Here is a 57,671-nt window from a genome sequence, read left to right as displayed (position 1 = left end):
TACAGAGTGAAAAACAAATTGCGATAAGCAGTAGTGGCTCTAGTCCTAATTCGGGGAAAATACTGATCGCACCTTGGCCCAAGATTAAGCCGAAGTAAGATACGATCATATAACTCGCAAACACTGTGCCCCTTTGATTACTTTCAGCTTGTTCGTTAAGCCAACTTTCTAACACCATGTATTGGCACATCATCCCCATGCCTACCACGAGTCTGAGGAGCAGCCAAACCGCTAGCTCATCCACGAGTGCATGGCCTAATGCCGATGCAGCGACTATGCCTGCACTGGCGACAAAGGCGCGGATATGGCCCACTTGAGCGATAAGTCGATGACCAATCTTAGAGCCTGCCACTAGGCCAACATAGTAGGCCGACATCATGCCGCCAATCCATATTTGTGGCACATTCATCACTGAGAGCCTGAGCCCAAGATAGGTGGTAAGCAAGCCGCCGGCTAATACCATTAATAATGTGGTGCTATATAAAGAGGCGAAAGTGCGCAGCGGATTAGTCATATACAACTCCGAAAACACAAACTAGATTGATAATGAGGAGTGAGTATATCAGGGGTTAGTGTTTATGTTGTGTTGCAAATTGTTGGTAAATCTTGATTAATTGCGCATTTCTGCTCAAAAAATCGCTGAATTATGTCGGAACAACTCAAGGGGATGCTTGTAAAGCATTCACATAGACGCCAGCCGAGTAGGCTATTAGCGTCATGTTAGTCTATGTATTTCGTCGTATTTTTTAAAAGGAGTTATCTAAAAGTGTAAAGCAAGTTGAAGGTGGTGATGGTATCCATGGGTTGGCTTCCTTCTGGTACCACTTCAGTGTATTTGATGTTCATACCGATCTTAAATGCCCAATCTTGGAACACCAGATTTTTATAGTTCATATCTAAGGTGAGGGTGTTGTTGTTCTCGCCCACTTCCGCGGTGAGATCGGCATTGAGACTGCTGTATTCCTGTAGTTTTTGAGAGAATTTGGCAGCGGTACGAAGAATGACATCTTTTTCGGCATCAGGGCTGGGGATAGTTATCGATTCTGCAGGTAAGTTATATCGATAACCTGGGCCGAACTCGAGACTGAGTTTTGTTTTATAACTACTGATAGCATTGAAACCGTAACCACTCGAAAGAGTCGATATTTGTGTGTAACTACCGAATTGATCCCAAGTAAAATCACCACGTCCGAAGACATAACCCTTAGTAAGTTTATAGTTCGATTGTAACTGTAGCTCATATTTTTCGGAGGTTGTTTGACTTTTTTCTGAGGCAAAATAGGCTTTTAGTGTGGCTTCTTGCTTGGTTTGCTTTGTATCGTAAATCAGTTGGGTTCGACCATTAAAACTGCTGGATTCGGTATTGCCTGTGTTCAGTTGCAAGCCGGCTTCGATTTCCGCGGTAAAATCGCTGGGCGGTTCCTGATAATCAGGTGGAACAAGCGCAAGTGCTGGAAATGAAAGGAAAAACAAACTGATTGGCGCAATAACTTTTAGCATTATGTTTTATTCTTGGTTAGCTGATTTCAGACGTCCGAATGTAGGCGAACCGTCATCATACCTGTATTGATTGGCGAGGCAAAGTTATTGCTTGAGTTTCTGGCTTGCTTTCTGTACTATCTCGCGCTCAAATCAGTCACTATTTTTCGTTCCTTGCCTCCATTTGGTTTGACTGAGCCAATACCGAGGCTACATAACCGTAAGGAGCAATAAATGCGTCATTACGAAATCGTATTTATGGTTCACCCAGATCAAAGTGAACAAGTACCAGGTATGATTGAGCGTTACACAGGTGTTATCACCGAAGCTAACGGCACAATCCACCGTTTAGAAGATTGGGGCCGTCGTCAACTGGCTTACCCAATCCTTGACCTGCATAAAGCTCACTACGTTCTGATGAACGTTGAAGCTAAAGCAGAGACGATCGAAGAGCTAGAAACAGCTTTCCGTTTCAACGACGCAGTTCTGCGTAACATGGTAATGCGTACTAAAGTTGCCGTTACTGAAGCATCTCCAATGGCTAGAGCTAGAGATGAGCGCGATTCACGTCGTGGCCCAGCTGGCGAACGCTCATATGATGAAGCTCACGCTGAAGAAATCGCTGAGTAAGGTAATCTGTGACCACCAATAACTTGGTGTTGTCAGGAACGATAACTCGTTCAAGACGCTTTAAAAGCCCAGCAGGTATTGCACACAGTGTGATTATGTTGGAACACAAATCGCAGCGTTATGAAGCCGAAATGCTCCGCAACGTCTACGTACAAATTCAAGTGATATTGAGTGGCCCACGCTTTGAAAGCGTCGCAGAAGATCTGAAAGCAGGTGTGGAAGTACAAGTGCAAGGCTTTATGACGCTTCAACAGGGGCGTAATGGTCAGAACCGCTTAGTCATCCATGCCGAAAATGTCGAATTGAAAACTTAGGAGACTGTCAACATGGCACGTTATTTCCGTCGTCGCAAGTTCTGCCGTTTCACCGCTGAAGGTGTTGCAGAAATTGATTACAAAGATATCGTTACTTTAAAGAACTACATCACTGAAAGCGGCAAGATTGTTCCTAGCCGTATCACTGGTACTAGTGCTAAATATCAGCGCCAACTAGCTCGCGCTATCAAGCGTGCTCGTTATCTTTCTCTACTGCCATACACTGATTTACATCAGTAATTGCAGTATTCCTAATCGAATATAGAGGATTTGATAATGAACGTTATTCTGCTTGATAAAATCGCTAACCTAGGCAACTTGGGTGACCAAGTTACTGTTAAAGCTGGTTACGCTCGTAACTACCTTTTGCCACAAGGTAAAGCTGTTGTTGCTAACGAAAGCAACGTTAAAGTATTTGAAGCTCGTCGCGCTGAATTAGAAGCTAAATTAGCTGCTGAATTAGCTGCTGCTAACCTACGTGCTGAGAAAATCACTGCACTGGAAGCTGTTGTTATTGCTTCTAAAGCGGGTGATGAAGGCAAACTGTTTGGTTCAGTTGGCAACCGTGACATCGCTGATGCAGTGACTGCTGCTGGTGTTGAGCTGGCTAAATCAGAAGTTCGTTTACCATTAGGCGCTCTGCGTACTACTGGCGACTTCGAAGTTGAAGTTCAGTTACACACTGAAGTTAAAGCTGTTGTTAAAGTTTCTATCGTTGCAGAAGCTTAATTACTCCTTGCTTTAATCTTAAGAGAAACACCGCTTCGGCGGTGTTTTTTTATGGCTGAAATTCAGTATTTAGCTGTGGTCAATATGGTTTGATATTGGTTTGCGATGGATTAATACCAATCACATTAAATATCTAATCAGTTCAGAGCCTCACAGGCATCTCAATTCAAGGCGCATTGACGCAGAAATGGTTATTCCCTTTTAAGTCAATGCAACACGGGAGTGGGATGCCTGTGAGGCTCCCGAAGGGCGGCTGATGTTAACGGCATGGCAACGCGCTTTATACTGCGTTTAAGGCTTTCGACAGAGCACCACTATGCCTTCAAGCCTTCGCCTTGTCTAAAGCGCTTTGAACTCCCGCTGAATGAACAGATATTTAATACGATTGGTATAATGCGGTAAGTGATATGTCTACTCATTCAGTCTCAAAGCGTATCTGCGTTTAAAATACTAGCCCAAATAAAAGCCGCTCACTGTCATGACAGTGAGCGGCTTTTGACTAGATGGGTTGAATCCGTGTTTGGCTCAGAGTATTAATTTCTCACTAAATCCAATTCTTGGATTAAGTTATCGGCATGATCCACTTCATCCATCATCCATAGGATATAGCGAATATCCACGTGCACTGCGCGGGTGATGGTTGGGTTGAAGAACCAATCTTTAGTGATAGCTTCATAGGTTGAGTCGAAGTTAAGGCCCACTAACTCACCTTTTCCGTTGAAGACTGGTGAGCCGGAGTTACCACCTGTGGTATCCACACTCGATAAGAAGTTAACCGGTACTGAGTTAAATTCTTCTGGTTTATCTAAACAAGAAAAGAGTCTGCAAATCCAGCCGCGGGGATCTTGATAAACCGACTTCACCAGATGATCGCCAAAACGTTGTTCGCTAATCGCATCGAGGAGTTTTTTCGGCGCATTATAGGGCTCAACGCCTGTGTGTTTTGCGACTATGCCATCAAGACGAGTAAACGGCTGTTTATAGAGCGCATCACGTGATTGATAACCATCAACCATGCCATAGCTGATCCGTAGCGTACCGTTGGCGTCAGGATAGACTGGCCAGTTGTTTGCTTTGTAGTATTCGATCACGGCCGCCATATAATCAGGGCGAGCACTAGACAGCTTGCCGTCTAAGATTTTTTCTGACTTTTCCTGTGCCATATTCGTGTCATAAAGTGCTACGGCTAAACGAATAAAGGGATCGGCACTGGTTTCGAAAGCGCTAGCATCGGCATTCATCCACGCGAGGCGCTTAGCTTGGTCTGTGAGCGTAGTGAGTGAGTACAAACCATCGAGTTTAACTGTGAGATCTACATCTTTAGTGTTCACACTTAGCATTTCATCGAGTGCAGCTACGCGATTTGATTGGCTAAGGTAAGCATTTAAATCCTGTAGCCACAAAGTCTTATCAACAGTGACATCAAAACTTGAATCGATACGTTTAAGACGTGAGCTTAGCATTGCAATATCACGTTCTTGGTAGCCTTGCTCACGCTCGGCATCGGGCTTTTGTTTTTCTTTAGCAAGACGGTAGAGGCTGTTTGCTGCGGTTAACAATGTGCTCGATTGGGCATTGGTAAAGTAGTAATTACTTTGGAATGCTTGTTGTTGCTCGGCGAGTAACACTTCTAACTCAGCAATGAGATTTTGATTTAGTTTAGGGTTTTGTTTAAGCCAAGCTAAAAAATTATCTTCACGGCTTTGCTTAATGCCAATGATATCCGTTGCTTTAAAACCCGCTAATAGACCGTTGAGTTTCTTCATCCGGTTGGCCATTGAGGCCATATTACCTGCGTACTTAATGGCGATATCGGCATCTTTTTGTCCCATAGCCTCGATAGTATCAATCTGTAATTGATAACGCTTAGCTTGGGTTGGGTACAACCAATCACTGGCAAATTTAAGTTCACTGGTCAGGTTGTAACGGCTAGTCGTGCCTGGGTAACCCGCCACAAACACGCCGTCACCGGCTTTTACGCCATCGGCATTGACCTTAAGGTAACTCTTTGGCTGGTAAGGAATATTATCGTCGCTATACACGGCGGGTTTGCCATCTTTACCCACATAAGCCCGTAGGAAGGCAAAATCACCCGAATGGCGTGGATATTCATAGTTATCAATATCGCCACCATAGCCCCCAACACTTTCAGGTGGTGCGTAGACTAAGCGCACATCGCGGATCATCAATTGCTTGATTAAGTAGTATTCTAAGCCGTTATGGAAACTGCGCACATTACAACGATAGTTAGCATCGGCTTCACAGCTTTTGATGAGCGCTTTACTGTGATTTTGGATGTCTTCGTAACGACTTAGCGGGTCTTGGCTGAGGTCTTTATTGATTTGCGCGGTGACATTGGTCACTGCTTCTGTGATGTATAAACGTTCGTTAGGACCGGCAGAGGGCTCCTTGTCCATCGATGTTGCTAAAAAGCCTTGTTCTAGGTAGTTATGCTCTTGCTTAGTGTTATATTGTATCGCCTTGTAGGCACAATGGTGGTTTGTCACAACTAGCCCTTGGGGGGAGACAAAACTGGCGGTACAATAGCCCAGCCCAACCACGGCGTTCATTGGATAACTTGTCAGATCGGCCAGTTTTTCTGCCGGAATATCGATTCCGCGTTCACTGAGTTTGTCTGCAATTGAAGGCATTTGATAAGGTTGCCATTGTCCTTCGTCGGCAGTTGCTATGCCGGATGTCAGTACTAAGGCTGCAACCAATGCAATACGCATGTTCTTTCCTTATTGATTGTTAGAGTGTCCGTTGGAATGAAATAACAGGCGAGTGTAAACATCCTGTTTGCTTGACGCGGGTTTTATATCATATTTTGTTAAGTTGTTGGAAATCGGGAGCGTTAATGTCACAACAAGGTGCTTTTAAGCCTAAAAGTAAGCCAAGAGATTTGCAGCTTGATGGACTCAAGCTGCCACCGCATTCAATTGAGGCTGAACAATCGGTATTAGGCGGCTTGATGTTAGATGCCGAAGCGTGGGACAGGGTCGCAGAGGCTGTCGTAAAAGAGGATTTTTATTCTCGCTCACATAAGATGATCTTTTCTGCCATGCACAGATTGGTTGATTTAGGGCAACCGATCGATTTGATCACGGTTTCTGAACAGCTAGAAGTTGAAAATCAATTAGAAGATGCTGGTGGTTTTGCCTATTTAGGTGAGATTGCGAAAAATACCCCAAGTGCGGGTAATATTTTATCTTACGCTGAAATTGTCCGTGAGCGGGCTGTGGTCCGTGACATGATCCGTGTCGCACATGAGATTGCCGATGCGGGCTATAACCCAGAAGGTCGTGACTCGGGTGAATTACTCGACCTTGCTGAGAGTAAAGTATTTAAGATCGCAGAGATGCGAACCAATGCTAATGAAGGTCCCGAAGGTATCAAAACTATTCTGGAAAAAACCGTCGATAAGATTGAGCAGCTTTATAACAACCCCCACAACGGTGTGACTGGAGTATCGAGCGGTTTTAACGATCTCGATAAAATGACGGCAGGGTTTCAGTCTGGCGACTTGATTATCGTTGCTGCGCGTCCTTCTATGGGTAAAACCACCTTCGCGATGAACTTGTGCGAACAAGCCGCAATGAATGAAGATAAACCTGTACTTATTTTCAGTCTCGAGATGCCGTCAGAACAGATTATGATGCGTATGTTGGCCTCCTTGGGCCGCGTTGATCAAACCAAAATCCGTACTGGTCAGCTCGATGATGAAGATTGGGCGCGGGTTTCATCGACCATGGGTATCATGCTCGAGCAAGGCAAAATGTATATTGATGATGGTTCGGGATTAACCCCGACAGAAGTTCGCAGCCGCGCGCGTCGTATCGCCCGTGAGTACGGTGGTTTATCTATGATCATGATAGATTACCTGCAGTTAATGCAGGTGCCCGCCTTAAAAGATAACCGTACCTTAGAAATTTCTGAAATTTCACGCTCGCTGAAAGCATTAGCAAAAGAGTTGGAAATCCCGATTATTGCCCTGTCGCAGCTTAACCGCTCGCTCGAACAAAGGGCCGATAAACGTCCTGTTAACTCGGATTTACGTGAATCGGGTGCTATCGAGCAAGATGCGGATCTCATCATGTTTATTTATCGCGATGAAGTGTATAACAACGATTCTCAAGATAAAGGCACGGCAGAAATCATCATTGGTAAGCAACGTAACGGCCCCATTGGTCGGGTGCGGCTCACTTTCCAAGGCCAATTTTCGCGTTTCGATAATTATGCTGGGCCGCAGTTTGAAGAAGATTAATTGACGTTTAAAAACAGTCAGTTTGCGTTTGCAGAAGATGAGCTGTATTGATGTATTTTTTATATCCGTGACTTTTTATTTCCTGAGTAAACAAGGTAAATTTTGAACCCTTTTCCCCGTGCAGAAATTAGCAGTAGTGCACTGCAAACCAATCTCGCTGCGTTGCGTCAACAGGCACCAGCGAGTCGTGTGATGGCCGTCGTTAAAGCGAACGGTTATGGTCATGGATTATTGAATGTCGCTAATTGTTTAGTCAATGCCGATGGCTTTGGCCTAGCACGATTGGATGAAGCCTTAGAATTACGAGCGGGCGGCGTGACAGCGCGTTTGTTATTACTAGAAGGTTTTTTCCGTGCCACCGATCTTCCGTTACTCGTCGGGCATGATATCGACACTGTAGTGCACCACAGTTCTCAGCTTGAAATGTTAGAGCAAACTGTGTTGTCAAAACCTGTCACTGTCTGGCTTAAAGTGGATTCAGGCATGCATCGTTTAGGTTTTACGCCCGAACAATTTTCAACGGTTTACGCAAGGTTAATGGCCTGTCCAAATGTGGCAAAACCGATCCATTTGATGACACATTTTGCCTGTGCGGACGAGCCTGAAAACACCTATACCTCAGTACAGATGGCGGCTTTTAATACGTTAACGGCAGGCTTGCCCGGATTTAGAACCTTAGCAAACTCTGCTGGTGCCTTGTATTGGCCTCAGAGCCAAGGCGATTGGATCCGTCCTGGTATTGCACTCTATGGCGTATCTCCTGTTACTGGTGATTGCGGTGCGAATCACGGGCTAGTTCCTGCGATGGAATTGGTATCACAGTTGATTGCGGTACGGGATCATAAAGCCAATCAGCCAGTGGGCTATGGTTGTTTCTGGACCGCGAAGCAAGATACTCGTTTAGGTGTAGTGGCGATTGGTTATGGTGATGGTTATCCTCGCAATGCACCGGAAGGCACACCCGTGTGGGTCAATGGTCGCCGCGTACCCATAGTCGGCCGTGTTTCTATGGACATGTTGACTGTTGACTTAGGCCAAGGGGCGCAAGATAAAGTTGGGGATAGTGCATTGCTGTGGGGTAAGGCATTACCCGTGGAGGAAGTCGCTGAACATATCGGCACTATCGCTTACGAATTAGTCACTAAGCTTACGCCAAGGGTTGCTGTTTGCTTAGCTTAACCCTGACAGATAGAATTATTCTGGGACACTTTTTAGCAAGAAAACGGTGATTAAACACCGTTTTCTTTTATGTAAAGTGTCAGGATGAATAATTGCCACTACACGAATGGTTACTGCAAATAACACTATGAATTATAGTTATTTGTTAGCGGGAGAAGTGTCGAACCTGTAGGGCTGAGATAAGCAAAATAGTGGTTTGCAGTTCACCGTTGGCGACGCAATATGTTTTGGACCTGAGGATGAAGCTGTGCTGAACTGGTGTTAGGCGGCAAAATAGACGATAAAAATACCTCAATTCAGGTTACGGTAAACCAGCCGTTCTGATCTTTGTTGTCTGGCTTTAAAAAAGCGAATGAAACATAAGATCCAGAGCGACAGGATAGTTAATGTATTTTGAGCTGACTGGTTTGATGTATTTAAGCTATTAGTTTTCAAAACATATTTCAATATAAGCAGTACCATGCGGGCTTGTAAATGGCATGATAATCTTAGTGCCATTAGCTTTATGGGAAATAGTATGGCCTTTTCCTGATACGACCATAGGAGTGGCCATTTCAAATTCATAGCCTTTTTGACCCAAAAGATTTTTTGCGCCACCAGTCACCATATTCGTAATTTCGCCTACTAAGTCAGTCACTTCCTCGTTAATTTTACCCGGGTTTTCGCCCAGCATATTCTGCATTATCTGCAAAACAAGCTTTTGTTCGAAGGTAATCGACAGTGATCCTTTTGTTTGGGGTCCTACAAGACCGATTAGGCCGGATACATCACCCTTAGCTAAGTTATCTACTTTGATTTGGGGTTTGCCCGGCGTCAAATCCATGCTCGCCATCGTAGATATGACATTGAGCAAAGATTGGAGGAAAGGATTAATAAAATTAACGTTCATGCCTAAGTTTGTCCTCTTTTGAGCCTAAACCATGGAGTAATGGCATTGCTTAAGGCTATTAGAAAAGTTGCTTATCGACAGCAATCTTGATCACATTCTATCAGCTTAGATGAGACCGCTATAAATGTGAGGCTAATTTAAAGATATTCTTATCATTTATCTGAGTTATAGGCCGCTAAAGCTCCATATAACCGTGCCCTTTATTGTTTAGACCGTTTTGTATCATGGTTTATAAGTTTGTTTGGAAGAGGCTTATCGTCAAATGGCGTTGTTTTACGTCTCATACATACAAAAAATGGCAATATATCGGCTGCATTAGCCCCATTCATAGTGGCTCATGAGTGCCGATGCTGCAAAGTTTTTTAGCCTTTTTATGGAGTAACTCGACTTTTATTTGCACTTGAACTTGTGAGAAGGCGTTGCTACTCAACTCTCTATCTCATCGCGCCTTACGTAATCCCATTTTATATGGCTATTTTCGGCATTGTTGAGTGCTATCAAAAAGGCGTCTTGGCCTTGAGCGTCTTAGCTGACTTTGTAAAAGTGCGATGTTCGCTGTAAACTGTCTCACTTTTTGCTTCACCCTAACGACGCATTTGTAGTGTGTTGTTCAGTACGTGTTTCCGAGTCAATTACTGGGAACACCATCTTGAGCGCTCAATCTTATAATTTGGGATACCTCACAGGATACTTAGCAATTAGACCAATGCACAAATATGTGAAAACCGCTTAATAGAATGTGAGAGTAATGATTCAATCTAAAATGAGTAAAACCCCTGTTATATCAACTATTCCAATCGATAGGACATTTAGCGTTGCGCCCATGTTGGATTGGACGGACCGTCATTATCGTTATTTTGCACGTTTGATGTCGGCTAATGCTTTGTTGTATACGGAAATGGTGACAACAGGAGCGATATTGCATGGTCGTGGTGATTACTTGGCATATAACCAAGAAGAACATCCTTTGGCGTTGCAGTTAGGTGGCTCTAATCCCTTAGATTTGGCTCGTTGCGCTAAACTCGCTGCTGAGCGAGGCTACGATGAAGTTAACCTCAATGTGGGTTGTCCTTCCGATCGAGTGCAGAATGGTCGCTTTGGCGCGTGTTTGATGGCAGAACCTGAGTTAGTGGCTGAGTGTGTTGACGCCATGAAACAAGTCGTTGATATTCCTGTGACTGTGAAAACGCGTATCGGAATTGATGAACAAGATAGTTATGCGTTTTTAACCCAGTTTATTGATGTGGTCAGTGCAAAAGGGTGTACGGATTTTACTATCCATGCGCGTAAGGCGTGGCTTCAAGGGTTAAGCCCAAAAGAGAATCGCGAGATCCCGCCGCTCGATTATGAGCGTGTGTATCAACTTAAGCGTGATTATCCTGCACTTAATATTGGTATTAATGGCGGCGTAACAACTCTCGAGCAAGCACAAGTTCATTTAGTGCAGCTCGATGGAGTAATGATGGGGCGCGAGGCTTATCAGAATCCTTATATTCTGGCGCAGGTGGATCAAATATTGTGTGGCAGTCAAAAAGCAGTGATCAGCCGCGAGGCAGTGATTGAGGCTATGCTGCCTTATATTGAAGCGCATTTGCAGTTTGGTGGCCGGCTCAATCATGTAACTCGTCATATGATAGGTTTATTTCAAGGTTTACCAGGTGCCCGCGCTTGGCGTCGTTATTTGAGTGAAAATGCCCATAAAAACGGCGCTGGGATAGAAGTGGTAAAACAGGCTTTTCAGAGTATTCAAACTGAAGTCACTGAGTGATTTATAATCAACTTAAAAGATGGTGAAATTTACTAGTTTGAGTAGTATTTTTCACCACTTGTTATTTCCCTATTCATTTCCATATCTCATTCCGTTCACTTAAAATACTTTAAAGTGATTATAATCATGATGTTAAAAATATTATTATAAGTTGGCACGCAGTTTGTAATAGTCCCTTCGTCAAGTTAATTAATCGAAAGGGATGCCATCATGTTTATGTTAACCATTAAAAAATCAGTACAAATGAGTGTGTTATTAGGCGCGTTAGTCGGTAGCGTTGCAGCACACGCAGAAGCCGCACCAATATCAGATGTTGTGGGAACTATTGAGCAAACATTAACTGCGCAGACACAAGAATTGTTCGTCAGTGTAAAGCGTGAATTTGTGATGTCATTGCAAACACAACTGGCTGAAAGTATTTATGACTTCAACAGTCAACTTAGCTTAAACGCTGAAAATAAAGGTGAATCGGCAGGTGTCGATGAATATAGCGCTAAGTAAAGGATCTGCTTATGTGGTTTGTAGCACCTTTGATGACATTGCTACTGTTACCTGTAATTAGTCTTGCGTTGTTTTCAGGCATTATTTGCTGGTTTCAGTGGCATAGTGTTAGTGATAAATAAGTTCGCGATCAACTGAGCCGAGGTTTTAGATGAAACGATTAAAAGTGCGTATGGAGAGTCCAGAGCGGTTAGTGTGTGGTGTTGCTGCAGGCATGGCGTGGAAATTTGATTGGTCTTGTTTTTGGACTCGTGCGGTGTGGGCTGGTGCAGTTGTATTTATGCCGGGTGTAAGTTTGCTAATTTACTTTGTTTTAGCATTGTTAGTTGACCAATGGAAAAAACCAGCCTAAGCATGCCGTGATGGCTGGTGTTGATGAGCTAATAAGTGGCTTGTTTTGATTTAAAATGATGTAGTTAAACCTATCAAGAAGAGGGCACTTTGACCCTCATGCGAAAATGTATGTGCATACTGCCTTGCAGACTACTTTTTCAAAAAAGCCTGAAATCTGCTTTTGGCTTCATCACTTTTTAGCCTAGCGCTAAATTGTTCAAGTTCTTGGTGCATTTGGTGTTGTACACGATTTTTATGCGGACGCATTAATTGACGTGTGATTTGTAGTGCTTGTGGCGGTTGATTGGCCAATTTTTTTGCCTGAGATAATGCATAACTGAGTAAATCTTCATGGGCCACAATTTCGTTGATCATATTGAGTCTATGGGCCGTCTCGGCATTAAAACTTTCACCAAGTAGCAGTAACTCAGCCGCTTTTTGATAACCAATGAGTTCAGGTAAGAGTAGGCTAGCCCCCGCTTCCGGCACGAGAGCCAAGTTGACGAAGGGAAGTTGAAATTTCGCCGTGTTGTCAGCGTATACCAGATCGCAATGTAGCAGTACGGTTGTCCCTATACCGACGGCGGCACCAGAAACAGCAGCCACCAGAGGTTTTTTGAGTTCGAGCAGACAAAATAAGAAACGTACTGCGGGATGATTTGGCCCTAAGTCACTATTTTTCAAAAAGTCAGCAACATCATTGCCTGAGGTGAAACAATTATCTTGGCCATGGAGCATAAAGGCACGAATGTCGTTGTCTGCTTCACCTTCGATCAGGTATTCTGTCAGTTGTTTATACATATTAAGATCAAGTGCATTGCGTTTATCAGGGCGATTAAAGCTAATAATACGCACGCCCTGATCATCCTGAACCTGTATATGACTCATGGGTTGTTTCCTTTACGACGACATTGGGTAGACATGGAGTTTAAGACATTGAAACCAATATTCAAACAGCTGTTTAATTGTCTAGTTTTATCTTGTGCATCATTTTCAGTGTTGGCGAACGTAGTCATGACTGAAGGTCATATACGCGCCATGCCTGAGACAGTACCAAATACTGCCGCTTACTTTACGCTTGAAAACCACACAGATAAAGCGATTCGTCTTATCGGTGTCAGTACGACTGTGGCAAAGGATGCCCAATTACACACGATTATCGAAGACCAAGGCATGGTGAAGATGCGCCATGTTGAAGGTTTTGACATCCCCTCCCATGGCACATTAACGTTAACGCCGTCAGGGGATCACGTCATGTTGCTTGGCTTAAAAGCACCATTGGTGTTAGAGCAACAAGTTGAACTGCAATTAGAGTTTGACGGTGGCGAGAAAATGGCAATTACCCTGCCTGTTAGTAAAGCAGTAGAAAACGCCGCAGAGCAAGAGCATCATCACCATCATTAAGGAGTCGCTTGATGCAAATTACATGGAAAAAAGTTACCGGGGTCGGTTTATTTTTAGTATTAATCGGTTATGGCGTGAGTGTATGGTGGAGTATCGAACCGGATCCGATTAGCCCTCAACAATTAACAGCATCCAATAAGAATATTGTTGGGTACGCTACCACTACATCGCTAATCCTCACAGTCGAAAATTTACTCGATAAGCAAGGTGGTTGGTTATCAAACGATGTGATGCCACCTTCCATCTTCATGGATAACATGCCCGCATTTGAATATGGTGCTTTGGAGCAAGCCCGTGATTTAGCCTTGATTATGCGTAAAGAGTTTAGCCGCTCACAGTCACAATCTGCAGCGGACAAAGATTTAGGCGAAGCCCAATCTAAGCTCAATATTGACCACACTAGCTGGTTAGTACCGAGTGCCGAAAGCGAATATCGCGATGCAATCAAATTGCTGAAGCTTTACCGTGCCCGCATGATGGACCCAAATAATCAAGATGCACAGTTTTATGCCCGTGCTGACAACCTTAATGAATGGTTGAAAGAAGTGCAGAAACGTCTGGGCAGTATGTCGCAGCGTTTATCTGCCAGCGTTGGCCAAGAGCGCTTAAATACAGACCTAGCTGGTGACAATTCGGCGCGTCAATCAACCCCAAATTTGACCAGCCATCAGGTAAAAACCAGTTGGTGGAAAATTGATGATGTCTTCTATGAGAGCCGTGGTGCTTCATGGGCGTTGTTGAACTTTATGCGCGCAGTTGAAGTTGACTTTGCTGACGTATTGAAGAAGAAAAATGCTGAAGTGAGCCTAAGACAGATCATTCGTGAGCTGGAGGCGACTCAGCAAACTGTCTGGAGCCCTGTTGTGCTGAATGGCAGCGGTTTTGGCTTAGTCGCTAATCATTCATTGGTTATGGCTAACTATGTGTCGCGTGCGAATGCCGCGGTGATTGATTTAACGAACTTGCTATCTCAAGGTTAATTATGAAAAAAACTCTCCTCGCCACTGCGGTATTAGGATTCTGTATGGCCTCATCTGCCCAAGCGGCAACTGTGGTTGGTTTTACGATTGGTGGTGATTACTGGCGCGCCGATACTAGCGGTACTTTTGCTGATAAAGGTCAACCACAACAAACATTTGATTACAGTTCATCTGCTCAAGGCAGTTATTGGATTGCAGTTGAGCACCCATTGCCATTTGTCCCTAACATTAAAATCCGTGAAAATAGCTTAGATCAGAAAGGCGGCATGTCGGATGCTGATTTCAACTTCAATGGGCATGATTTTAAAGGCAATGTTACTGCTTATACTGATTTGAGCAACACAGATTTCGTGCTGTATTACGAAATATTGGACAACGACATAGTGTCATTGGACCTTGGTGCAGCATACAAGTTAATGAATGGTTCACTGCGTGTTCAAGACCCTGGTCACCCAGAAGAGAAAGATGTCGATAGCGGTATTGTGATGGGTTACGCCAGTACGCATGTAGGTATGCCTGGCTTAGGCTTGTACGGTTTTGCTGATTTGATGCAGGGCGTCAATGAGTCAAGCGTGCACGACTATGCTATTGGTTTAGGTTGGCAATTTGATGGTTTGGCCGTTGATACCCGTGTACGTGTAGGCTACCGTGAATTTTTATTCGATGTGAGTAATTTCTCGGGTGTGAGTGCTGATACTAAATTTAAAGGTTATTTTGCGGGTGTTGAAATCAATTTCTAATTTTGTTGATTTTAACTTTTAAGCATAAAAAAACCGCCAAATGGCGGTTTTTTTATATTTAATGACTGAGAGCGTTGTTACTGTGCAATCAAGCCATTATTGATGGCGATGACATCATCTTCATTCAATGTACCCGCAGCTTGCTTTAGTGCAACAACTGAGTTGATGTAGCTATAGCGCGCATCGGATAATTTACGTTTTGAGTCGTACAAGTCACGGGTACGGTTCAAAACATCAACGATAGTACGAGTACCCACTTCGAAACCCGCTTGAGTGGCTTTTAGGGCACTTTCTGATGAAATAACAGATTGCTCATAAGCTTTGATTGAGCTGATAGAAGCACCTACGTTGTTGTAGTTATTACGAACGTTTTTCACTACACCACGGTAAATTTGCTCAAGCTTTTCACTTGCTTCAACATACTGGAATTGTGCTTCATTAACTTGTGAGCTGACTTTAAAACCTTCGAAAATCGGAATGCTTAAGTTGACACCAACGCTGACATTATCAAAATCAGGTTCGTTGAGATTCCCCATTTTTTGCTCAAGACCTTTGTTGTAACCGGCATTTAAGCTTAAAGACGGCATGTGGCCTGCTTGATAAAGCTTAATGGTCTCTTGAGCAATATCTTTACCAATACGTTGAGTCATTAAATCAACACTATTGGTTTCAGCAATTTTTAACCATTCGCTAGATGACGTTGGCGCTGGCGTAACTGCTGAGAAACGGTTGGTATCTAACACATTAATCGTCTTGTGATCGATGCCGGTGATTTCACGTAAGGCTTCATAACTATTGGCGAGCGTGTTTTCGGCTAAAATTTCAGTGGCTGAGGCCAAGTCATATTGCGCTTGAGCTTCATGCACATCGGTAATCGCGGTTAAACCCACTGCGAAACGTTGTTTAGTTTGTTCAAGTTGACGCTCGATTGCGCGTTTTTCTGCACCTTGGAACTCGTAGTTGTCTTTCGCCGTTAATACATCGAAATAGGCTTTAGTGATACGAGTAATCAAGTTTTGTAATGCGGAAGCATAAGCGGAATCAGCTTGAGAAGCGGCTTTCTCAGCAAGACTTAAACCAACCCAAGCACTGTGATCATAGATGACTTGATTTAATTTCAGGCTACCTACTAGACCACTTGCATCATCCTTCGGATCATTCCAAGCTTTGTCATAACCGACGTTTGCACTAATGGTTGGCAACAGCGGAGCGCGGTTTTGTTCGATTTTCTCAAACAAACCATTACGCTGGGCTTGGGCTTGCAATACGAGCGGGTCGCTGGTCAGTGCTTGCTGATAAATTTGCAACAAATCATCTGCTTGCACCGCTGAAGCGGAAGCCGCAAGTGTTAATGCTGCGCATAAATTATGGATCTTAAATTTCATTTGCTGTCCTTATTAGACAAAATCCCCCCACGGAGGAATATTTTAACTTCGTTTAGACTAAGTAATGCCTTTACCAAGGCGGTTTGCGCTTCCCGACGCTTCCCGATACAGCTAAAACTTAATGACCTAGAGTCTAAGAACTCTGACACTTTCAAGTCAAATTCGAAGTGTAACAGATTTTATTTTAAAAATGTGCTCAAATTGCCTTGATTGTAGGCGCAAATTTAACTTTTAAGGATAGAGTATGAAACCCCCTGTTTTTTCGCAAACGGATATTGAGATCTTAGGAAAAAAATCCCTTTATCAAGGGTTTTTCTCAATGGACGAATACACTTTCAAGCATAAATTATTCGCTGGTGGCTGGAGTAAGCCTGTCACTCGCGAAGTGTTTGAACGGGGTCATGCTGTGGTCGTCCTTCCCTATGATGCCAAGCAAGATAAAGTCGTACTCATCGAACAGGTACGCTTTCCTGCATTAGCAACCGCTAAATCTCCTTGGCTTCTTGAGTTAGTCGCGGGTATGATTGCGCCCGCAGAAACGCCTCTGGATGTTGCACACCGAGAATTAATGGAAGAAACTGGCTTAATGGCTAAGCAAATACACAGTGTAAATAGCTATTTAGCGAGCCCAGGTGGTAGTACAGAACGTTTCTATTTCTATTGGGCTGATGTCGATTCAAACGATGCCCGTGGATTGCATGGATTAGCTGAAGAGCACGAAGATATTCGATTGCATGTCATGAGCCGCGAGCAAGCTTATGAGCGAGTGGTTGCGGGCGAGATTGATAATGCGTCGACCGTTATTGGATTACAATGGTTACAATTAAACTATCAGCAACTGGTTTAAGTTGGGATGAATTTGGCTACTTCGAGTCTAAAACGGCGCTATAAACCCAACGTCAGTGATTTTTTAGCACTGTGCGGGCGTAATTATGGCTACATGTTGAAATGGTTACCGTTAGAGATAGCTATCGGTGAGTCATGGCGACTCGAAGGTGAGTTTGGTATATTAGTAGTGCGAATTTTAGAAAATACCAAATATACTCAGCTAGTTGAGATATCTCGTCCCATCGAAATCAAGGAGTTTATTAATACTCCCAAGGTGTTAGTGAGAATTTATCACGATGCTAAATTAGCAGAAGTGTTAACTGGCCAACAGATTTATCAATTACGCCCAGTGTATGATTATCCCAATGTACGCATGTATCAAAGTGATGAAAAGTACCAGGTGAATGCATTCCTGGAAGAGTTATTAAAGATTGGTTACCAACACAGTGTCGTGTGCCAGTCTTAGAATTGGGTATTCAATGTGCTGAAAGAGGCTGTCTCTTACTCCATAGCTGAAGGGGAAAGCGTGCGTATCGTGCAAGTCACAGATCCGCATCTTTTTGCCGATCCTGAAGCTCAGCTATTAGGAGTTAATACTAGCAAAAGTTTTGCTGCCGTATTAAATACGATTAGAGCTGTGGACTATCCTGCTCACTTGATGCTCGCCACGGGCGATTTGAGTCAAGACTATTCGGCTGAGTCCTATCAGCAATTTGTGAAAGCAGTCACCCCTGTTGGCTTACCTTGCCATTATCTTCCTGGAAATCATGACGATCCACGGATCATGTATCTGCACATGCAGGGTGAACAGATTTTTGGGCAGCAGCGTATTCTGGCGGGAAACTGGCAAATCCTCATGTTGGATTCAACCGTGCGGGGAAAGCCTGGCGGCAATATGGCCGAGACTCAGTTCGAATTAATTGATGAAGCCATTGCCGCACATCCTGAATGCCATACTTTACTGGTGATGCATCACAATCCCATCGTTGTGAATTGTACTTGGCTGGATCAGCACTGCATGGACAATGGCGCCGAGTTTATCGCGCGAGTGGCAAAGTATCCGCAGGTCAAAGGATTGCTCTGGGGACATGTGCACCAATGTATTGATACCCATCATAATGGGCCCCATGGCACGTTGCAGTTGATGGCGACACCTTCCACTTGTATTCAATTTAAGCCGTTATCGCCTTATTTTGCCTTGGATGGCGTTCAACCGGGTTATCGTTTGCTGGAGTTGAAAGCCGATGGTAGCATCAACACTAAAGTGTATCGCGTACCGGGTAACCATTTTTCCCCCGACAACAACTCTAGCGGTTATTAACGCGAATAGCCGCAGCCTGAGGAAATATGCTGCTTTATATTCACGGTTTTAATAGCTCTCCATTTTCAGATAAAGCTGTGATGACGGCTAAGTACATGGCGCTGCATCACCCTAGTGTGGCCTTCCATCAGCCCCAATTGCCTAATACACCTAAGGCTGCGATGGTGCTCTTAACCGCTTATGTTGAGGCGGCGATTGATGCCAACGAGCCATTAGCTTATATAGGCTCATCTTTAGGCGGGTATTTCGCCAGCTATTTAGCCGAAACCTATGGTGGCAAAGCGGTGTTAGTTAATCCTGCGGTAAAACCCTTTGAGTTGTTCGATGAATTTATGGGGCCGCAATTCAATCCTTACACTGAACAGCATTATCTTGTCTTACCTGAGCATAAGTCTGAAGTCGCTGAATTTAATACGGCTGTGATCCGCAATCCGGATCGTTTTTTGGTATTATTGCAGACAGGTGATGATGTGCTGGATTATCGCGAAGCGGTCAATAAGTATCATCACTGTCAATTGCGAGTTGAAGCGGGTGGTGATCACAGCTTTGTTGGTTATGAGTCGCATCTGCAAACTGTAAGCCAATTTTTACACTTACCTTGACAAACTGACATGCCGAGCCGCAACATGGCCGGATATAACAACCTATAGCGTGCCCTATGACAAATCAATACACCTCTGACGCCATTGAAGTTCTCAACGGACTCGATCCTGTTAAACGCCGTCCAGGTATGTATACCGACACCTCCAGACCGAACCATTTGGGCCAAGAGGTCATAGATAACAGTGTCGATGAGGCATTGGCTGGTCACGCGACAAAAATTGAAGTTGTTCTACATACAGATAACTCCCTCGAAGTCACTGATGATGGCCGTGGTATGCCAGTGGATATCCACCCAGAAGAAGGCATTCCTGGGGTTGAGTTAATTCTGACCAAATTGCATGCTGGCGGTAAATTTTCGAATAAAAACTACCAGTTCTCCGGTGGTTTACACGGTGTCGGTATCTCGGTGGTTAACGCTTTGTCGCGCCGTGTCGAAGTCACGGTTCGCCGTGATGGCCAAGTGTATGACATCGCTTTTGAAAATGGCTTTAAGGTTGAAGATTTACGCCCAACAGGGACCTGTGGCCGTCGTAATACGGGGACTCGAGTGCATTTTTGGCCCGATGCGAGCTATTTTGATTCGGCTAACTTCTCAAATTCAAAACTGATTTATCTGCTGCGGGCTAAAGCGGTACTGTGCCCAGGTTTACGGATCAAATTTACCAATAAACAGACAAACGAAGTCCATGAATGGTTCTATGAAAGCGGCCTAACTGATTATTTAAAGGCGGCTATCGGTGACAATTTAAGATTGCCAGAAGAGCCGTTTGTCGGCTGTTTTAAGGGCCAGCTAGAAGCCGCAGATTGGGCCATTACTTGGTTGCCAGAAGGCGGTGAATCCATTGGCGAGAGTTATGTTAACTTAATTCCGACTCCGCTCGGTGGTACCCATGTGAATGGTTTCCGCCAAGGTTTATTGGAATCGATGCGCGAATTTTGTGAGTTCAGAAATTTAATTCCCCGTGGCATTAAACTTTCACCCGAAGACATTTGGGATCGCGCCGCGTTTATATTGTCGGTGAAGATGCAAGAACCGCAATTCGCTGGTCAAACAAAAGAAAAGCTTTCTAGTCGCCAATGCGCTGCTTTTGTGTCTGGTGTTGTGCGTGACGCATTCTCACTCTGGTTGAACTCAAATACCGAGTTAGCTGAATCCTTAGCCGAAATGTGCATTAATAATGCCCAGAGTCGCTTAAAGGCCGCCAAAAAAGTGGCCCGCAAAAAGGTGACTTCGGGACCTGCACTGCCGGGTAAGCTGACAGACTGTAGTGGCCAAGATCCGATGCGCGGAGAGTTATTCCTCGTGGAAGGGGATTCTGCGGGTGGTAGTGCTAAACAGGCCCGCGATCGTGAGTTTCAAGCCATCATGCCGCTGCGTGGAAAAATCTTGAATACCTGGGAAGTCGATGCTTCGCAGGTGTTAGCTTCACAGGAAGTCCATGATATTTCGGTCGCGATTGGTTGCGATCCCGATAGCAGTGATATTTCTGAATTACGTTATGGCAAGATTTGTATCCTTGCGGATGCCGACTCAGACGGACTGCACATTGCTACCTTGTTATGCGCGCTATTTTTGAAGCATTACCGTATCTTAGTTGAGCAGGGTCATGTGTATATTGCTATGCCGCCGTTGTTCCGTATTGATATCGGCAAAGAGGTTTATTACGCCTTAGATGAGGCAGAAAGAGCGGGTATTTTAGACCGTATTGCCGCTGAGAATAAAAAGGGTAAGGTACAAGTCACCCGCTTTAAGGGCTTGGGTGAGATGAATCCTTTACAACTTCGTGAAACAACGATGGATCCAAACACCCGTCGTTTAGTACAGTTGACGATAGATGACATCGAAGAAACGGATGCTTTGATGGATATGTTGCTCGCTAAGAAGCGTTCGCCGGACCGTAAAAACTGGCTTGAAGATAAGGGTGACATGGCTTTACTTTAATGTTGTGCACTATTGCCGATAACAATAAAACATAGGCATAAAGAAAATTACAATGTTGTATATTAAAACTAATAATTATAATTGCTTAAAGGTGTTTTCTGCCGGTTTTACACTCTTAGCGAGTGTGACGTTATTGCTCTGCAATAGCGCCTTTGCGGGTTCCCAATCGATCATGATTACCGTCGCTAAGGGGTTTGGTTTATCGCTTTATGCCTCGGATATTGGCGATGCTAAGCAGATGGCGATGGGGGCTAATGGCACTTTATTTGTCGGTTCTAATAAGAGCGGCACTATCCATGCTCTCGTTGATGGTAATCAAGATGGTCGTGTCGATAAGCGCTATGTGATAGCCAAAGGGCTTGAATCACCCGATGCGATTGCATTCCACAATGGTGACTTGTTTGTCGCCACTGAAAATCAAATAGTGCGCTTTGTTGATATTGAGCAAAGATTGCGCCGCCCGAGTCGACCCAAAGAGATTTACAGTGACTTACCTTACTCAGAGAAGAAAAGTTCTCGGGCAATTAATTTTGGCCCAGATGGCCGTTTATATGTGTCTATTGGTGCGCCCTGTAACGTCTGTGAAGCGCCAGTGCCTTACAGTAGTATCATAGCGATCAATGTTGATACTGGCGCGAGTGAGCAGATTGCGGCTGGTGTGCGTGATGCAAGTGGATTTGATTGGTCGCCAATAGACAAAAAATTATGGTTTGCCGATCAAGGCCGTGATTGGATGGGGGACAACTTGCCACCCGATGAGATTAACCGCATCGATGTGATAGGGAGTCATTATGGCTTTCCTTATTTACATGCCAGTAGTGTTGTCGAACCTGCCTATGAAAAACCGAAAAACTTAAAAATCACTCTGCCAATGTATGAGTTGCCAGCCCATGTTGCACCCACGGGACTTGCATTTTATCGCGGCAGTCAATTTCCCGATATTTACCATAATCAGTTGTTTGTCGCCGAAAATGGCTCGTGGAATCGTTCGAGTAAAGTTGGCTATCAAGTGGTGATGTTGAAGATTGAAGATCAAAAAGTGGTGAGTCGTGAAACGGTTGTTAGTTTCCTTGACGGTGAATTTCCCGTTGCTCGACCCTTTGCGCTGTTATCGGCATCCGATGGTGCTATGTACATCTCCGATGATTTAAAAGGTAACGTGTATCGCTTGTTTTATAAGGGCGATAGTACTGAAGAAACACAGGAACTAGAAGAAAATGAGTGACGCTATCAAGTTAAGTCTCGATGGGGTAGAGCAAATGCCATTGCGGCGCTTTACCGAAGAGGCTTATCTGAACTATTCCATGTACGTCATTATGGACCGAGCCCTGCCACACATTGGGGATGGACTTAAACCGGTACAGCGTCGAATTATCTATGCGATGAGTGAGTTAGGTTTATCGGCTCAATCTAAGCATAAAAAGTCGGCCCGTACGGTTGGTGACGTATTAGGTAAATACCATCCTCACGGCGATAGTGCCTGTTATGAGGCTATGGTATTGATGGCGCAGCCATTTTCATATCGCTACCCGTTAGTCGATGGCCAAGGTAACTGGGGTGCCCCCGATGATCCTAAGTCATTTGCGGCTATGCGTTATACCGAAGCACGTCTCTCTAAATTCTCTGAAGTGTTACTCAGTGAACTGGGACAAGGTACGGTTGAATGGGGTGCTAACTTCGATGGCACTTTGAAGGAACCTAAAGTACTGCCTGCACGTTTACCGCATATCTTACTCAATGGTATTACTGGTATTGCCGTAGGTATGGCGACGGATATTCCGCCGCATAACGTGAGAGAATTAGTCTCCGCCTGCGTAGCATTGCTCGATGATCCTAAGCTTGAACTCGAGCAATTGATGGCCTTTGTACCAGGCCCTGATTATCCAACTGAAGCCGAGATTATTACCCCGTCTGCCGATATTGCAAAAATTTATGAGTCGGGCCGTGGGTCATTAAGAGCACGTGCGGTTTACACTGTCGATGGCGGTGAAATCATTATAACGGCGCTGCCGCATCAAGCCAGTAGCGGTAAAATCTTAGAGCAAATCGCCGGTCAAATGCAGGCGAAGAAATTGCCTATGGTGGCCGATTTACGCGATGAGTCGGATCATGAAAACCCAGTGCGTCTTGTGGTGGTGCCGCGCTCCAATCGCGTCGATTGCGATCAACTGATGGCGCATTTGTTTGCCACCACAGATTTAGAAAAGAGCTTTAGAGTTAACTTAAATGTGCTAGGTCTCGATGGGCGTCCGCGAGTTAAAGGGTTGAAAACCTTATTAACTGAGTGGTTAGAGTTCCGCGTTGATACGGTTAAACGTCGTTTAGAATATCGTTTAGACAAGGTGGTATCGCGGTTACATATACTCGAAGCCCTAATGATCGCTTTCCTCAACATTGATGAAGTGATCGAGATTATTCGTTTTCACGATGATCCTAAAGCCGAGTTGATGGCCCGTTTTTCACTCAGTGATAAACAAGCCGAATCGATCCTCGAGTTAAAGTTACGGCATTTAGCTAAGTTAGAAGAATTTAAGATCACGGCCGAACAAAATGAGCTTGAAGCCGAACGCGAAAAACTGGAGCAGTTATTGGGCTCAGAGCGTCGCTTGAAGACGTTGATCAAGAAAGAATTAATTCAAGATGCGGAGACCTATGGCGATAATCGTCGCTCGCCAATCGTATTGCGTAATGAGTCCAAAGCATTAACTGAACAAGAGTTAACGCCGACAGAAGCCGTGACTGTTGTCTTATCTGAAAAAGGTTGGGTGCGTTGTGCTAAGGGCCACGATATCGATCCTTTGTCGCTCTCCTATAAGTCTGGCGACCAATATCTATGTAGCGCGATGGGACGTAGCAATCAGGCTGCAGTGTTTATTGATTCGTCTGGGCGGGCTTTTGCGACTGATAGCCATACTCTGCCATCGGCTCGCAGCCAAGGTGAGCCTATTACTACTCGCTTCAATATGGCACCTGGCGAAACCATGCAGCATGTGTTGATGGGTGAGGAAGACCAATGTTACTTGTTAGCAACGGATGCGGGTTACGGTTTTATTTGTTCATACAACGATATGGTGTCGCGCAATAAAGCGGGTAAAGCCTTGCTGAGTCTACCAACAAACGCTAAATCATTAACGCCTAAGTTGATCGACCGCACTAAAGAAATGTCACTGCTAGCGATCACAAACGAAGGGCGGATGTTACTGTTTTCGCTAGAAGCGTTACCGCAATTATCCAAGGGTAAAGGTAATAAAATTATTGGCATACCAACCGAAAGGGCCAAGAGTCGCGATGAACTTATGACACATTTACAATTAGTGCCGAGTGATACGCCGGTTACCTTGTGGGCAGGTAAGCGCAAACTCACACTGAAGCCAAGCGATCTTGAGCATTATCGAGGTGAACGTGGTCGTCGTGGTGCAAAATTGCCTAGAGGATTACAACGTGTCGATAGCGTTGAATTAGGTGACGGTGGTGATGCTTTAGCGAGCATCTAATGCTTTGTAATGGCTTCAATGCTATAAAGAATTAAATGGGTTAACTAAAACCACCTCAGTTTGGCTTAGGTGGTTTTTTATTTTTGGCGCTTTTGGATTAGATTTGAGGCATAAAAAAACCTACTGTATTACTACAGTAGGTTTCTATTATCTCTTAGGTAAGAGATTAGAAGTCGTAACGTACGCCTACAGAGAATACGTTGTCATCTTGTAGATCTGTTTTAGCATTAGCAACAGTAAAATCACCACGGTACATAGCGTATTGACCATAGATCATAGTTGATTTCGCTAAGCGATAATCAGCACCAATGTTGAAGTTTTGGAAGTTGATGTCATCAGCACCTTTTACGCCGCCCAGTTTAGTGTAAGCGCCACCTAAACCAGCTTCATCAATGCCGTATTCAGCCTTCAGGTTCACACCGTTCAGATCATAAGAAACGTTAACAAAGTAAGTGTTACCTTCGATGTCATTGTTCACAATATCTTCAGAGTTTTGGAATAAACCACCAACTTTGAATTGACCGAATTTTGCTTGGCCAACTAAACGGTATGCATCAACACCCGCAATGCCTTTGTTATAAGCCACTGCAGCATAATAGTTTTGCTCTTTAAACTTACTGTCACCCAATGTCGCGCTTAGTGCGTATAAGCTTTCATTCGTTGCTGGGGCTGGTTTACCGTCGATTAGCTGATCGTTATTATCATCAAATTGATAGTTAGCGTTTAATGTTACTAAGCCTGCAATTTTTGGCGAGTAATACCATACACCATCAGCACTACGAGTTTGTGCAGTGACTAAACGGTCGATATCGGCGTTAGTGTTACCGAAAATATCCACAGCACCTTCGGCTTGTTTAAATACGGTATCGTTACGACCCACTAACACAGTACCTGCGTTAGTTTTTAAACCTAAGAAAGTGTTACGTGCTTTGAAAACATCACCTGCACCAGAAGTGTTTTCAACTTGGAATTCCATTTGATAGATAGCTTCAAAGCCATCTGCGATTTTTTCTGAGCCTTTAACACCTAATAGAGAGAAGTTGTTTTCTAAATAAGTGCCTGCGTTATTCTCATCGGCATAGTTTGCTTCTAAGCCGTTAGTACCTGATTGTAGAGTGGCACCTGTGTCAGTATGGGTTAGAGCAAGCTCTAAACGACCATAGAAGCTTGGGCCTTCGGCTAGCGCACCGAATGAAGCCAATGCCAATACTGATGCAACTGATGCAGAGATGAATGTCTTTTTCATGTTTTGTGCTCCCTCGAACCTAAGTTCTTATCCATTTTTCATGGTTTTTGTGTGGTTTAACGCATTTGCTACCTGAGTCGGTAACAAAGTTGCCGCCGATTTTTACAGTTTTACGACTCGCAGGCTGTGGCGCAGATCATGTTTTTGGCTCTCCTTGCCTATATTCGGGCCATTTCTGGGATCTTTCCTTATATCTTGACTGCAAATTTACCTGAAAGGGGTAAAACTCTATTTTTCACTTACTACTTAAGTGGTAGGTAAGGCGGATTGCCTTAGATAGTGCGTCGGCGAGGGTAACTGTAGCATATACTAATGCTGTAGCAAGTCTGTCATATTGGTTATAGATTTGTGTTTGGGGGCGATATCTAAGCAGAAAAAGCGGCCGAAGCCGCTTTTTTATCAATAAATAACCTTGGGGTTAGTTGATTAATCTATTTAAAAATCAACGCGTAAACCGACAGTAAAGATGTTGTCATTCAGGTCTTGCTTCACATCGGCCAACATAAGATCACCATCGAAGCGCGTGTAGTGACCATAGACCATAGTCTTAGTGCTCAGGCGGTAATCAGCCCCCACACTGAACTGTTGTAGGTCAACATCACGGACCAGTTCTAGGCCACTGTTGTTTTGGTCGCCAACATAACGGCTCACGTACTTGCCTAGACCTGAGTCATCTTTGCCGTACATAATCTTTAGTTTTAAGTCGCCAATTAAGTAGGCTGCGTTGACAAAATAGGTATCGCCTGAGAGATTGGCAAACTTATCATCTATATGCTCACTGTGTTGATATAAGGCACCTAAGATTATGTCACCGAATTTAGCTTGGGCCACACCACGGTAGGCTTCGACGTTATCAATACCATCACTATAGGCGGCAGCGACATAGTAGTTTTGTGCTTTAAAGGCTTTATCCCCTAAGGTGGCGCTCAGAGCATACATTTGATCTTTGCTATACACGTCGTTGCCATTGCTATCCACTTGGTCATAGTTATCACTCATCAGATAAGTGGCATTAAGCGTCACGAGATCGGCAATTTTAGGTGAATAGTAAGAAATGCCATCGGCTGAGCGTGTTTGGCCTGCAACCAGTAAGTCGATATCAGCATTGGTATTACCGAAAAGATCGAAGCTACCTTCAGCTGATTTAAATACGGTATCGTTACGGCCTACTAAGGCCGTACCTGCGGCACTTCTGATCCCTAGGAATGTATTACGGGCATTGAAGGTTTTATTTGAGTTGTCAAAGTTTTCGACACCAAATTCCATTTGATAAATGATGTCAAAGTAAGGGCTTACAGCTTCAGAACCTTTTACGCCTAACCAAGAGAAGTTGTTTTCAAGAACAGTGCCCTCCTTTTGGTTTTGAGTTGCATAACCTGTGTCTGAATTGGTAATGGCAAGATCAGCATGACCATAGAATTCAGGGCCATCGGCGAGTGCTGTGAATGAATAGAGTGTGAGGCTAGAAATAATAGCCGTCGTCAGTAGATTCTTTTTCATTTTCCTGTGCTTATCGCTGTTATATGCATTGATAACTTCAGTATCTATGCATGCTGTTGAGCTTTTATGCGGCAAAGTCTGCACAGACTTGAAATGATAAAGTGTGATCTTGATCAAGTTTCATATAAAGGATGGCTTATTCAACATATTGTTTTACAAGTGAAATACATGTTTTTATTAAGTCGATTACCAAATGACTCGGTGGTAAATGATGGGCCTTTGCTTTTATTACACTCATTTAGTATTCGTATCCCTTTGCATCTAGTGTTTGGTGGCTGAGGATCTGATTTCGGTTTATGTCGATATCGTTTAGAATCCACGGCACATTTCTGGTGTTGCTTTTAAGCTGTCCCAGCTGGTGTCTACTGGATGCTAGTGCAAGCGCTCCTGCTGTTATTGGGTAATATAAGGTAAGTATTTATGACTGAGGCCTATCAAAATCGATTTGGCGGAATTGGCCGTTTGTATGGACAAAAGGCGTTGGCTAAATTTGCCACATCTCATGTGATGGTGATTGGCATTGGTGGCGTCGGTACTTGGGCGGCAGAGGCCTTAGCGCGGAGCGGCATAGGGCAGATAAGCTTGATAGATTTAGATGATATCTGTGTCACTAATACTAACCGACAAATACATGCTCTTAGCTCCACCATCGGCGGTTCTAAAGTTGCTGTGATGGCACAACGGATCCGTGAAATTAATCCTGATTGCCAAGTGAATGAAATTGAAGATTTTATTACATTGGATAATCTAGGCGAGTATTTGCTTGGAGCTAAAGAGGGCGGCAATATTGATTATGTTATTGATTGTATTGATGCCGTTAAGCAGAAGGCTGCGTTAATTGCTTGGTGTAAACGTCAAAAAATTAAGATAGTGACAGTGGGCGGTGCGGGCGGACAGACAGATCCGACGCAAATTCAGTTAACTGATCTCGCTAAAACCTACCAAGATCCTTTGCTAGCCAAAGTGCGTAATATTTTGCGCCGCGAGTATAACTTCTCTAAAAACGTGCAACGCCGTTTTGCTATCGATGCTGTTTTTTCCAGTGAGCAGTTAGTGTATCCCCAAGCCGATGGCTCAGTGTGCGGTACTAAAGCGGCGGCTGATGGCAGCATGAGGATGGATTGTGCTTCTGGTTTTGGGGCTGTAACTATGGTCACTGGGACATTTGGTTTTGTGGCGGCAAGTCGCGTGTTAGCGCGATTGGCACAGCAGGCTCAAGAGGCGGTTTAAACTCTTAACCTAGATTCAGTCTATGCATCACCGCTTTCAAGGGCGGTGATACCCCTTAAATATTATGTAATTTCATTAGGTTATAGCTAGATATAAAAATCTTGTTGATTATTGACTGGTTCACATTGAGTGTATGGAAATTTAATATCAAATTGTGGGCCGCCTAGTTTTGAGTCTGCGCGATAACTCATAGTGCCTTTCAACAGTGTTGCGGCATTAAAGGCCGCTGATAATCCTAAGCCAGTACCACCTTTATTACGATTTGTAGTAAAGAAGGGTTCGAACATGTGCTCAGCAACATCGGCTGGAATGGCTAAGCCATTATTTTGAATGCTGATTTGAATTGATTCTTCATCCAAAGTCGCACTAATGTGGATAAGATTGTCTTCATGTCCTTGGAATGCATGAGTAAAGGCGTTCGAGAGAATATTACTAACAATTTGATTTAACAAACTGATATTGGTTTTGATATTGAGTGTAGGCTCCACGTTGATCTCCGTTGAGGCGTTAACATTGGGATGCATAATTAATGTCGATTCTAGGATTTCATGTAGCTGCTGGTTTAGATTACAGCATTGGTGTTCTTCATGACTACGATCGATGGCGATCGTTTTAAATTTTTGAATTAAACTACTGGCTTTAGTGATATTACGGACAATGAGTTCACAGCTTTCTTGGTACTCATTAAGTATTTCATTTATCTCATCTAATGTGGCTTGATCGCTGTGGATCAGGTCGATCAGTTCTTCAATATGGCTGAGTTGCGCACTTGCCGCCGTCAAACAAATGCCAATTGGGGTGTTTATCTCATGGGCAACCCCTGACACGAGTCCACCCAAGGCAGCCATTTTTTCTTGCTCAACTAAAACCTGTTGTGCTCGTTTTAGTGCGCTAAGGGATTGTTCTAACTCTAGTGTTCTTTCTTTTACTTGCCTTGCGAGCTCTTCTTTATAGCTACGTTCTAGCTTGAGTAGCCGCTCTCTATCTTCTAAGGCTATTTGCAGTTCCGTCTTAGAATTCTTTAAGGCGCTAAATGAGCTTCTAAGTTGTACTTGCATGCTATTGATGGAATCGGCGACTTGTTTGAATTCATCAATTTTTTCATGACGGTCAAATTGTAGTGGCTCGTATTCATGGTCTATGTCGATATTTTTGCAGTATTGGCTGAGTTTATCTAAGTGTTTAGTAATGTTGAACCACACTAAAAATAGAATAAACCCAGCCACTAAGAAGGTTTTAATGCCATTAGAAAGCAGAATGATAATGGCCTTATCATACAAGCGTTGATAGATAGCATCGACATCGACTTGTATTTCGAGTGTGCCGACATTGATGTTTTCAGTCGGTGATTTATAGACTAAAGGAAAGGTTTTATCTAAGGAGTGTTCTTGTTTTTGCTCGCCTGCATTCCATGCTTGGCCGCTGTCATCTTTAATCGAAATATAGTTAATATCGGGCAGCTGAATTAGCCCATTGAGCTGAGTGTTAATGAGCCGCTCGTCAATAACCCAAATACTGGCGGCGAGTACATCTAAGTTCACCTTTTCCATGTTGGAAAATACTCTATCGATACGCACTACATCATTGCGATAATCACTGATCAACTGATACGCAGTGGTGATTAAGGTGATAACAGAACTAAAAAGTACAATAGACAGGGTAAGGTGCCTGCCTATGGGGCTTTTGATAAGTTGGCTAAAGAATGTCAGCATCTTAAATTTTCTTTATGCAATAGCGGCTTGAGATGCTTATAAGCATAGACCTACAGATCCAGAAAGTGCATTTTCTCGCAGATAAAATCAACGAAATATGTCTTCATTTGTGGCATTAAATTTGCTTATTAGCCGATAAGTTCAATTTTTTGTCACTGGGATAGCACTATGTTTAAACTCAAGCTGGATTCAGTTAAGTTTTTTAGCCCGAAGAAAATGATGTTTAGAGTCATGCTGTGGCTTATGGTGAGTTGTTCTGTCTTACTTCTTATTCCCCCTAATGTGCTGGCAGTGCTGGCGCTCGATAAATTTGTGCCAGAACATGCACAGTTTGTTGGATTAGGTCTAATCGTTTCTATCGCTTATTTTTTGAGTCAATTAATTAACTTAGGCTTAGATGAGTCTATCCGTCATTTAAGTGATAAGCGCGTTATTGAGACGATTGAAGCTAAAGTGAATCTACTTGATCCCGCTGAGCGAGCTTTAGTGAGGGAATTCTTTCTTCAAGGCGCCACGATTTTGACTCTGCCGCAAAATGAACCCGCTGTAAAAAGTTTAGTGAATGCCTGCATCTTAGAAAAGCTCGGTAACGAGCGCCATTATGCGATTCAGGGACCGACCGCCGACTATAAGATTGCCATGAAAGCGCGTATGTACCTCAACCGTGATGTGCTGCGTTTGCCAGCAGGTGAGCCGAGCCAAGAAGAAATGCAGTCGTTGATTAAGGCGCGCCCGCAATTTTTGAATGGATTAGTACAAAACAGAAAACACGCAGCATAGGCGTGTTCTATCTCACTCGGATGAGTGCTAGCTATGGTTTAGTTAGCATTTTTAATATGCGAGACAACAAAAAAATGGGGGTGATAGAACCCCCTAGATTTTGCATTTATACAAGAAACATGAAGAACAACTGGAGCAAAAACTATGGTTTCGGTGCCGACTTCACAATGAACATCCAAGTGATATAAGACACTATCCCTATTGTGCTAAAGATAACGATCATTGAAAGTAAGCCTATGGGGTTACCAAACATTAGATCTAACCAAAATGCCATGACTGAAATCCTCTTTCCTGTGAAGTCCTCGCTAAATTAGCGGTATTCGATAGCTAAAATACTGATCTCGATCAATAAAAAATCGACATAGGAATACAAAGTCATAACCCTTAGTTAACTCTGTGATCTTGGTCAAATTTAAGAGTATGCTTAACAGCGACGAGTTCAAATAATTTAGCTTTGTTTCTTCTTCCGTTAGCGTCTAGGATTAACCTATTCAACTCGATCGATATTCAGTTAACGCGCTATTCCATTTATTCGTTCTTGTTTTTATATGAAGGCGCGATATCAGTTTTTTAAAGGAGTAAAAAATGGATTCTAAAAAAAGTCACAAGGATTCAATGGGATATAATTCTATCTTTGCGCCACTATTGTTGCTGATTTATCCCCTCTATTGTTTGGTGATCACAGGGCACTTTGTTGCCATTTTGTGTTTAAGCGCGCTCGCCGCCATTTTAATGTTCAACATCAATAAATTAATTCGTAATTTGAGACAACTTGAGCGTGCAGCACACCACTTAGGCGAGGGAGATTTGAGTTATCAATTGGAAGAGAAAGATGCGGGTGTGTTCATTAAGGTAGTACATAATATTAATCGCATGGGTGAGGATGTCAGCCGTACGATTTTGTCTTTATCTGATACCTGTGAAGGGATGAAAAAAGTCGCCTCGGATATCAAGGTTATCAGTGAACAGGCAAAGCAAGGCGTGTTAGAGCAAGAGCATCAAACTGAACTGGCAGCCAGTGCAATGACGCAGATGGTTTCAAGCGTACAAGCTGTATCGCAAAATGCAGTGAGTGCTGCGCAGGCAGCTGATATTGCCCAAAGTTCTGCTAAGCGCGGTGATCAAATCATGAATGGCATAGTCACTAAAATTGGCGCTATGTCGCAACAGATCCATGATACTCGAACCGTGATCGAGCACTTGGCCGCCGACAGCAACAATATCAGTAGCATTATTGAAACCATTTCGCAGGTGGCCGAACAGACCAATTTACTCGCCTTAAATGCTGCCATTGAAAGTGCGAGAGCGGGTGAACATGGCCGCGGTTTTGCTGTAGTTGCCGATGAAGTACGTAATCTCGCTAAACGAACATCCGAAGCCACGGTTGAGATCCAGCAGCAAATCGCCGCATTACAAAAAGGCGCACAACATGGTGTTGAAGTCATGTTGAAAAACGTGGCGATTGCCGACGAAACGGCTGATATGGTTGATCAAGCTCACAGTGCACTCGGGCAGATTGTCGCTCAGGTGGAGACCATTACCGATATGTCCCACCAAATCGCCACGGCATCGGGACAACAACATACAGTAGCAGAGGAAATTAATAAAAATATCAGTGTGATGGCTGAGCTAGCCCTGAGTAATGCCTCCCACACCAACAACACTAACTTATCGAGTTTGAAAGTGTATAACATGTCGCAGGAAATCGGCTCCTTGCTGCATCGATTCCATGTGAATGCGGCATTCTTTAATTCGAGTCAGGCGCAAAATAAACTCTTTGTGAAATGGGGGCCTGAGTTAGACATAGGAATGCCTGAGATCAATCGTCAACATCAGCGCTTAGTCTCATTGATCAATGAATTACACCGCACATTAAATGAAGAGTATGGACTCGAAGCCATCAAACGTATCGTGCAAGGATTAGTGGATTACACCGCCAATCACTTTGCCTATGAAGAGGAACTCTTTGCGCGTTTTGGTTACCCTCAAACTGACAGCCACAAGGAAAAACACGGCAAGTTAGTTGGGCAAGTACTTGATTTTCAAAAGCGGGTTGTTAGAGGTGAAGATGTTGCCGACGAATTAATGGCTTTCTTGAAAGCTTGGTTGGTAAACCATATTCAAAAAAGTGATAAAGAATATACCGCTTTTTTATTATCACATGGCGCAGAATAACCTCAAGAGCATGATTTTTGAGCGGTTAAATGCAATTTGTATTAAAGTCGCGGCAAAAGACTTGCCATTGTCATAAGCAAAGGTATAATTCCCAGCACTTAGAGACAGCCAGTTGTTTTGATTGCTTCTAAGTGCATATTTGATATGCCAGTGTGGTGAAATCGGTAGACACAGGGGATTCAAAAGTCACAGTGTTTACGGTTTAGTGTCACTAAGCTGATGATATAAATAGTTATTTTTAAAAAGTTCACTTGCAAAGATTTGCAAAGTTTTATAGATTGAAGATTATGCCAGTGTGGTGAAATCGGTAGACACACGGGATTCAAAATCCCGCGCCCTTAAAAGCGTGCCAGTTCGAGTCTGGCCACTGGTACCACTTCAAAGCCGACCTTAGCGTCGGTTTTTTTGTATCTAAAATTCAGTCATGTTAGATACTTACCAACTCGCTACCTTGCTAGAGTTCATCATTCACCTTCCTGCAAAGCACCACACTGGGCATGCTTGCCTAGGTCAAATCTTTAATGGTGGTTGTTTTCCCATTCTCCATCACCGACTTAATCCCGTTATCTCTTGCAGCAGTGCTCGAATAGATTTGGCTGGTGCCAATGATTTGATGGTTGGCTGCTTTGAGGTTGAAATAAGGCTTCTCGTTTTTAGCCACTTCTTTGGCATATCGGGCTTCGATTGGGGAGTTGGTTTGCACGGATTCAATACCGTTCAACGCGCCACTCTTACCTGTGTAAAGCTCGCTGGTGAGAATGACCTCTCCATTTCCCGCCTTTAATACAAACTTAAATTGCTCATTACTGCTTTTGCTTAATTCATACCATCCTGACATGGGTTTACTCCTTATTCTTTAAAACAGTCCATAGCGCAAGCAAGACATTTCCTGCTTGAGCATCAGTGTAGTCGACTTTAGCGTGTTTAATAGGTGACTTTTACGGCGGTTTTGAGTGTTTTGAGGGTTAATCTGCCGACACACTGACATTAAAAACCTCTAACTCCTGCCAATAGCACAGGAAGTTTTGCTCCCATATCGGGTAAAACTCTACTGCAGCTTCAATGACTAGTAGGCCACTGATGCTTTGAAATACGCCGCTGCTAAAGTCAAAGTCCAGTTCTTTCACTAATTCCCATTGTCCCTGATAGCCGACATAGCAAAAGTCGGTGATGTAGCATAACTGCCATTGCTCGGCGTGTTTCTCTAGCCTTATTTCCACAGGATGAAAGCCACCCCGTTGTGGGCTGTAATCTGGATCACGAAAGTTAATCGTTACGGCATTGTCGGCTTGGTTACTGATAAACGGGGTTAATGCCAATAGCAGTCTGTCAGAGACAGGCAAGGCCAACTCTTTGTTGATGGTATTCATCTTGTGTCCTTAGTCGGTATTAGAATAAATCGGAGTGGGTTTCACGAAGGCTGGTAAAGCGGTTAAGGCCAATAATCACATGGTCGAGGACATTGATGTCCAGCACTTTAGCGCACTCAATGACTTTACGGGTGAATTGGATATCGCTAGTGCTTGGTGTTGGATCGCCTGAAGGATGGTTATGAACAAGGATAACGCTGGGCATATTCAGAATAACGGCCGTGCGTAACACTTCGACGGGTCGCATACTGATGCCGTTCACGGAACCTGTCGCCACGACTTCTACGCAATTAATGGTGTGCTGGGTTGTCAGGTTTGCCACGATAAACATTTCTTTGGTTTCATGCTTAAGGTAGTCAAATACCTGCGCGGTATCTTCAGGCCGTGTTATGGCTTGCTCGGCTAAGGCGCACTGGGTTTCTTTGAACTGATATTTGACATTGATTTCACGGATAATCGCCATGGTCTATCCCTATTAGTGCTAAAGACTCAGGAGAGAAGGGACTTCCTTCTGCTCCTGATAGTGTGTGCATTACTTGGTGGTTTTGGCTGAGGTATCGCTCTTCGCCTCACTCTTTGGTTCTTTACTGGCCTCAGCGTTAGCCTTAGTTTTCTTGGTCGGGAACTTAGATGCCTTGAGGATGAACTCATCTAGCTCACCTTTCTCCACGGCATCGATAATCAGCTTGATGGTGTCAGGTAGCAGGGTTTTATCACCGACATCAATGGCGGGTTTATCCTTTACCAGTTCGATAGGCTTAATCCCGATACGGACTTCGAAGTAATAGTGACCTTCACTGTCGTAGTACCATGGGCGCACTGTGATACGGCGGCGTACCTTCTTACGCTCTCCTGTCTCAGGGTCTTTGACACTTTTCTCGCGGTAGGCTTCAAACTCGCTGCCTTGGATAAAGCATTCGGCCATATCCAATTGCTGCTTCAGCTTGTCAACCAAGCGGGTTCTTTTGCCGATGATAGGCGGCTTAACGGCAATTTCAGGGCGAGCGATAACCTTGAGCGAACTCAATAATGTTGTCATGGGGTGTTCCTTTTCGTGGTTTAGTGGGTTGTGCTGGGGTTAGTTGATAAAGCCAATGCGGCGCGTGGCTTGTTTACGGTTGTTTTCTTGCGTTAACAGAGTAATGGCCGTGGCTCTGTGGTTTTGGTTAGGTTGAAATAACATGCGCCTTGCTACGATAGCGAAGTCGCCGGGCGTTAATTGTTGTAGTGCGTGAAGTTGGTCTACTTCGGTTTGGGTTAACTTAGTGATACCCAATACTTGCTTATACAAGGTCTGGCGCTGGCTTTCAGTCAGATAGTCACAGGTCAGTTTAAAGTCAAAGCGGCGCATCACTGCGCTATCGATAGCGCTGAGTGCATTAGTTGCTGCAAACACAGGCATAGTGTTGCATTCAAGCTGTGACAGCAGTTCGTTGATGAGCTGCACTTCATACTGCGCTTGAGCGCTCTCACGCTGACTGAGCAAGCTATCGACTTCATCAAAGAGCATCAGCTTCTTTGTTCTGTGCGCTTCTCTAAACAGCGCTGCAATGTTCTGCTCGCTCTCACCGACATACTTACTGAGTACATCAGAGCACTTGATGTGCATGATATCCATACCGTGGGTTTCAGCTAAGTGATGTACCCAACCTGTTTTACCTGTACCTGGGGGACCATTGAGTAACACCCTAACAGGCAGACTGTTGGCTATTGCGGTATCGATATCACTGATAATGGACTGCGCATCTTGTCCGTCGATGGCGTTAAGGTTTAAGCAGCTCGGCTCAAAACTAAGCTGGCCTTGATATTTAGATGCTGGCGGCTCTTCACCACAGGCTTCAAGGGTGGCATCAATAACATCCAATACCACGATTTCAGCCTCATCCCCTGTTAAGGCTAAGGTACTTGCCACATGGGCGGCGTTCGCAATATAAGCCGGAGCGGCATTAGATTTACTGGCTAACACCAAGCGAAACGCATCCGATACCTTGAGTGATTTGAGCATGGTTTTACTCATGGCAAAGCTAAAGGCTTCATCGGGTACAGGGATTTCCATCACTAACTTAAAGCGGCGTATGTAGCTTGGTTCAAGTTGCGATACATGGTTGGTAATCCAAATAGCAGGTACAGGATTGGTTTCCAGTAAGCGCATTAAGCCTTCTTTGGAGTAATGCTCATCGGCATGCTTAAACACGCTTTCGCATTCATCAACCAACAACAGGCTTTCATCTGAGCCATCGAGCAAGCTTTGCAGTAGATTAAGGTAGGTTAAGCGTTGGCTAGTCGGCTCTTTACTCAAGAACTCATCAGTGACTTTACCGTCCTCAAACTGCACACTTTGCACTTCCACTAAGCTGCGCCGCAGTGCTTTTGCCAAGGTGCGAGATAGCTCGGTCTTGCCTGTACCCGCTGCACCATAGAGCAAAATGTTAACGCCTTTAAGCCGCTGAGCCATGGCAGCCCTTAGATAGCGATACACTAAATCGGCATTCACATGCTCAAATTGCTTCAGCTTGAACTGTGCAGCAGGGCTGTGCTTGATAATCGGCGCGAGCAAGGCTTCACGGCGAGTGAGCTTTTCGGTCACCAGCAATACTCTAAACGGCTCCGGTATTCTCAACAAATGCGGTAGGAGTAATGCTGCTCCCTCAATAAAGCGATTACGGGCTAAAGGTTCTAGCTGCCCATGAATATCATCACTGCTGAGTCCTGTTTCTTGCTCTAACCAATGAATGAGGATATCCGCATCATGGTCAGCTAACAGATTAAGCAACTCTTTCAGCCCTGCATTGGCATTGAGCACGATGATAAGTACCATCATGGGCTTCATCGCGGCATCTAGCTTAAACAGTTCACACAGAAACCGCGCATTGTGCTGCACCGTTTCAGCCATTACAGGGTAATTATCCTTAAGTGGAAACAGCGCTAGAGTGCTGTCGATATCATGGTTAATACCATGTTGCAGCTTGATACCTACTAACGAGTTAATCGCATAGGACGGCATATACTGAAAGCCATAATCGACGGCTGACAGCAATAAGTCTTCGGCGATTTGAGTCGCAAGGTAATAGCAATGCTTAGCGTGTTTAGCGATGGGCTTGACGTTTATCATCGACTGCCGCGCCCCCGTTTAATAGGCTTTTCAGGCGGAATGTAATCCAGCATCGCAGCGGCTTGCTTCATAAACGCATGGTCACGTTTATCGTAAATGGTAGTGGTACTGATATCGGCGTGTCCTGCCATTTGGCGCACGGTATTGATATCCACGTTTTGCTCAAGCAAACGAGTTATAAAGGTTCGGCGTAAATCATGGGGCGATACGTTATCCACTCCTAGCTCATACAAGGTATCTTTAACTAACCGATACAAGGCCGTGGGGGTGGTTGGCTCGGTTAACTTAAGCTTGCCAGTTAGCGTCGATTTGCACACTAAATAACCCTGCTGGCGCTGACGTAACTTAAGCCATGCCAGCAGATTTTGCTCTACCCATTCAGGTAAGAACAAGGTGCGACTCTTGTTACCTTTACCCGCAGCCACTGTCAGGGTATGCAAGTTGGCATCATAGTCACTCAGCATCAACGCCGATAACTCACTGCGGCGCAATCCAGTACCCAAGAACAGGCTGAATATCACCAGATTACGGGTAGCAAAGACGCCTTTCTGAGCCCTAAAGTAATCCAATACCGCGGTCACTTGCTCGGTGCTTAACGGTGTACCTTGATGCTCACCGTGCTTTACTTGATTAATGGTCTGCAAGTTTGCGACTTGCGATAAATCGGCTTTGTTCATCAAGGCCGCCACTTTGACGATGTTCTTAATCGCTATCATGGCGCGGTTGATGGAACGCGCTGACCACTGCGCATGAGTCATCACGGCGCGTATTTGCAGTGCTTGTTGATAGTCAATCTGGCACAGCTTGTCATCGAGACTGTTTTCTTGCCATTGCATGAGTCGCGCAATACTGCGAATTTGTGAGCTGATAGAGCGCTGACTATTAATAGACAGGCGGCTCAAATACAGCGCATAAGGGGTCGCTGTAGTCATAGAGAACTCCAGTAAGTGTATTAAGTTGAATTGTGTTTAGAGGGTTGAACGAGAAGGGAAAAGTGATACTAGAAACACCTTCATAGTATCACTTTTGAGCCTAAATTTCAGCCACTGTTTTTGACACGGTTGGGGGCTGGGGAACTTCTGAATGAACCACATATTTTAATATCAATTGATATCTAGCGGAAGTTATAATTCAAGCTCACGTATTCTCCGCTTTAATTTCTCATTTTCATCCAAGAGTTGTTTGTTGTCTTCACTTAATTCTCTATTGACAGTACTTCTAATTTTTTTCAGTTTTTCGAAGTTGGTAATTTTGTTGCGCTTCAATTCTTCAATGATGGCGTGAATTATTTTACCAGTTTCACCTTTGTAGCCTTTGCTTTCACTTGTAAGTGCGTCTTTTGAATATCGCTCACTAGACGCTGAGCCAAATTTATTTAACTCATCAATCAGGGCGTACATTTCCTTAACGTCACTAACACCAAAACTGCTTATATGATCAAATAATATTGTGAATATTTTATTGTCACTGGTTTTGTTTTTCTTGCCACCTTTATCATGTTTTTTAAATTTGCCATCCTCATGTTTTAATCCAATAAAGCTAAGGATGTCATCGTATGTTTTATCGCTAATATAAAATTTATGCCTTTCTTCATCCTTAGCCTTTTGTTTTATACTCTTAGTCCATTTCAACCATGCTTCACCGAGTGAATCTTTTTCTAAATTTAGTGCATCAATTGTTTTATGTTTATCTACATCATCTTTATCGCTCTTTAAATCTGACAGTAGAGCACTGACTTTTTTATATTGTTTGTGCTTCTTCCCCATCTTTTTTAATAGTTTGTCTCCATCATTAATCCATTCTTCCATAGTTCTATCTCTGCGATCTCTACCCATATTAGCCCCTCCTTAAATTTATTTTACGAACCAGTTTACCAATTATTTTAGCTTGATAATTTAATCTGTCCATCGGTAATTTTTTAGCATGTTCATGCCATAAGTATCTGCTGTCCATGCTAAATTTATAGTCTGTCCATGCTATATTTTTCTTCGTTAAGCCAGATCTCAACTCGCTTTATTGCTTAGTGTATTCAGTTTCAGCAATGAAACTGTAGATTTGACTTGTTGTATGAGAGAATTAATCAATCCTTAGTGTAGAACGATATCTAGATCCAATGGATGAACTATCTTGCTCTAATCGTGTTTGGCTCTCTTTCGTCATTATACATTTCTGATGTACTGTGATAACCGCTTTGTAGCGAGATAAAAAGCAGTGGTTATCATCCTTAGATAGAGGTAGTATCTATTAGATAAATGCTCTTAAATGTCAGATCAATATTCAATTATATAGGTATTAGAGAATGAGTAGTTCTAAGCTATCTAAGAGTAATACTAAGTCACCTACTAGCAATTCCAATGAAAACACAGTCTTTAGTAATATCGTTCCGAGTAAGATTTTTGATGTATCACGTAATGCTAAATACCCATTAGTTCAGCCAGAACTTAATCGTAAAATAGCTAAGCTTACTAATCCAGTATCATTAAACTATACAACTAAGATCGCTAAGATTATGAGTGTGCTGCGAGATAGAGAAATAGTTGAGTACCAACAAAGTCTCATGAAAGCAGCTATTGATGACATCAGCGAAGATACAGTTGATATTGACTATATACGCATAGGCTTGAAGCTTACTCAAAATGACATAGATAAACTATTGGATAGTGAGGATGGGTTTTGTTTTGTTAGGAATTCAGAAGATAATAATAGGCGAACATTTTTAAAAATAAAAAAATCAAGTTTGCATTTGAAAATAAATAAAGATTTTTCTTATGAAAGTTCTGACTTTAAATCTACTTACATTATACCTTTTTACACTGACAGATATGAAATTTTTGTGGATGGTGATGATTATAGAGTGATTAATGTTCACATTGCTAATCTTAAAAATGCGCATAATAAGGACAGGGATCTTAAATATAACTGCGAGATCGAGTTTATTCCTACTCGGGTGGGTAATGAGTTAGTATCTTATATGTTGTATCAATTTCACTCTGTGTTACAAGTCAATCGCTATAATTCTTTGATGAAAAATGCGTTACTGCTGGAGTTGCATACTGGATATATTATGTATGGCGTATCTCAGCTATTCGGTTTTATGTTGACTAAAGATAATAGACGATCTGCATCTGAATGTTTACCCAAGCAAAGTAAGCGAGCAAAAGAAACCACCTATATTGGCGACCGATATCACCACCGTTGTGTCGCCTACGATAAAGTTCTTAAGGAAAATAAGGTTTTCACTCGTAAATGTCTTGAAGGTTTTAATACTCAATGGAAGGATATCGCGGATCAGCTTGATGGTATTGATGACTGGTTTCCTTCGCAGGTGTGTAGCTACCGCCTTGAATCTCGTAAATTCTTTGACCCTATAAAGGATAATGTCCTTCTTAAAGATATCGAGATTTTGGACTCCTTACTTAGTGATGTTCAGTTAATCAAACCTATGTATTTAGCCGAGATAGATGATGATGCTCTTGAGGCGCTAATCAAGAATAAGAGCCTAGCGAAAGTAAAAGACCTTAGAGATCTCATTGAGCAAAGGCATGGCAAGGGTACAGCTTGCTTTGACATAGATCGTGCCAACCTCGACAAAGCGCTGATGTTAAAATTGGAGTCAGTGTTAAAAGCCATTTTCACTCCAATCAAATTGCTCGAACCAACAAAAGGTAACTATCGAAATCAAGTAAATGCCGTACGTAAAGCCATTAAGCCGATAGTCGAATCAAACAAAGAGATAAGTCACAGTCCATCGGATATCGTTTCTTCTAATAAACGAGCTGTTTATGTCGAGGGATGCCCAGGTGCAGGTAAAACACGGCTAATTGTCGACAAAGTTAAGTTTCTATTGGACTCAGGAGTTAAATCTACATCTATTACCGTTTTAGCCTACACCAATCCAGCAAAAGAGGAATTTGAGTCTAGAATTAGGGCTTTGGATGTCGATTCAAAGGGTGTTGCAGTCGACACTTTTAGTGGTTGGTGTAACAAGTTGTTGAATAGGCTAGAGGGTGTTAAGAAGACAGCGCTAACACCTGATGAGGCCAAGAAAATGCTTACCAACATTATCTACGATGGCGGTGGCTATGATGATACGGAGATGAATATAGTTGATATCGTTGCTCAAAATGCATATTCAATCTTTGAGAGGATGGCAAATTTCGAGAACCAAAGTATCGATGGTGCTACAAAGAAGATAAATCCTGAATGGGTTGACGCTACTGAAACATTGCAAGAGTTATTTGATGTGTATGAGGCAAGGAAAAAGGCTAAAAATAAACGTGATTTCAATGATATGCTTGTAAATGTCAAGCAGCAATTAGATAGCAAAGCTACAAGAAAGCGGCTTAAAAGCGAACTTCAGCATTTCATTGTAGATGAGGCTCAAGACTGCAACTCAATTCAATGGGAAATTACCAAGCATTTGTATTCAGTTGGGATCAATGTCTTCATGGTTGGAGATCCCGCTCAGTCTATTTTTGAATTTCGAGGTGCTAAGAGTTACTTCCTTAAAAAGTTCGAGGATGTGTTCCCAACAAAAAGTGCTCGCTACCAACTACGGTTGAATTATCGTTCAACTCCTTCAATCGTAGAACTTGGGAATATAGTCAGGCGTAAGATTAGTCCTAACTTCTTTGGCTCTGAAAGCGCTGTCACTGGCGTGGAAGATGCGAAGCCAAGTGCGAAATATTGCTCCAATTTTGATGAGGCCTTAGCTTGGTTGGTAGAAGATATTAAGCAGCAAGAAACAGATGCTACTTGCCACTTAATCTTATGCCGCTATAGAGATCATATTTTGTTGATTAATGAAGCCATAGATCGTGCTGGGTTGAATAAGGAGTGGCAAGAAATAACACAAACCTATCATGGTGCAAAAGGTAAAGAAGCCGCTCATTGTTATGTGATAGATCCTCTTCTCGATGTAAAGGGACTCTCATCGTACAAAGAGGAATTGTGCAATACATACGTGGCAATTACGCGAGCGAAGGCTGCTATGACACTCATTATCAACAAAAATGGTAGGGCATTTTACTCTGCACTTAGTGGTAATGGAGGCAAAAAAGGGAGCATATTCCTTGATCTGCCGAAAAATCTTCTTGAGATCGTCGACTAGCTACATAGAGAATAAATGCCATGGGACAACGATACAAACGCAGAAACTACGCCTGCCAGATCATCTCTGACTTGTTTGTGATCGCTAGCCGCTCATCTTTGCCGTTATTTAAAATCAAGCCTGAACAAGAGAACTGCTTTTTGAATAATTGGCAACCAATCCTGAGTTTATTTTCATACACAGAACAAACGTACTATTAGAACTGGAAACGCTTGGAGTTGCACTGATACGTGTTAACGAACCTTGACTATTCTGTCCTGTAACAGTGGTTCGTCGGTGTACGGAAAGGATTGTGAGAGAGGAAAACGATCTCGCCGTAGTATATTAGGATGTCTAGAATTTGTCGATTAGCATCATACTTAGGGCATTCTTTTTTATGGAGTGTTGCTGTTTTGCGTCTTTTTCTAACATATTGACGTTTGTGTGGAAAACGTGCTTTATACCAAGTTTAAAGTATCGAACTTTAATTACTATCAATGGAATTGTGGGCTTGTAGCAGAGGGAAAGTAAATGAGTAAATTGCTAGAATGGAAGTTTGACGTCATCAATGATTCTCTTGATAAACTATTTGTTTTGGTTGAGAAAAATGAACATCCGCGGATGCTGGATGACTTGAATGCTTTTGTTAAAAAGACGGGCAAGCTTGAACTAGAAGACAGTTCATTCATGTCTATAAATGATTGGTTTGATTATTTAAGCCATGAAACCCTCAAAAGCTTTAAAAGGACAATGTACGAAAAACGTAGGAAGAAAATCCGCCTTAAACATGAGACTCAGGTGGCGCTTCAGACATTGAAGGAAGTACATAAACTCAAAAGTGTTAACGATGTGATTTTATATTTGTTGGATATATATAACGAAGGTTCAGAAATAGGTGGCCCAAGACCCTATGTGCATACTATGTCTGAATCATTGTACGATAAGTTTGATGAGCCAATTTTACCATTGTATCCCAGAGCTAGAGTGGCAATGTGCTCGTGATCGTTAAGGTACTAGAGAAGCTTAACTAAAGGAATTTATGTCATGGGAAGACGCTACAGACGCAGAAGCCACGCCAACCAAATAATATCAGACTCAGTGTTTATCGTTAGTCGGTTGTCTTGGTATGGTGCTTTCCTATATGGCCTAATCACGTTCCTACTCTTCTACTATGCCGTTCCCTATTGGTTAAGCTCTGTGCATGTCACTCAAGTGGGGAGTAGTGTTAACCAAGGCCTAGAAGTCATTAATCACCGTTGGATACGCGTATTTCATTATGTGGGTATTGCTTGTGGCGTGGCAGGGCTGCTTTTCACTGTTCGCAATTATTTTATATTGCCAACAGCCCAACGTAATGAGATGAGCTTTGCAGGGCTTTTTGCGCGATTTTTAGGACGTCATTGGGATTAGACTTACTAAGAAGGCCCTATCGTCCAATTTACTAACAAAACAAGGAGTCCATAATGTTAGATCCGCTTTCTATTGCAACAAGTTTCTCAACGATAGTTGGGTTACTCAGTAACTTTAAAAGTGAGCGTTCAGGTGGGCAGCTATCCGAATTTATTACATGGTTAAAGGAAAAGCACCACGAAGATGTTGTTTCTGGCATTGAGCAGAATCAGATGTTGTCTCGTCAGCTTCAATCTCTTTTGGTCTTGAATCATCACGATTTAGTGACGCGACTAGATTCACTGGATATGATTTTGGCCTCAATTGCTACGAATATCGACACCTTTTCTAGCCTTGCTACAACCATTCGGCCTGATAGTATTTTTTCAGAACAAGCCATTTCAATTGTTAAGCAATTTGTAGCCTCTGGTGCTAGTGAGTGCTGGGAACAAAAATATTTAGGGGATAGGAATTCTGCTTTTTCACTTATTGGAGCTGGCCAACTTAATATTGAAGAACCGAGATTTGTAGAAGACGATCTCAAGACTCTAGTTGAGTTTGGAATTCTTCGATTGGATTATGGGAGTAAAGGGACGAGAAAATTCATCATTACTCGCAAAGCGGTTCAGTTGGTTGCATAGCGCTTATAAACTATACAAAAGGGAAGGTAGAGGATGAAATATCATATGAGCTCAGGCTCACTAGCGTTATTGACACTAGTTATTGTCAGTGGTTGCTCAAGCGTTCCTATTAATTGGACTGCAATGGATGGCAGTAAATCAAATGGTACTGTAGCACTTGCATACGAATATCGCCCCATTTTAGATACTCCGCCAAGTGATGATCATGAGGCAAATCTAATAGCAAATCAAAAATGTCAGGGGTGGGGGTATTTGAACGCAGAAGCTTTCGGTGGTGCCACTAAATCCTGTGCTGAAACATATAATGGCGATTGTGTGAGGGTTAAAGTTACGAAGGTGTTTCAGTGCCTCAAGTAGTGAAGTGAGTCGCCCTTATCCTCTACCCTACTTGCACTGATAGAAATCTTTGCTATCGTCATATTGATGAAGGTATTTCAATTCTCTGGCTAAGGAAAGCTGACCATGATTTTCCGACCTATACGGGTGCTAGTCACTTCAATCCTGTTAACCTTGTTCGGTTTTATAGCCATGTTTTTATACACATTAATGCAGCCACAGTGTATTGATGACTTAGCAGAGATAAGCGAGATTGCATCCCTCCGAGCTGAACAAGGCTATACCGACCCAATGAACATTAACGTGACCTTCGATAAAGAGAAGAACCAATGGTGTTACATTGAGGTCGCTGAATAATTCTTGCTAGCTGCGATTCTACGCCTATAATTGCTGTATATAATTACAGTGGTTTATTGCTATGCGTGTTATTCCTATACCTGCCCATGCTGGCATTACTGGTTTTGAGTCACCTGCTGCTGAATACACTCAGTTAGGTCTAAGCTTGGATGAGTTATTGATTGACCATCCAAGCTCGACTTTTCTCGCCTTTGCAGAAGGGGATTCGATGCAAGATGTCGGCATCTTTGATGGTGACTTACTCATTGTTGACCGCCACGAGACTGTGCGTAATGGCGATGTGATTGTTGCCAGTTTAAATAGGGAGTTTGTTTGCAAAATCATTGATATACCCCGCCGCTTACTGCTTTCCTCCAATCAGCAACACCAACCTGTCATCATTCACGAATACGATGAATTTAGTATTGAAGGGGTTATTACTCGTTCTATTCGTTGCCACCGTAAAAGTCCCTTATTGAGTGAAAAGTAGATGTTTGCGCTAGTCGATGCCAATAGCTATTACTGTAGCGCGGAACAGGTGTTCCGACCTGATTGGCGTGGTAAGCCTGTAATAGTGCTCAGTAATAACGATGGGATGATTGTTGCAGCCAATAGACAGGCTAAAGAAGCGGGTATTCAGAAGTTTGTGCCTTACTTTCAAGTTAAAGAACTCTGCGCTAAGCGTGGTGTTATTGCCTGTTCGTCTAATTATGAACTGTATGCTGATTTGTCTAGCAAGATGATGGATATCATTGGCCGATTTGCGCCTGAGCAGCATGTCTACAGTATCGATGAAACCTTCCTGTCGTTTAAGAACTGCTTTCCTGCAATAAAGTGCCTGCATACCCAAGGGCAATTGATAAGACGCGCTGTATGGAAAGAAGCCCGTTTACCTGTTTGTGTGGGGATTGCGGAAACCTTGACGCTGGCGAAACTAGCTAACCATGCTGCTAAACAGATAGAGGGTTATAACGGTGTCTGTGTTATCGACAATGACCAAGACCGAATCGCTATTCTAAAGCAGCTTGCAGTTGGTGATGTTTGGGGAATTGGACGTAGGATTAGTACGAAGCTCGAACTGATGAATATCCGTACTGCGTTTGACCTCGCTAACATGCCAGCAGGATTAGCCCGTAAACAGTTCAGTATCGAAGTCGAGCGCACAGTACGAGAGCTTAACGGCCAAGTATGCAAGGTGTGGGATGAAGCGAGGGCTGATAAGAAGCAGATATTCTCGACAAGAAGCATGGGTGAACGCATCACAGATTTTGAGTCATTATTGCAAGCATTGAGTAAGCATGTTGGTATTGCCGCAGCAAAAGCACGTAAGCAAGGCTCAGTTTGCAAGACTATGCTGTTATTTGCTACTAACTCACCCCATGATGAGCGGCCTGTTAGCTATAAAACCGTGGTGCACTTTCCTTGTCCAACTAACTGTACGATAGAGCTGACTAAGGCTATATGTGAAGCCGCACCCAAGCTATTTCGTGAAGGTGTACGCTATTACAAGATAGGCGTAGGTTTGATTGACTTAGCGAGCGAACGGCATAGCCAATTAGATTTGTTCAATCCACCAACGGCAAAGCCAGCGCTAATGCTTACACTCGATCACATTAACCAACGCTATGGCTGTGATACTCTGTTTGTTGCAGCTCAAGGCATAGAGCAAAAATGGGCAATGCGGAGGGACTTATTGACGCCTCAATACACAACTAAATGGCGAAGTGTACCGCGTATTAAGTGCTAACGAGGTTATGCCCCAAAGTTTGCTAGCACTCGGCTGGCGAACCGTAAACTTGTAAGCTCATTACTCTAAAAATTCTCATTAATGCTCTGTTTTGAAAGTCCAGTAGTATTTTAATCGCTTGGTTTTGAGTGTTTTAGTCAATGTCAGTGGCATTTTTTCTGATGGTGCATGTAGTTATTCGAAAGCTGATAAACTCATGTAATACAGCTTGTTAATAGCAAATAGTACGTGATTTTACTGGTCTAATGAGGGAAATAGTACCGCGCATAAATACTAAGACGTTAGCATTCAAGGATGCATAGAAATTACAGTGAGTATGAAATTACACTATTGATAGGAAAACTGCGCAACGAAGGACATACCATACATAGCATCGTGTATTGTTATGCTGGGTTAGCATTTTTTCATTGAAGGTAAAATTGACACTTGCAAACATATTGTTACCCACTGCAGGCTTACCTATGAATGATTTGATTAACAAGGCCGATTCTAAATAAGGTAATTTTCATGGGGAAGCACTTTGATAGTTGATTTATGGTATAAAATCAAAAAGAAAATGCAGTAATAATTACAGAAAAAACCAAAAGCTCAATATAGTGCTTAAATAGGGATATAAAATATGATGACAGATAAATCTACGACTACAACTCCAGCTAAGGCGGAAGAGATTGAAGGTGAATATTATATCAAGTTAGATATGAATGTGTTAAATCATTTAGGTATGAGCCTTTACTCAAATACTCCCGCAGTATTAACGGAAATTATTTCTAATGCTTGGGATGCTGATGCAGCTAATGTTACAATTACTTTAGATAAAGATAAGGGGGAAGTACTTATCACTGATGACGGACATGGCATGTCAGATCTTGATATTAAAAACCGTTTTCTTAATGTCGGTTATGCTCGGCGTGATGACAAACGCTCAAGAAGTGACTCTAACAATCGACAGGTTATGGGAAGAAAAGGCATAGGTAAGCTTGCCATGTTTTCGCTTGCAAAAAAAATTCAGGTAACATCAAAAATTGCCAACTCTCAAGCAATTGCATTTGAAATAGATGTAACCGCCCTCCAAGATGCTATTAAAAGTAAAGTTCCATATAAAGCAAAGCCAATAATTTCACAATTCAATCAGAATCAAGGAACTCAAATAAAATTGTTTGAGCTGAAGAAAAGTATAAGCAGAACAGAGGGTTACTTAAGAAAGAAGCTCGCTCGACGCTTCAGCATTATTGGTGAAGCTCATAAATTTGAAGTGGTAATAAATAACACGCCTATATCTTTTGCGGATAGGGACTTTTTAAAAGAATTACAATTCTTATGGGAGATAGGTGTAAAAGATCCAAATAGGAATAAAGAATGTAAAAGCCTAAAAAGAAATGGTGTACTTGATGGGATAATAAATTTTCAAGGCCAAGAGTATGATGTAAGAGGTTATATTGGTAGTGTTTTAACGCCAAATGTTTTGAAACGAGATCCTGAAGTACCAAATAATACAGTAGCAATTATTTCAAATGGAAGGATTTTTGATGAAGATATTCTACCCGAGTTTGGCAGCGCAAAACATTTCACTAATTATCTAGTGGGTGAAATAGAGATCGATTTACTAGATGCAAATGATAAAGAAGATATGGCAACATCTTCACGACAAAAATTGCAGCAGGACGACAATCGTTATCCTGTTTTAAAGAGCTATTTCACCAAAATACTATCTCAAATAGATAAAGATTGGGATAACTGGCGTCGTGAAATAGGTGCTGAAGAGGCAGAAGAAGAATCTCCAGCAATCAAAGAGTGGTTTGCTAGTCTTAGAGGTCTTGAAGAGAAAGCCGCCAGAAAAGTGATAGGCCAAATAAATACCATGAGTTTTTCTGGAGAGAACCCTCAACTCGCAAAAAAAACTGTTCTTAAAAACACAGTGCTTGCTTTTGAAAAACTACGAATTCAAGACAACTTGGATCGTTTAGATAGCGAACATGATATTCATTCTAAAATATTCAAGGATATTTTTTCTTCAATTGATGATATTGAAGCAACACTATACCATCAAATCACATCCCAACGCCTTGCTGTAATTGACCGTTTCCAATCAATTACAGATGACAATGAGCTTGAAAAAGTAGTTCAAGAGTATCTCTATGATCATTTGTGGTTACTCGATCCGTCATGGGAAAGAGCTTCTGGCTCACAACAAATTGAAAGAACTTTAACCGCTGAATTAAAACAAGTACATCAGGATGCGGAGAAAGGTGCACGGCTAGACATTGAGTACAAAACAATCGCTGGTCAACATATCATTATTGAAATGAAAAGACCAAAAGTTAAGCCTTCTATTGAAGAGCTTGTTGTTCAGGGGAGGAAATATCTAGTGGCAGTTAAACAGTGGTATCATAACAATCCTGCAAGCTGCCCAATGAATGGAAAAATACCTGATATAGAGGTTATTTTCTTGCTTGGTAAAGCACCTTCACTACCACCTTTTGAAGGTGATGACTACAATGCTAAACAGTTAGAGTCTATACATGCTAGAATAATGACCTATACAGATCTCATTACACAATCTAAGCAAGCATATAACGAATATGTAGCAAGCAGAAGCGAATCAGACCGGATAAAAAATATTATTGATAAAATATAATGATAGAATTAAAAAGCGCCTATTTGGCGCTTTTTTTAGCTTCGTTTAAATGTTTGATAATACTTTCGCCAACGACTTCACCTAGTCTAACAGGTACTGCATTACCTATCATTTTGGCAATTGGCCGTTTATCCATTTTAATATCAGAAGGCCAAAACTCATAATGGTCGGGAAAAGTTTGCAGTATTGCTGCTTCACGTAAGGTTATCGCGCGGTCTTGCTCTGGATGGCCAAACCTTCCATTACCAAAACCTATACATTGGGTAGTTATAGTCGATCCAACCTTGCCCCAACTCATCCGACCATATACTGAAGCATAAGTGCTTCCCGATTTCTTCATGTGACATTTTGCCACCAGTTCTTTTGGCCAATCATGCCAAGTACCTCCTGGTTTAGATGCACGAATACGTCGTAAATTAAGTTCTGACATTTGTGATGCGCAGTGAAGTCTATCATTCGGGTGTGATGTTCCTGCATTTACTGGGGGCAGATGACCTATGACATCTTTAACTACCACATAATTATCTGAAGTATGAGTTGGTTCTATGAGCTTTATTGGACCAAGACGAGACGCCAAAAGGACTAACCTCGACCTAGATTGTGGCATACCATAGTCAGGACAAAAAATGACTTTGTAGGTTACATCATAATTTAGGGAAATTAGTTTTTCGACAAAATCATTAAACACAGATTGTTTGGCAAGGCGAGGGACATTTTCCATTGTTACTATTTCTGGTAATACACTCTCAATATGTAAGCCAAAGTTAGTTAGTAGGCTCCAACGAGCATCTTTTTGGTTCTCTTCAGTGCTTTTTTTATTGTAAGCAGAAAAGGGTTGACAAGGTGCACAACCAGCAAGGATCCGAATTTCTGCATCACCATAGTAATGGTTGAATTCATTCTTAGTTAAATCTGCAACACTTTTTTGAATAAAGACAGCTTTATTATTTTTTTCAAATGCATAACGACATTGAGACTCAATATCATAACCTGCAACAACGTCAATACCAGATCTCTGTAGCCCGTGAGTTAACCCTCCCGCACCACAGAACAAATCTATTGCTCTGATGCTCACTTTACTTTACCTGTTAAAAAATCATTGGTGTCAAGTTTACCAGACTATTATGAAAACATCGATGTTCTAGTAATAAAAATCAACCTACGTTACTGATCTCTACCATTGGCTTACCGCTCGTTATGCTAAAGCGCTTTCTCAGCTTATGCGACGACTTAGCGTCTAAAATGAATGGATATGTGACTATTTATGCACTTTAAGCTGCATAAACTAAGTTTTATACGAGTTTGTCACGATAATGCACAAAACACGTCGATTAAGCGCTATAACTCGCGAAAACTGCACTTTAATCATAATTAAAGTGCAGTTTCCTTGCGGATTTTGTAGAGTTTGCAGTTACTATCATTACAAATGAACAACTTAGCGTGTTCTTGTTATTTTTGATATAACTCAACTGCTCAATCTGTGAGCTCCTAGAGGGATGATGACTAGTTTTAAAGCTATTTCAGAACAGATGCGTAAGCTTGGAGCTTCACGGATATTTTTTAAATCGCTAGCTAACAATGATAACACCAAACAACAGATCTACTTGGGTTCGGAATTTGATGTGATTCGCTCGATTCCTTCTGGTGAGATTTATGCAGATGGCATCAGTAAAAAAGGCCCTATTTTTAAGGCTCCATTGGATTTCTACTGGATGGACGAAGATGGGAATACTGATCGAGCGCCAAATAGCCAAATCATCTTATACCCAAAATATCCTGAAATTCGTATGTCGGGCTTTTTAGCTGGAACTAACCGAAAGTTAGACATAACACCTCGCCATTTGATGCAACCTCCAACACTAGAAGAACGAGCCGAAAGGATGGGGATGCATCGCTATCTAGTATTGGGTGTAAATAAAACAACCATTTGGGCATATTGCACATCATGGGAAGATGAACTTGCACTGGAATTAAAACAGCTAGTCGTCGATAGCAAAGCAAAACTAGTGGCTTCTGTTTTTTATGAATCGGTAGCTGTTGGAAAAACTAGCGAAGAGAAACTGCTAGACAAATTGCGAGCCATCTATGAAGGCGGTCCAATTGAATCATGTCGATTACAAGCTGACGGTACGAAAATCCCTTACAAAGCTCAGAACGGCGGAGGTTATACACTAGAAGCACAGTTTAATATCACCCCTAACGGATGCGCTGATCCTGATTTTATGGATTGGGAGCTAAAGTCGCATTCTGGTTCAGTGGTTACATTAATGACACCAGAACCCAATACCGGTATTTATATTGAACATGGTTTAAAAACGTTTCTAGATTGCTATGCCACTAGAAAGCAAGAAGAGCGCTTAGACTTTGCGAGCCGTCACGATGTAAACAAAGAAAACAGCAAAACTAACCTAACCATGAAAATGGAAGGATACGATTCCAAGTCCGGAAAAATAACAGACCCTGATGGCGGCTTAATGCTGAGAGATAAAGATGGAAAATTAGCGGCAGGCTGGAGCTTCGATAAAGTCATTGAACACTGGAAGAGAAAGCACTCAAACACGTGCTACGTAACTTATACAGCAAATAAGGATAATGAGCTTCCACACTATTCGTATGGTCCTCATGTGACATTGGGACAGGGCACATCTTTAGAACATTTTCTAAAATCGCTTTATAACTGTGCTATCTATTATGACCCGGGCATCAACATGAAGTTAGATAGTGGTAAATGGAAACCGAAGAAACGAAGCCAGTTTAGGGTGAAGTGGAAAGATATTAATCAGTTGTATCGTTCGCTACGAGAACTCGATTTAAGAGAAGCTTAGTACTGGATATCCATACAATATAAAATTACTCTCTGGGAATTTTGTGTGATATTATTCACTCATAGCTCCCAGAAGATAGCATTATGTTGTATAACGAAATACTTATAGGTGATCAGTCTGACAAACTGAGAATTGAAACTAATAGAAAAGAAAGCGAGAAGCTACTTAATCTACTTATCGAGATTTATGATCAGAAAAATCTCGCGATTCGATTTCAGTCGCTTGGCGGCGATTTCACATCTGTGACGAGAGAGAAGCTTAATAAGTGGAAAGCTTCAGCTGAAGACCATCCAATCACTTTCCATGAAAGAGCGATTGCGCATCTTAGAGAAAACTTACTGCCTCGTAAACCAGCACACTGGGATAATCCTGATTTCACATTTATCGACTTATTCGCAGGTATTGGCGGAATAAGAAAAGGCTTTGAAGCAGCCGGTGGTAAGTGCGTGTTTACAAGTGAATACGATGCAAATGCTCGCAGAACGTACCTTGCAAACCACTTTGTTGATGATAACGAATTGCCTTACTTTCTAAACAGTGAGGAAGACGACCCGCATAGAAACAAATCATTTATGGATATCACAAAGGTAACAAGGAGTGGTGATGACAAAGCAACTGGAGACGAAAGAAAGCAAAGCATTCTGTCGCACATTCCAGAGCATGATGTATTGCTTGCAGGCTTTCCTTGTCAACCGTTTTCTCTGGCTGGAGTTTCTAAGAAAAACTCACTGGGTCGCGCCCACGGTTTTGATTGTGATACTCAAGGAACATTGTTTTTTGATGTTGAACAGATACTTACAGTAAGGCAGCCAAAATACTTCGTACTTGAGAACGTAAAAAACCTTAAAAGCCACGACAAAGGAAATACATTCGCAACGATCATTAGAGCGTTAGATAAAGCTGGTTACTGGATTGCTGATATCAGTAATCAGCATAATGATATTGAAGAAGCCATTAAAATTGTACGTATGCGTAAGCCTGAGCCGACAATCATTGATGGCGCAATATTTACGCCACAACACCGCGAACGTATCGTTTTAGTCGGTGTGAGAAAAGACGTATTAGCAGCCAAACCTGAACTAGCAAGATTAAGTTTAAAAGACATCCCTAAGCCAGAACGCCGCTATTCATTAGCAGACATTCTGCTTCCACTCAGCAAAGCCGAGCAAGATAAATACACGCTTACGCCAAACTTATGGAACTACCTATACCACTATGCTCTCAAGCATCAGAGTAAGGGCAATGGTTTCGGTTTTGGATTAGTTGACCCTAAAAATGAACAAGCAGTAACTCGCACTTTATCTGCTCGCTATTACAAAGACGGTTCAGAAATTCTGATAAACCAAAATGGCTTAACGGATGAGTATCTTGAGCGTAGAAAGGAGTTCGCTATTCGCAAAAATCAAGATAGAGAACAGTTTGCTTTAGCGTTTGCGAATAAATGGAAGAAAAGTCACCCTGAATCGACTGAAGATGCTTTTAATGAACAGATTAAAAAAGGCGAGACTATGTATGATGAAAAGCACGGTCGTTATGCAGAGGAATTCGACTCCCAGTACCGCACTCCCCGCCGTTTAACGCCTCGTGAATGTGCGCGTTTAATGGGCTTTGAAAAGCCAGAAAAAGACAGAAGCGAAGCCGATACTAACTTCAGAATTGTGTGTGCCGACACCGCTGCGTATAAGCAATTTGGTAACTCTGTAGTTGTACCAGTATTTAGTGGTGTGGCTGATTTGCTGAAAAGATGTTTGTAGGGCGATGAAATGCAAAAAACGTCATCTTAGAGTTGCCGTTTCTGAAGCCTGTAACTTATTCATTGAACAAGTAAAAAAGTTGGTATGTGACTCATAGTCGGTTGCGGCTTCGCTAATGATTTGGGATTATCTTTCTCTTTAACTCTGCGAAGGGCTGGCTATGAGTATTAAACAGGCAACAGCGTTAACTTTAAGGCAATTGCGCAACGAGGTTGGACTAAGCCAAGAGCAATTGGCAAGGAAGTCTGGCATTGATCGCACTTACATTTCTGGAGTTGAGCGCTCAGTTCGCAACATTACCCTTGATTCGCTCGAAGGGCTAATTGATGCGCTGGGTGTGAGTTCTGAAGAGTTTATCCATAGGTTACATATTGAGCTGATTAAACAGGGGTCATAGCTGCTCAGTTTGAGTTACTTTCATAGGCTGTTTTCATCTCAGGCAATGCGTAGTATCAAGGTAATGGTGTTAAGCCAACTCATTAACTAACACAATCATTGAGTTATCATACTTTTTATTTCCTTGGATAACTCTATTGGCTTCTGTTTCGGCTGCGTACCAAGCCTGACCTAGCTCAGAATCTGGAGCTTGCTTGTAGGCCGCATAACATTCTGCTGGTTCTAAATCGTGTTCCTCAAAGTAAAGAACCGCCAATTCCAATCCCTCTTGCGCTAGATAGTCAGGAACATCACCAACGCCTTCAGCGCCTAACTCAAATTTATTCATCATATTTTTCCTATACTTAATTCTGATTCAAGTGCTTGCAATAGCCTTTACGAAATCCATCTTGATTGTTGTTACATGATTAATGGGCTGAGGCTAGCTGTCTCAGATATGCCGTTAATTCAGAGGGGCTTTCAGTCGCCAATACTACTTCGCTATCCTCACCCGTGTAGATTTCTGGGTCAGTCTCTGTGCCTTCGTTGATCGCCGTCATCACAAGGTAGCGTTCTTGCCCAAGTTCGCGACTATCAGGTTCTTCATAGTCGACCCAAAGGACAAGGTACTGAGAACCTGCTTTAAAGGTAAAGCTTGGGCTGACGTCATTGTGCCAGCTCTTATCTGTTAACCAAGGGAAATCAGCGAGGTTAAAGCCTAAATTAAAGTCTTCACCAAACTCGCGTTTATAGTGTGTCATTTCAAGCTCCTGAGTTTTATGTAGGTATCCTATCATTTGAAACCATCCAATGGCGAGGGTATGAGAGGACAATGGCTTATTGATATTGCCAGTTTCTTATTTACAGAAAGGTATTCATTTCAAAGGTAATCTTTGGACTAGAAGCGGTAGGCATTGCTGCGCTTTCCTGCAATGCCTACCTGATTGGCTGTTGTTATTTCTTAGATACGTTTCTTATTAACCTAACATGCATGTTAACGACTGAGGAATTCCAACCCCCGTATCCATGTGCAAAATGAATATTCCATGCATACCCAATATTGATAAAATTGCCGCTTGCGGTAGATGTCCAGAATGGTGCGGCGGGAGTTTGTGGAAACGCAGCTTGTGCAATAACTGGACTGTCAAAATCACCCTCGCATACCCCATCGCCAACTTTCCAATATCTTGGTTTGCCTGATGAGCAGTAAGTGAGTAAATTCAGCTCATCTTTTGTCGGTAAGCGCCAATCGGAGTAATTACCATCTGAGTATGACATTGCGTTTGCAACTGCCCAAGTGAAGCTGCTTGCCTTACCTTGGCAACTCTTGTTCTGCCATGTTTGCCCGATACTGCAACGCATCCACATCTGATTGGACTGCAAGTCTGTAATGGTGCCATCGCCATTATCAAGATAACGCGTAGCAAGCGAACCATCACCAGTTGGGGTAAATGTAGCGTTGATTTGGCAGCCCGATGTCACTGTTCCTGTGGTGTATTCATTGTTATTGAGCGTACCGTTACAGCCTGTGACGGATTCAATTTGATAGCCGATGTCCGTTGAGATAGTAAAGCTGGCATTAGTGTCGAACCCTACATTCATGCTTTCTGGGTTGATACTGCCGCCCGTACTGACCTGCGTTGTGATGTTATACGTGCTGAGTTTGAAAGATACGGTGACTGCACACTGGGCATTTATGACTGCTGTTGTATAGCTGTTTTGAGTTAATGCGCCGCCGCAACCACTGATATCATCGATTTGATAGCCGGTATCGGGGGTCACGGTGAAGGTGGTTGCATGACCCGATTCAACCATGTTGATTGCTGGGCTGATTTTTCCGCCAAGGCTTGCCGTCGCGGGGATACTGTAGACCGTTGGGGCGACTTGTCCGTTGTCATCGTTGCTGTCACCCTCCGAGCCGCCACAGCCAGCGAGTAATGTTGCTGCGACTATGCTCAAAAGCAGTGTGTTTGCCTTTGATGGCGGTGTCTTTATCGACTTTATGGCGAGTTTGATGTTTGCGTGTATGCACTTATTCATAGGTGTTCCCTGTTATGTGGTCCTGATTAAAGCAGGCGGTTGGTTGTGATGATTACTTCGTTACTTGATTGAGGAGGATGTTTTCTGGTGTGAATATTTCGCCGATAGCCTTGTTGAGTGAGTTACTGTAGATGTCATCTAGGGCATTGTTGGCGGTGATATACGGGGTGTACTCTTTACCTTCTCCCAATGACAGTTGCCACTTTGCAGTATTCACTTCAAAGGTATCGTCGAGATTGATGAGAAACTGAATCGTCAATGATGCGCGTGTGACCTGAGAGATAAAGGCTTCATCGACTTTTCCAGTTACTGCCTCAGAGGCTTTTTGACCCACTTGTTTGAAGTGTTTCAGCTTCATATTGCAGGTATATACCACTGTGGTAATGCCATTACTGGCTTGTTGCTCGTCCCAAGCCGTGTTGGCGCAAGGCGTCCATTTATCAAACGCCTGACCTATGTTGGTTTGCTTGTAGTCTTCGAGGACACCCTCTTTTACATAGATAATATTTAATGGTTCACCGAAACGAATGCCGAGAATGATTAAGACGATAAGTAATGCAACAAACGTAACAACCGCAGAGGCTATGATACCTAAC

At 42.8% G+C, this 57,671-nt stretch carries 56 protein-coding genes and 1 tRNA gene (1 of these 57 running past the window's edge); 35 read left to right on the top strand and 22 right to left on the bottom strand.

Annotated features, from left to right (window positions below; genetic code table 11):
• Positions 1-514: the 5' end (the start) of an MFS transporter gene (locus KO531_RS05660; protein WP_198573779.1), read on the bottom strand. It extends 929 nt beyond the left edge of the window; the window shows 514 of its 1,443 coding nt (coding positions 1-514); its start codon is at positions 512-514; its stop codon lies off the left edge, out of view.
• A 242-nt stretch (positions 515-756) separates the two neighbouring features.
• Positions 757-1,500, bottom strand: a complete 744-nt coding sequence (locus KO531_RS05655; protein ID WP_212600147.1) for a DUF481 domain-containing protein — start codon at positions 1,498-1,500, stop codon at positions 757-759.
• Positions 1,501-1,713: 213 nt separating this feature from the next.
• Here KO531_RS05655 and rpsF point away from each other — a divergent pair, with 213 nt between their 5' ends.
• From rpsF to rplI, 4 genes are read left to right on the top strand one after another with little or no spacing between them, the layout of a single operon-like run.
• Positions 1,714-2,109: a 30S ribosomal protein S6 gene (rpsF, locus tag KO531_RS05650; RefSeq protein ID WP_105251410.1), complete on the top strand. Its 396-nt coding sequence runs from the start codon at positions 1,714-1,716 to the stop codon at positions 2,107-2,109.
• 8 nt (positions 2,110-2,117) lie between these two features.
• Positions 2,118-2,423: a primosomal replication protein N gene (priB, locus tag KO531_RS05645; RefSeq protein ID WP_105251411.1), complete on the top strand. Its 306-nt coding sequence runs from the start codon at positions 2,118-2,120 to the stop codon at positions 2,421-2,423.
• 12 nt (positions 2,424-2,435) lie between these two features.
• Entirely contained in the window at positions 2,436-2,663 is a 228-nt protein-coding gene (gene rpsR / locus KO531_RS05640) for a 30S ribosomal protein S18 (RefSeq protein WP_006083042.1), read from the top strand.
• A 36-nt stretch (positions 2,664-2,699) separates the two neighbouring features.
• Positions 2,700-3,152, top strand: a complete 453-nt coding sequence (gene rplI / locus KO531_RS05635; protein ID WP_113939970.1) for a 50S ribosomal protein L9 — start codon at positions 2,700-2,702, stop codon at positions 3,150-3,152.
• A 533-nt stretch (positions 3,153-3,685) separates the two neighbouring features.
• Here rplI and KO531_RS05630 read toward each other — a convergent pair.
• Entirely contained in the window at positions 3,686-5,884 is a 2,199-nt protein-coding gene (locus KO531_RS05630) for a S46 family peptidase (protein WP_219250591.1), read from the bottom strand.
• Positions 5,885-6,009: 125 nt separating this feature from the next.
• On the opposite strand from KO531_RS05630, the gene dnaB reads away from it, so the two are divergent.
• On the top strand, positions 6,010-7,416 hold the full coding sequence (gene dnaB / locus KO531_RS05625) for a replicative DNA helicase (RefSeq protein WP_105251415.1): 1,407 nt from the start codon (positions 6,010-6,012) through the stop codon (positions 7,414-7,416).
• A 102-nt stretch (positions 7,417-7,518) separates the two neighbouring features.
• Positions 7,519-8,595: an alanine racemase gene (gene alr, locus KO531_RS05620; protein ID WP_219250590.1), complete on the top strand. Its 1,077-nt coding sequence runs from the start codon at positions 7,519-7,521 to the stop codon at positions 8,593-8,595.
• A gap of 424 nt (positions 8,596-9,019) precedes the next feature.
• Here the strand turns inward: alr and KO531_RS05615 are convergent, their stop codons facing one another.
• On the bottom strand, positions 9,020-9,484 hold the full coding sequence (locus KO531_RS05615) for a chemotaxis protein CheX (protein WP_105251417.1): 465 nt from the start codon (positions 9,482-9,484) through the stop codon (positions 9,020-9,022).
• A 748-nt stretch (positions 9,485-10,232) separates the two neighbouring features.
• Here KO531_RS05615 and dusA point away from each other — a divergent pair.
• From dusA to KO531_RS05600, 3 genes are all read left to right on the top strand, one after another.
• Complete coding sequence (gene dusA / locus KO531_RS05610) at positions 10,233-11,252, top strand: tRNA dihydrouridine(20/20a) synthase DusA (protein ID WP_219250589.1); 1,020 nt, start codon at positions 10,233-10,235, stop codon at positions 11,250-11,252.
• A 210-nt stretch (positions 11,253-11,462) separates the two neighbouring features.
• Positions 11,463-11,753, top strand: coding sequence for a hypothetical protein (locus KO531_RS05605; RefSeq protein WP_168826658.1), 291 nt, complete (start codon positions 11,463-11,465; stop codon positions 11,751-11,753).
• Positions 11,754-11,904: 151 nt separating this feature from the next.
• Positions 11,905-12,105, top strand: coding sequence for a PspC domain-containing protein (locus tag KO531_RS05600; protein WP_113941528.1), 201 nt, complete (start codon positions 11,905-11,907; stop codon positions 12,103-12,105).
• 131 nt (positions 12,106-12,236) lie between these two features.
• Here the strand turns inward: KO531_RS05600 and KO531_RS05595 are convergent, their stop codons facing one another.
• Complete coding sequence (locus KO531_RS05595; RefSeq protein ID WP_028761866.1) at positions 12,237-12,974, bottom strand: enoyl-CoA hydratase; 738 nt, start codon at positions 12,972-12,974, stop codon at positions 12,237-12,239.
• Between the two features lie 33 nt (positions 12,975-13,007).
• Between KO531_RS05595 and KO531_RS05590 the strand changes: the two genes are divergently transcribed.
• The 3 genes from KO531_RS05590 to KO531_RS05580 are packed head-to-tail and all read left to right on the top strand — an operon-like array spanning position 13,008 to position 15,210.
• Positions 13,008-13,490: a copper chaperone PCu(A)C gene (locus KO531_RS05590; RefSeq protein WP_219250588.1), complete on the top strand. Its 483-nt coding sequence runs from the start codon at positions 13,008-13,010 to the stop codon at positions 13,488-13,490.
• A gap of 11 nt (positions 13,491-13,501) precedes the next feature.
• Positions 13,502-14,470: a DUF2333 family protein gene (locus KO531_RS05585; protein WP_105251468.1), complete on the top strand. Its 969-nt coding sequence runs from the start codon at positions 13,502-13,504 to the stop codon at positions 14,468-14,470.
• Positions 14,471-14,472: 2 nt separating this feature from the next.
• On the top strand, positions 14,473-15,210 hold the full coding sequence (locus tag KO531_RS05580; RefSeq protein WP_219250587.1) for a TIGR04219 family outer membrane beta-barrel protein: 738 nt from the start codon (positions 14,473-14,475) through the stop codon (positions 15,208-15,210).
• Between the two features lie 77 nt (positions 15,211-15,287).
• Here the strand turns inward: KO531_RS05580 and tolC are convergent, their stop codons facing one another.
• The gene (tolC, locus tag KO531_RS05575; RefSeq protein WP_105251469.1) at positions 15,288-16,595 is read right to left on the bottom strand and encodes an outer membrane channel protein TolC; all 1,308 of its coding nucleotides are present in this window, start codon (positions 16,593-16,595) and stop codon (positions 15,288-15,290) included.
• A 244-nt stretch (positions 16,596-16,839) separates the two neighbouring features.
• Between tolC and nudF the strand changes: the two genes are divergently transcribed.
• Genes nudF through parC form a run of 7 tightly spaced genes read left to right on the top strand, consistent with a single transcriptional unit; the run spans position 16,840 to position 24,783 of the window.
• Positions 16,840-17,442, top strand: a complete 603-nt coding sequence (gene nudF / locus KO531_RS05570) for an ADP-ribose diphosphatase (RefSeq protein WP_028759445.1) — start codon at positions 16,840-16,842, stop codon at positions 17,440-17,442.
• A 6-nt stretch (positions 17,443-17,448) separates the two neighbouring features.
• Entirely contained in the window at positions 17,449-17,889 is a 441-nt protein-coding gene (locus tag KO531_RS05565; protein WP_105251470.1) for a DUF1249 domain-containing protein, read from the top strand.
• Positions 17,890-17,904: 15 nt separating this feature from the next.
• The gene (gene cpdA / locus KO531_RS05560; RefSeq protein WP_105251471.1) at positions 17,905-18,744 is read left to right on the top strand and encodes a 3',5'-cyclic-AMP phosphodiesterase; all 840 of its coding nucleotides are present in this window, start codon (positions 17,905-17,907) and stop codon (positions 18,742-18,744) included.
• 26 nt (positions 18,745-18,770) lie between these two features.
• Positions 18,771-19,346: a YqiA/YcfP family alpha/beta fold hydrolase gene (locus KO531_RS05555; RefSeq protein ID WP_168826661.1), complete on the top strand. Its 576-nt coding sequence runs from the start codon at positions 18,771-18,773 to the stop codon at positions 19,344-19,346.
• 56 nt (positions 19,347-19,402) lie between these two features.
• Positions 19,403-21,289: a DNA topoisomerase IV subunit B gene (parE, locus tag KO531_RS05550; RefSeq protein WP_105251473.1), complete on the top strand. Its 1,887-nt coding sequence runs from the start codon at positions 19,403-19,405 to the stop codon at positions 21,287-21,289.
• 52 nt (positions 21,290-21,341) lie between these two features.
• The gene (locus tag KO531_RS05545) at positions 21,342-22,514 is read left to right on the top strand and encodes a PQQ-dependent sugar dehydrogenase (protein WP_219250586.1); all 1,173 of its coding nucleotides are present in this window, start codon (positions 21,342-21,344) and stop codon (positions 22,512-22,514) included.
• Positions 22,507-24,783, top strand: a complete 2,277-nt coding sequence (gene parC / locus KO531_RS05540; RefSeq protein WP_105251475.1) for a DNA topoisomerase IV subunit A — start codon at positions 22,507-22,509, stop codon at positions 24,781-24,783. Before KO531_RS05545 ends, parC begins: the two co-directional genes overlap by 8 nt.
• 166 nt (positions 24,784-24,949) lie before the next feature.
• Here parC and KO531_RS05535 read toward each other — a convergent pair whose 3' ends face one another.
• Complete coding sequence (locus KO531_RS05535; protein ID WP_219250585.1) at positions 24,950-26,029, bottom strand: porin; 1,080 nt, start codon at positions 26,027-26,029, stop codon at positions 24,950-24,952.
• A gap of 435 nt (positions 26,030-26,464) precedes the next feature.
• The gene (locus KO531_RS05530) at positions 26,465-27,529 is read right to left on the bottom strand and encodes a porin (protein ID WP_219250584.1); all 1,065 of its coding nucleotides are present in this window, start codon (positions 27,527-27,529) and stop codon (positions 26,465-26,467) included.
• A gap of 420 nt (positions 27,530-27,949) precedes the next feature.
• Between KO531_RS05530 and tcdA the strand changes: the two genes are divergently transcribed.
• Positions 27,950-28,759 carry a tRNA cyclic N6-threonylcarbamoyladenosine(37) synthase TcdA gene (gene tcdA / locus KO531_RS05525; protein ID WP_131524107.1) on the top strand — a complete coding sequence of 270 codons (810 nt, stop codon included), beginning with the start codon at positions 27,950-27,952 and terminating at the stop codon, positions 28,757-28,759.
• 86 nt (positions 28,760-28,845) lie between these two features.
• Here the strand turns inward: tcdA and KO531_RS05520 are convergent, their stop codons facing one another.
• Entirely contained in the window at positions 28,846-30,471 is a 1,626-nt protein-coding gene (locus KO531_RS05520) for an ATP-binding protein (protein ID WP_105251479.1), read from the bottom strand.
• Between the two features lie 168 nt (positions 30,472-30,639).
• Between KO531_RS05520 and KO531_RS05515 the strand changes: the two genes are divergently transcribed.
• On the top strand, positions 30,640-31,251 hold the full coding sequence (locus tag KO531_RS05515; protein WP_105251480.1) for a superinfection exclusion B family protein: 612 nt from the start codon (positions 30,640-30,642) through the stop codon (positions 31,249-31,251).
• Between the two features lie 142 nt (positions 31,252-31,393).
• On the opposite strand, the gene KO531_RS05510 is transcribed toward KO531_RS05515, so the two are convergent.
• A complete protein-coding gene (locus KO531_RS05510; RefSeq protein ID WP_105251481.1) occupies positions 31,394-31,525 on the bottom strand; it encodes a DUF3149 domain-containing protein in 132 nt (43 codons plus the stop codon).
• A gap of 311 nt (positions 31,526-31,836) precedes the next feature.
• Here KO531_RS05510 and KO531_RS05505 point away from each other — a divergent pair, with 311 nt between their 5' ends.
• Positions 31,837-33,426 (top strand): bacteriohemerythrin, encoded by a 1,590-nt coding sequence (locus tag KO531_RS05505; protein WP_105251482.1) that lies wholly within the window; start codon positions 31,837-31,839, stop codon positions 33,424-33,426.
• A 289-nt stretch (positions 33,427-33,715) separates the two neighbouring features.
• A tRNA-Leu gene (locus KO531_RS05500) sits at positions 33,716-33,802 on the top strand.
• A 129-nt stretch (positions 33,803-33,931) separates the two neighbouring features.
• Here the strand turns inward: KO531_RS05500 and KO531_RS05495 are convergent.
• From KO531_RS05495 to KO531_RS05465, 7 genes are all read right to left on the bottom strand, one after another.
• Complete coding sequence (locus tag KO531_RS05495; RefSeq protein ID WP_219250583.1) at positions 33,932-34,264, bottom strand: YegP family protein; 333 nt, start codon at positions 34,262-34,264, stop codon at positions 33,932-33,934.
• A 127-nt stretch (positions 34,265-34,391) separates the two neighbouring features.
• Positions 34,392-34,796, bottom strand: a complete 405-nt coding sequence (locus KO531_RS05490) for a DUF2787 family protein (protein WP_219250582.1) — start codon at positions 34,794-34,796, stop codon at positions 34,392-34,394.
• 19 nt (positions 34,797-34,815) lie between these two features.
• Entirely contained in the window at positions 34,816-35,259 is a 444-nt protein-coding gene (locus tag KO531_RS05485; protein ID WP_115335485.1) for a JAB domain-containing protein, read from the bottom strand.
• A gap of 69 nt (positions 35,260-35,328) precedes the next feature.
• Complete coding sequence (locus KO531_RS05480; protein ID WP_219250581.1) at positions 35,329-35,835, bottom strand: hypothetical protein; 507 nt, start codon at positions 35,833-35,835, stop codon at positions 35,329-35,331.
• A 39-nt stretch (positions 35,836-35,874) separates the two neighbouring features.
• On the bottom strand, positions 35,875-37,908 hold the full coding sequence (locus tag KO531_RS05475) for an AAA family ATPase (RefSeq protein WP_219250580.1): 2,034 nt from the start codon (positions 37,906-37,908) through the stop codon (positions 35,875-35,877).
• Positions 37,905-38,840: a site-specific integrase gene (locus KO531_RS05470; RefSeq protein ID WP_219250579.1), complete on the bottom strand. Its 936-nt coding sequence runs from the start codon at positions 38,838-38,840 to the stop codon at positions 37,905-37,907. Before KO531_RS05470 ends, KO531_RS05475 begins: the two co-directional genes overlap by 4 nt.
• 192 nt (positions 38,841-39,032) lie before the next feature.
• Positions 39,033-39,743 (bottom strand): hypothetical protein, encoded by a 711-nt coding sequence (locus tag KO531_RS05465; RefSeq protein ID WP_219250578.1) that lies wholly within the window; start codon positions 39,741-39,743, stop codon positions 39,033-39,035.
• Positions 39,744-40,207: 464 nt separating this feature from the next.
• Between KO531_RS05465 and KO531_RS05460 the strand changes: the two genes are divergently transcribed.
• The 9 genes from KO531_RS05460 (at position 40,208) to KO531_RS05420 (ending at position 50,081) form a co-directional block, all read left to right on the top strand.
• Complete coding sequence (locus KO531_RS05460; protein ID WP_219250577.1) at positions 40,208-43,018, top strand: ATP-dependent helicase; 2,811 nt, start codon at positions 40,208-40,210, stop codon at positions 43,016-43,018.
• Between the two features lie 510 nt (positions 43,019-43,528).
• Complete coding sequence (locus tag KO531_RS05455) at positions 43,529-43,999, top strand: hypothetical protein (RefSeq protein WP_219250576.1); 471 nt, start codon at positions 43,529-43,531, stop codon at positions 43,997-43,999.
• 42 nt (positions 44,000-44,041) lie between these two features.
• A complete protein-coding gene (locus tag KO531_RS05450) occupies positions 44,042-44,407 on the top strand; it encodes a hypothetical protein (protein ID WP_219250575.1) in 366 nt (121 codons plus the stop codon).
• 53 nt (positions 44,408-44,460) lie between these two features.
• Positions 44,461-45,027, top strand: coding sequence for a hypothetical protein (locus KO531_RS05445; protein ID WP_219250574.1), 567 nt, complete (start codon positions 44,461-44,463; stop codon positions 45,025-45,027).
• Between the two features lie 33 nt (positions 45,028-45,060).
• Complete coding sequence (yecR, locus tag KO531_RS05440; RefSeq protein WP_219250573.1) at positions 45,061-45,384, top strand: YecR family lipoprotein; 324 nt, start codon at positions 45,061-45,063, stop codon at positions 45,382-45,384.
• A gap of 105 nt (positions 45,385-45,489) precedes the next feature.
• Positions 45,490-45,720, top strand: coding sequence for a hypothetical protein (locus KO531_RS05435; RefSeq protein ID WP_219250572.1), 231 nt, complete (start codon positions 45,490-45,492; stop codon positions 45,718-45,720).
• Positions 45,721-45,781: 61 nt separating this feature from the next.
• Positions 45,782-46,189, top strand: a complete 408-nt coding sequence (gene umuD / locus KO531_RS05430; RefSeq protein ID WP_219250571.1) for a translesion error-prone DNA polymerase V autoproteolytic subunit — start codon at positions 45,782-45,784, stop codon at positions 46,187-46,189.
• Complete coding sequence (locus KO531_RS05425) at positions 46,190-47,446, top strand: Y-family DNA polymerase (protein ID WP_219250570.1); 1,257 nt, start codon at positions 46,190-46,192, stop codon at positions 47,444-47,446. It abuts the gene before it with no gap.
• Positions 47,447-48,065: 619 nt separating this feature from the next.
• On the top strand, positions 48,066-50,081 hold the full coding sequence (locus KO531_RS05420; protein ID WP_219250569.1) for an ATP-binding protein: 2,016 nt from the start codon (positions 48,066-48,068) through the stop codon (positions 50,079-50,081).
• A 19-nt stretch (positions 50,082-50,100) separates the two neighbouring features.
• Here the strand turns inward: KO531_RS05420 and KO531_RS05415 are convergent, their stop codons facing one another.
• Positions 50,101-51,156 carry a DNA cytosine methyltransferase gene (locus tag KO531_RS05415; protein WP_219250568.1) on the bottom strand — a complete coding sequence of 352 codons (1,056 nt, stop codon included), beginning with the start codon at positions 51,154-51,156 and terminating at the stop codon, positions 50,101-50,103.
• A gap of 421 nt (positions 51,157-51,577) precedes the next feature.
• On the opposite strand from KO531_RS05415, the gene KO531_RS05410 reads away from it, so the two are divergent.
• The 3 genes from KO531_RS05410 to KO531_RS05400 all read left to right on the top strand — a co-directional run bounded on the left by KO531_RS05410 (position 51,578) and on the right by KO531_RS05400 (position 55,057).
• A complete protein-coding gene (locus tag KO531_RS05410; RefSeq protein ID WP_219250567.1) occupies positions 51,578-52,906 on the top strand; it encodes an MvaI/BcnI family restriction endonuclease in 1,329 nt (442 codons plus the stop codon).
• Positions 52,907-52,989: 83 nt separating this feature from the next.
• Positions 52,990-54,660, top strand: coding sequence for a DNA (cytosine-5-)-methyltransferase (gene dcm, locus KO531_RS05405; protein ID WP_219250566.1), 1,671 nt, complete (start codon positions 52,990-52,992; stop codon positions 54,658-54,660).
• Positions 54,661-54,820: 160 nt separating this feature from the next.
• Positions 54,821-55,057, top strand: coding sequence for a helix-turn-helix transcriptional regulator (locus KO531_RS05400; RefSeq protein WP_219250565.1), 237 nt, complete (start codon positions 54,821-54,823; stop codon positions 55,055-55,057).
• A 69-nt stretch (positions 55,058-55,126) separates the two neighbouring features.
• Here KO531_RS05400 and KO531_RS05395 read toward each other — a convergent pair whose 3' ends face one another.
• The 4 genes from KO531_RS05395 to KO531_RS05380 all read right to left on the bottom strand — a co-directional run.
• The gene (locus tag KO531_RS05395; protein WP_219250564.1) at positions 55,127-55,387 is read right to left on the bottom strand and encodes a hypothetical protein; all 261 of its coding nucleotides are present in this window, start codon (positions 55,385-55,387) and stop codon (positions 55,127-55,129) included.
• Positions 55,388-55,463: 76 nt separating this feature from the next.
• The gene (locus KO531_RS05390) at positions 55,464-55,796 is read right to left on the bottom strand and encodes a hypothetical protein (RefSeq protein WP_212601432.1); all 333 of its coding nucleotides are present in this window, start codon (positions 55,794-55,796) and stop codon (positions 55,464-55,466) included.
• A gap of 193 nt (positions 55,797-55,989) precedes the next feature.
• Positions 55,990-57,075, bottom strand: coding sequence for a DUF1566 domain-containing protein (locus KO531_RS05385; RefSeq protein ID WP_219250563.1), 1,086 nt, complete (start codon positions 57,073-57,075; stop codon positions 55,990-55,992).
• 52 nt (positions 57,076-57,127) lie between these two features.
• Positions 57,128-57,671 (bottom strand): hypothetical protein (locus tag KO531_RS05380; protein ID WP_219250562.1); only part of this gene is annotated, 544 nt, incomplete at its 5' end.

The organism is Shewanella sp. NKUCC06_TVS (assembly GCF_019345515.1).
Classification (GTDB): domain Bacteria; phylum Pseudomonadota; class Gammaproteobacteria; order Enterobacterales; family Shewanellaceae; genus Shewanella; species Shewanella oncorhynchi.
Note: the sequence above shows the minus strand (reverse complement) of the source record. Positions and strands in the feature narration are given on the sequence as shown.

Coding starts and splice junctions, on each gene's coding strand:
- KO531_RS05385 (WP_219250563.1), bottom strand. CDS start 57,075: ATGAATAAGTGCATACACGCAAACATCAAACTCGCCATAAAGTCGATA.
- rplI (WP_113939970.1), top strand. CDS start 2,700: ATGAACGTTATTCTGCTTGATAAAATCGCTAACCTAGGCAACTTGGGT.
- KO531_RS05595 (WP_028761866.1), bottom strand. CDS start 12,974: ATGAGTCATATACAGGTTCAGGATGATCAGGGCGTGCGTATTATTAGC.
- yecR (WP_219250573.1), top strand. CDS start 45,061: ATGAAATATCATATGAGCTCAGGCTCACTAGCGTTATTGACACTAGTT.
- KO531_RS05520 (WP_105251479.1), bottom strand. CDS start 30,471: ATGCTGACATTCTTTAGCCAACTTATCAAAAGCCCCATAGGCAGGCAC.
- parE (WP_105251473.1), top strand. CDS start 19,403: ATGACAAATCAATACACCTCTGACGCCATTGAAGTTCTCAACGGACTC.
- KO531_RS05515 (WP_105251480.1), top strand. CDS start 30,640: ATGTTTAAACTCAAGCTGGATTCAGTTAAGTTTTTTAGCCCGAAGAAA.
- KO531_RS05485 (WP_115335485.1), bottom strand. CDS start 35,259: ATGGCGATTATCCGTGAAATCAATGTCAAATATCAGTTCAAAGAAACC.
- KO531_RS05455 (WP_219250576.1), top strand. CDS start 43,529: ATGAGTAAATTGCTAGAATGGAAGTTTGACGTCATCAATGATTCTCTT.
- KO531_RS05510 (WP_105251481.1), bottom strand. CDS start 31,525: ATGGCATTTTGGTTAGATCTAATGTTTGGTAACCCCATAGGCTTACTT.
- KO531_RS05400 (WP_219250565.1), top strand. CDS start 54,821: ATGAGTATTAAACAGGCAACAGCGTTAACTTTAAGGCAATTGCGCAAC.
- dusA (WP_219250589.1), top strand. CDS start 10,233: ATGATTCAATCTAAAATGAGTAAAACCCCTGTTATATCAACTATTCCA.
- KO531_RS05435 (WP_219250572.1), top strand. CDS start 45,490: ATGATTTTCCGACCTATACGGGTGCTAGTCACTTCAATCCTGTTAACC.
- KO531_RS05585 (WP_105251468.1), top strand. CDS start 13,502: ATGCAAATTACATGGAAAAAAGTTACCGGGGTCGGTTTATTTTTAGTA.
- KO531_RS05580 (WP_219250587.1), top strand. CDS start 14,473: ATGAAAAAAACTCTCCTCGCCACTGCGGTATTAGGATTCTGTATGGCC.
- KO531_RS05590 (WP_219250588.1), top strand. CDS start 13,008: ATGGAGTTTAAGACATTGAAACCAATATTCAAACAGCTGTTTAATTGT.
- KO531_RS05445 (WP_219250574.1), top strand. CDS start 44,461: ATGTTAGATCCGCTTTCTATTGCAACAAGTTTCTCAACGATAGTTGGG.
- KO531_RS05530 (WP_219250584.1), bottom strand. CDS start 27,529: ATGAAAAAGAATCTACTGACGACGGCTATTATTTCTAGCCTCACACTC.
- KO531_RS05495 (WP_219250583.1), bottom strand. CDS start 34,264: ATGTCAGGATGGTATGAATTAAGCAAAAGCAGTAATGAGCAATTTAAG.
- dnaB (WP_105251415.1), top strand. CDS start 6,010: ATGTCACAACAAGGTGCTTTTAAGCCTAAAAGTAAGCCAAGAGATTTG.
- rpsR (WP_006083042.1), top strand. CDS start 2,436: ATGGCACGTTATTTCCGTCGTCGCAAGTTCTGCCGTTTCACCGCTGAA.
- tolC (WP_105251469.1), bottom strand. CDS start 16,595: ATGAAATTTAAGATCCATAATTTATGCGCAGCATTAACACTTGCGGCT.
- nudF (WP_028759445.1), top strand. CDS start 16,840: ATGAAACCCCCTGTTTTTTCGCAAACGGATATTGAGATCTTAGGAAAA.
- KO531_RS05605 (WP_168826658.1), top strand. CDS start 11,463: ATGTTTATGTTAACCATTAAAAAATCAGTACAAATGAGTGTGTTATTA.
- KO531_RS05390 (WP_212601432.1), bottom strand. CDS start 55,796: ATGACACACTATAAACGCGAGTTTGGTGAAGACTTTAATTTAGGCTTT.
- KO531_RS05450 (WP_219250575.1), top strand. CDS start 44,042: ATGGGAAGACGCTACAGACGCAGAAGCCACGCCAACCAAATAATATCA.
- KO531_RS05465 (WP_219250578.1), bottom strand. CDS start 39,743: ATGGGTAGAGATCGCAGAGATAGAACTATGGAAGAATGGATTAATGAT.
- KO531_RS05490 (WP_219250582.1), bottom strand. CDS start 34,796: ATGAATACCATCAACAAAGAGTTGGCCTTGCCTGTCTCTGACAGACTG.
- KO531_RS05655 (WP_212600147.1), bottom strand. CDS start 1,500: ATGCTAAAAGTTATTGCGCCAATCAGTTTGTTTTTCCTTTCATTTCCA.
- KO531_RS05555 (WP_168826661.1), top strand. CDS start 18,771: ATGCTGCTTTATATTCACGGTTTTAATAGCTCTCCATTTTCAGATAAA.
- KO531_RS05420 (WP_219250569.1), top strand. CDS start 48,066: ATGATGACAGATAAATCTACGACTACAACTCCAGCTAAGGCGGAAGAG.
- KO531_RS05410 (WP_219250567.1), top strand. CDS start 51,578: ATGATGACTAGTTTTAAAGCTATTTCAGAACAGATGCGTAAGCTTGGA.
- umuD (WP_219250571.1), top strand. CDS start 45,782: ATGCGTGTTATTCCTATACCTGCCCATGCTGGCATTACTGGTTTTGAG.
- tcdA (WP_131524107.1), top strand. CDS start 27,950: ATGACTGAGGCCTATCAAAATCGATTTGGCGGAATTGGCCGTTTGTAT.
- dcm (WP_219250566.1), top strand. CDS start 52,990: ATGTTGTATAACGAAATACTTATAGGTGATCAGTCTGACAAACTGAGA.
- KO531_RS05470 (WP_219250579.1), bottom strand. CDS start 38,840: ATGACTACAGCGACCCCTTATGCGCTGTATTTGAGCCGCCTGTCTATT.
- parC (WP_105251475.1), top strand. CDS start 22,507: ATGAGTGACGCTATCAAGTTAAGTCTCGATGGGGTAGAGCAAATGCCA.
- KO531_RS05600 (WP_113941528.1), top strand. CDS start 11,905: ATGAAACGATTAAAAGTGCGTATGGAGAGTCCAGAGCGGTTAGTGTGT.
- KO531_RS05425 (WP_219250570.1), top strand. CDS start 46,190: ATGTTTGCGCTAGTCGATGCCAATAGCTATTACTGTAGCGCGGAACAG.
- KO531_RS05460 (WP_219250577.1), top strand. CDS start 40,208: ATGAGTAGTTCTAAGCTATCTAAGAGTAATACTAAGTCACCTACTAGC.
- rpsF (WP_105251410.1), top strand. CDS start 1,714: ATGCGTCATTACGAAATCGTATTTATGGTTCACCCAGATCAAAGTGAA.
- KO531_RS05475 (WP_219250580.1), bottom strand. CDS start 37,908: ATGATAAACGTCAAGCCCATCGCTAAACACGCTAAGCATTGCTATTAC.
- KO531_RS05565 (WP_105251470.1), top strand. CDS start 17,449: ATGAATTTGGCTACTTCGAGTCTAAAACGGCGCTATAAACCCAACGTC.
- KO531_RS05480 (WP_219250581.1), bottom strand. CDS start 35,835: ATGACAACATTATTGAGTTCGCTCAAGGTTATCGCTCGCCCTGAAATT.
- KO531_RS05505 (WP_105251482.1), top strand. CDS start 31,837: ATGGATTCTAAAAAAAGTCACAAGGATTCAATGGGATATAATTCTATC.
- KO531_RS05395 (WP_219250564.1), bottom strand. CDS start 55,387: ATGATGAATAAATTTGAGTTAGGCGCTGAAGGCGTTGGTGATGTTCCT.
- KO531_RS05615 (WP_105251417.1), bottom strand. CDS start 9,484: ATGAACGTTAATTTTATTAATCCTTTCCTCCAATCTTTGCTCAATGTC.
- KO531_RS05535 (WP_219250585.1), bottom strand. CDS start 26,029: ATGAAAAAGACATTCATCTCTGCATCAGTTGCATCAGTATTGGCATTG.
- KO531_RS05545 (WP_219250586.1), top strand. CDS start 21,342: ATGTTGTATATTAAAACTAATAATTATAATTGCTTAAAGGTGTTTTCT.
- KO531_RS05630 (WP_219250591.1), bottom strand. CDS start 5,884: ATGCGTATTGCATTGGTTGCAGCCTTAGTACTGACATCCGGCATAGCA.